This window comes from Streptomyces sp. NPDC042638, from assembly GCF_040647235.1.
In the GTDB taxonomy this organism is placed as follows: Bacteria; Actinomycetota; Actinomycetes; order Streptomycetales; family Streptomycetaceae; genus Streptomyces; species Streptomyces rameus.
In genome coordinates, this window is the sequence record NZ_JBEZBT010000001.1 from 58,570 (window position 1) to 114,228 (window position 55,659).

General features: G+C 71.2%; 48 protein-coding genes, 2 tRNA genes and 4 pseudogenes. 24 read left to right on the forward strand and 30 right to left on the reverse strand.

The window, feature by feature from the left end:
• Positions 1-213: 213 nt before the first annotated feature.
• On the forward strand, positions 214-1,071 hold the full coding sequence (locus AB0B40_RS00260; protein WP_362261672.1) for a helix-turn-helix transcriptional regulator: 858 nt from the start codon (positions 214-216) through the stop codon (positions 1,069-1,071).
• Positions 1,072-1,260: 189 nt separating this feature from the next.
• Positions 1,261-1,452: a DUF397 domain-containing protein gene (locus tag AB0B40_RS00265; protein WP_345048331.1), complete on the forward strand. Its 192-nt coding sequence runs from the start codon at positions 1,261-1,263 to the stop codon at positions 1,450-1,452.
• A gap of 108 nt (positions 1,453-1,560) precedes the next feature.
• Here AB0B40_RS00265 and AB0B40_RS00270 read toward each other — a convergent pair whose 3' ends face one another.
• Positions 1,561-2,067, reverse strand: coding sequence for a glutathione peroxidase (locus AB0B40_RS00270; protein WP_345048330.1), 507 nt, complete (start codon positions 2,065-2,067; stop codon positions 1,561-1,563).
• Between the two features lie 89 nt (positions 2,068-2,156).
• Positions 2,157-3,131 carry a DUF5937 family protein gene (locus AB0B40_RS00275; RefSeq protein WP_362261676.1) on the reverse strand — a complete coding sequence of 325 codons (975 nt, stop codon included), beginning with the start codon at positions 3,129-3,131 and terminating at the stop codon, positions 2,157-2,159.
• Between the two features lie 82 nt (positions 3,132-3,213).
• On the opposite strand from AB0B40_RS00275, the gene AB0B40_RS00280 reads away from it, so the two are divergent.
• A complete protein-coding gene (locus AB0B40_RS00280) occupies positions 3,214-4,527 on the forward strand; it encodes an MFS transporter (RefSeq protein ID WP_362261679.1) in 1,314 nt (437 codons plus the stop codon).
• A 16-nt stretch (positions 4,528-4,543) separates the two neighbouring features.
• Here AB0B40_RS00280 and AB0B40_RS00285 read toward each other — a convergent pair.
• Positions 4,544-5,296, reverse strand: a pseudogene (locus AB0B40_RS00285) (slipin family protein); the annotation flags it as partial.
• Between the two features lie 192 nt (positions 5,297-5,488).
• Here AB0B40_RS00285 and AB0B40_RS00290 point away from each other — a divergent pair.
• The 4 genes from AB0B40_RS00290 to AB0B40_RS00305 all read left to right on the forward strand — a co-directional run bounded on the left by AB0B40_RS00290 (position 5,489) and on the right by AB0B40_RS00305 (position 7,884).
• Positions 5,489-5,926 (forward strand): hypothetical protein, encoded by a 438-nt coding sequence (locus AB0B40_RS00290; RefSeq protein ID WP_345048325.1) that lies wholly within the window; start codon positions 5,489-5,491, stop codon positions 5,924-5,926.
• Positions 5,923-7,188 carry a hypothetical protein gene (locus tag AB0B40_RS00295; RefSeq protein ID WP_345048324.1) on the forward strand — a complete coding sequence of 422 codons (1,266 nt, stop codon included), beginning with the start codon at positions 5,923-5,925 and terminating at the stop codon, positions 7,186-7,188. Before AB0B40_RS00290 ends, AB0B40_RS00295 begins: the two co-directional genes overlap by 4 nt.
• Positions 7,188-7,421: a hypothetical protein gene (locus tag AB0B40_RS00300; protein WP_161333586.1), complete on the forward strand. Its 234-nt coding sequence runs from the start codon at positions 7,188-7,190 to the stop codon at positions 7,419-7,421. The genes AB0B40_RS00295 and AB0B40_RS00300 overlap by 1 nt, the downstream gene beginning before the upstream one ends.
• A 79-nt stretch (positions 7,422-7,500) precedes the next feature.
• A complete protein-coding gene (locus AB0B40_RS00305; RefSeq protein ID WP_345048322.1) occupies positions 7,501-7,884 on the forward strand; it encodes a hypothetical protein in 384 nt (127 codons plus the stop codon).
• A 284-nt stretch (positions 7,885-8,168) separates the two neighbouring features.
• Here the strand turns inward: AB0B40_RS00305 and AB0B40_RS00310 are convergent, their stop codons facing one another.
• The 4 genes from AB0B40_RS00310 to AB0B40_RS00325 form a co-directional block, all read right to left on the reverse strand.
• Positions 8,169-9,191, reverse strand: a complete 1,023-nt coding sequence (locus AB0B40_RS00310) for a LacI family DNA-binding transcriptional regulator (RefSeq protein ID WP_345048321.1) — start codon at positions 9,189-9,191, stop codon at positions 8,169-8,171.
• 75 nt (positions 9,192-9,266) lie between these two features.
• The gene (locus AB0B40_RS00315; RefSeq protein ID WP_345048318.1) at positions 9,267-10,103 is read right to left on the reverse strand and encodes an ATP-binding cassette domain-containing protein; all 837 of its coding nucleotides are present in this window, start codon (positions 10,101-10,103) and stop codon (positions 9,267-9,269) included.
• Positions 10,100-11,095, reverse strand: a complete 996-nt coding sequence (locus AB0B40_RS00320) for an ABC transporter permease (RefSeq protein ID WP_345048317.1) — start codon at positions 11,093-11,095, stop codon at positions 10,100-10,102. The genes AB0B40_RS00315 and AB0B40_RS00320 overlap by 4 nt, the downstream gene beginning before the upstream one ends.
• A 128-nt stretch (positions 11,096-11,223) precedes the next feature.
• Positions 11,224-12,240: a sugar ABC transporter substrate-binding protein gene (locus AB0B40_RS00325; protein WP_345048316.1), complete on the reverse strand. Its 1,017-nt coding sequence runs from the start codon at positions 12,238-12,240 to the stop codon at positions 11,224-11,226.
• Positions 12,241-12,487: 247 nt separating this feature from the next.
• On the opposite strand from AB0B40_RS00325, the gene AB0B40_RS00330 reads away from it, so the two are divergent.
• The gene (locus tag AB0B40_RS00330; protein ID WP_362261686.1) at positions 12,488-13,450 is read left to right on the forward strand and encodes a carbohydrate kinase; all 963 of its coding nucleotides are present in this window, start codon (positions 12,488-12,490) and stop codon (positions 13,448-13,450) included.
• Between the two features lie 381 nt (positions 13,451-13,831).
• Positions 13,832-14,134, forward strand: a complete 303-nt coding sequence (locus tag AB0B40_RS00335) for a putative quinol monooxygenase (RefSeq protein WP_362261688.1) — start codon at positions 13,832-13,834, stop codon at positions 14,132-14,134.
• Between the two features lie 198 nt (positions 14,135-14,332).
• Here the strand turns inward: AB0B40_RS00335 and AB0B40_RS00340 are convergent, their stop codons facing one another.
• The 4 genes and pseudogenes from AB0B40_RS00340 to AB0B40_RS00355 form a co-directional block, all read right to left on the reverse strand.
• Positions 14,333-15,478: a hypothetical protein gene (locus tag AB0B40_RS00340; protein ID WP_362261691.1), complete on the reverse strand. Its 1,146-nt coding sequence runs from the start codon at positions 15,476-15,478 to the stop codon at positions 14,333-14,335.
• 459 nt (positions 15,479-15,937) lie between these two features.
• A complete protein-coding gene (locus AB0B40_RS00345; RefSeq protein WP_362261694.1) occupies positions 15,938-16,177 on the reverse strand; it encodes a hypothetical protein in 240 nt (79 codons plus the stop codon).
• A 98-nt stretch (positions 16,178-16,275) separates the two neighbouring features.
• Positions 16,276-16,803 carry a hypothetical protein gene (locus tag AB0B40_RS00350; protein WP_345048308.1) on the reverse strand — a complete coding sequence of 176 codons (528 nt, stop codon included), beginning with the start codon at positions 16,801-16,803 and terminating at the stop codon, positions 16,276-16,278.
• 70 nt (positions 16,804-16,873) lie between these two features.
• Positions 16,874-17,614 (reverse strand): annotated as a pseudogene (locus tag AB0B40_RS00355) (glycosyltransferase); the annotation flags it as partial.
• Positions 17,615-17,785: 171 nt separating this feature from the next.
• Here AB0B40_RS00355 and AB0B40_RS00360 point away from each other — a divergent pair.
• Positions 17,786-18,286, forward strand: a complete 501-nt coding sequence (locus AB0B40_RS00360) for a hypothetical protein (RefSeq protein WP_362261698.1) — start codon at positions 17,786-17,788, stop codon at positions 18,284-18,286.
• Positions 18,287-18,801: 515 nt separating this feature from the next.
• Here the strand turns inward: AB0B40_RS00360 and AB0B40_RS00365 are convergent.
• A tRNA-OTHER gene (locus AB0B40_RS00365) sits at positions 18,802-18,876 on the reverse strand.
• Positions 18,877-19,654: 778 nt separating this feature from the next.
• On the reverse strand, positions 19,655-20,134 hold the full coding sequence (locus AB0B40_RS00370) for a hypothetical protein (RefSeq protein WP_362261701.1): 480 nt from the start codon (positions 20,132-20,134) through the stop codon (positions 19,655-19,657).
• A gap of 425 nt (positions 20,135-20,559) precedes the next feature.
• On the opposite strand from AB0B40_RS00370, the gene AB0B40_RS00375 reads away from it, so the two are divergent.
• Positions 20,560-21,129, forward strand: coding sequence for a hypothetical protein (locus AB0B40_RS00375; protein WP_345048304.1), 570 nt, complete (start codon positions 20,560-20,562; stop codon positions 21,127-21,129).
• A 28-nt stretch (positions 21,130-21,157) separates the two neighbouring features.
• A pseudogene (locus AB0B40_RS00380) lies at positions 21,158-21,334 on the forward strand (site-specific integrase); the annotation flags it as partial.
• A gap of 342 nt (positions 21,335-21,676) precedes the next feature.
• On the opposite strand, the gene AB0B40_RS00385 reads toward AB0B40_RS00380, so the two are convergent.
• The 8 genes from AB0B40_RS00385 to AB0B40_RS00420 form a co-directional block, all read right to left on the reverse strand.
• Positions 21,677-21,752 (reverse strand) — tRNA-Arg (locus tag AB0B40_RS00385).
• Positions 21,753-21,889: 137 nt separating this feature from the next.
• Positions 21,890-22,471 (reverse strand): hypothetical protein, encoded by a 582-nt coding sequence (locus AB0B40_RS00390; RefSeq protein ID WP_345048287.1) that lies wholly within the window; start codon positions 22,469-22,471, stop codon positions 21,890-21,892.
• A gap of 153 nt (positions 22,472-22,624) precedes the next feature.
• Positions 22,625-25,276 carry an FtsX-like permease family protein gene (locus AB0B40_RS00395; protein ID WP_362261704.1) on the reverse strand — a complete coding sequence of 884 codons (2,652 nt, stop codon included), beginning with the start codon at positions 25,274-25,276 and terminating at the stop codon, positions 22,625-22,627.
• The gene (locus AB0B40_RS00400; RefSeq protein WP_345048285.1) at positions 25,273-25,935 is read right to left on the reverse strand and encodes an ABC transporter ATP-binding protein; all 663 of its coding nucleotides are present in this window, start codon (positions 25,933-25,935) and stop codon (positions 25,273-25,275) included. Before AB0B40_RS00400 ends, AB0B40_RS00395 begins: the two co-directional genes overlap by 4 nt.
• Positions 25,922-26,635: an ABC transporter ATP-binding protein gene (locus AB0B40_RS00405; protein ID WP_345048283.1), complete on the reverse strand. Its 714-nt coding sequence runs from the start codon at positions 26,633-26,635 to the stop codon at positions 25,922-25,924. The genes AB0B40_RS00400 and AB0B40_RS00405 overlap by 14 nt, the downstream gene beginning before the upstream one ends.
• Positions 26,636-26,640: 5 nt before the next feature.
• On the reverse strand, positions 26,641-27,321 hold the full coding sequence (locus AB0B40_RS00410; RefSeq protein ID WP_362261708.1) for a hypothetical protein: 681 nt from the start codon (positions 27,319-27,321) through the stop codon (positions 26,641-26,643).
• A gap of 98 nt (positions 27,322-27,419) precedes the next feature.
• Complete coding sequence (locus AB0B40_RS00415; RefSeq protein WP_362261711.1) at positions 27,420-28,796, reverse strand: ATP-binding protein; 1,377 nt, start codon at positions 28,794-28,796, stop codon at positions 27,420-27,422.
• Between the two features lie 3 nt (positions 28,797-28,799).
• A complete protein-coding gene (locus AB0B40_RS00420; protein ID WP_345048279.1) occupies positions 28,800-29,477 on the reverse strand; it encodes a response regulator transcription factor in 678 nt (225 codons plus the stop codon).
• A gap of 157 nt (positions 29,478-29,634) precedes the next feature.
• Here AB0B40_RS00420 and AB0B40_RS00425 point away from each other — a divergent pair, with 157 nt between their 5' ends.
• A complete protein-coding gene (locus AB0B40_RS00425) occupies positions 29,635-29,835 on the forward strand; it encodes a hypothetical protein (RefSeq protein WP_066991418.1) in 201 nt (66 codons plus the stop codon).
• 48 nt (positions 29,836-29,883) lie between these two features.
• Here AB0B40_RS00425 and AB0B40_RS00430 read toward each other — a convergent pair whose 3' ends face one another.
• From AB0B40_RS00430 to AB0B40_RS00440, 3 genes are read right to left on the reverse strand one after another with little or no spacing between them, the layout of a single operon-like run.
• A complete protein-coding gene (locus AB0B40_RS00430) occupies positions 29,884-30,516 on the reverse strand; it encodes a 4'-phosphopantetheinyl transferase superfamily protein (RefSeq protein WP_362261715.1) in 633 nt (210 codons plus the stop codon).
• 4 nt (positions 30,517-30,520) lie between these two features.
• Positions 30,521-31,198, reverse strand: a complete 678-nt coding sequence (locus tag AB0B40_RS00435) for a BPL-N domain-containing protein (protein WP_362261717.1) — start codon at positions 31,196-31,198, stop codon at positions 30,521-30,523.
• Positions 31,195-35,232 (reverse strand): Pls/PosA family non-ribosomal peptide synthetase, encoded by a 4,038-nt coding sequence (locus AB0B40_RS00440; protein WP_362261720.1) that lies wholly within the window; start codon positions 35,230-35,232, stop codon positions 31,195-31,197. Before AB0B40_RS00440 ends, AB0B40_RS00435 begins: the two co-directional genes overlap by 4 nt.
• A 184-nt stretch (positions 35,233-35,416) precedes the next feature.
• On the opposite strand from AB0B40_RS00440, the gene AB0B40_RS00445 reads away from it, so the two are divergent.
• The 6 genes from AB0B40_RS00445 to AB0B40_RS00470 all read left to right on the forward strand — a co-directional run bounded on the left by AB0B40_RS00445 (position 35,417) and on the right by AB0B40_RS00470 (position 41,633).
• A complete protein-coding gene (locus tag AB0B40_RS00445; protein WP_345048272.1) occupies positions 35,417-36,013 on the forward strand; it encodes a hypothetical protein in 597 nt (198 codons plus the stop codon).
• Positions 36,014-36,043: 30 nt separating this feature from the next.
• A complete protein-coding gene (locus AB0B40_RS00450; RefSeq protein ID WP_362261724.1) occupies positions 36,044-36,481 on the forward strand; it encodes a histidine kinase dimerization/phospho-acceptor domain-containing protein in 438 nt (145 codons plus the stop codon).
• A 474-nt stretch (positions 36,482-36,955) separates the two neighbouring features.
• On the forward strand, positions 36,956-37,609 hold the full coding sequence (locus AB0B40_RS00455; protein WP_055705962.1) for a response regulator transcription factor: 654 nt from the start codon (positions 36,956-36,958) through the stop codon (positions 37,607-37,609).
• Positions 37,600-38,868 (forward strand): HAMP domain-containing sensor histidine kinase, encoded by a 1,269-nt coding sequence (locus AB0B40_RS00460; protein WP_362261727.1) that lies wholly within the window; start codon positions 37,600-37,602, stop codon positions 38,866-38,868. The genes AB0B40_RS00455 and AB0B40_RS00460 overlap by 10 nt, the downstream gene beginning before the upstream one ends.
• A 38-nt stretch (positions 38,869-38,906) precedes the next feature.
• A complete protein-coding gene (locus AB0B40_RS00465; protein WP_345048268.1) occupies positions 38,907-40,181 on the forward strand; it encodes a hypothetical protein in 1,275 nt (424 codons plus the stop codon).
• Positions 40,182-40,991: 810 nt separating this feature from the next.
• Positions 40,992-41,633 carry a carbonic anhydrase gene (locus AB0B40_RS00470; RefSeq protein WP_345048266.1) on the forward strand — a complete coding sequence of 214 codons (642 nt, stop codon included), beginning with the start codon at positions 40,992-40,994 and terminating at the stop codon, positions 41,631-41,633.
• A gap of 207 nt (positions 41,634-41,840) precedes the next feature.
• Here AB0B40_RS00470 and AB0B40_RS00475 read toward each other — a convergent pair whose 3' ends face one another.
• The 4 genes from AB0B40_RS00475 to AB0B40_RS00490 form a co-directional block, all read right to left on the reverse strand.
• Positions 41,841-42,818, reverse strand: coding sequence for an L-threonylcarbamoyladenylate synthase (locus AB0B40_RS00475; protein WP_362261731.1), 978 nt, complete (start codon positions 42,816-42,818; stop codon positions 41,841-41,843).
• A gap of 57 nt (positions 42,819-42,875) precedes the next feature.
• The gene (locus AB0B40_RS00480; protein ID WP_362261734.1) at positions 42,876-43,880 is read right to left on the reverse strand and encodes an FAD-dependent oxidoreductase; all 1,005 of its coding nucleotides are present in this window, start codon (positions 43,878-43,880) and stop codon (positions 42,876-42,878) included.
• A gap of 622 nt (positions 43,881-44,502) precedes the next feature.
• Positions 44,503-46,125, reverse strand: a complete 1,623-nt coding sequence (locus AB0B40_RS00485) for an IclR family transcriptional regulator C-terminal domain-containing protein (RefSeq protein WP_345048262.1) — start codon at positions 46,123-46,125, stop codon at positions 44,503-44,505.
• A gap of 192 nt (positions 46,126-46,317) precedes the next feature.
• Entirely contained in the window at positions 46,318-47,595 is a 1,278-nt protein-coding gene (locus AB0B40_RS00490) for a M6 family metalloprotease domain-containing protein (protein ID WP_362261738.1), read from the reverse strand.
• 278 nt (positions 47,596-47,873) lie between these two features.
• Between AB0B40_RS00490 and AB0B40_RS00495 the strand changes: the two genes are divergently transcribed.
• Both AB0B40_RS00495 and AB0B40_RS00500 read left to right on the forward strand, forming a co-directional pair.
• Positions 47,874-48,521, forward strand: a complete 648-nt coding sequence (locus AB0B40_RS00495; protein WP_345048259.1) for a helix-turn-helix domain-containing protein — start codon at positions 47,874-47,876, stop codon at positions 48,519-48,521.
• Positions 48,522-48,828: 307 nt separating this feature from the next.
• The gene (locus AB0B40_RS00500; protein ID WP_345048258.1) at positions 48,829-50,367 is read left to right on the forward strand and encodes an MFS transporter; all 1,539 of its coding nucleotides are present in this window, start codon (positions 48,829-48,831) and stop codon (positions 50,365-50,367) included.
• A gap of 75 nt (positions 50,368-50,442) precedes the next feature.
• On the opposite strand, the gene AB0B40_RS00505 is transcribed toward AB0B40_RS00500, so the two are convergent.
• The gene (locus tag AB0B40_RS00505) at positions 50,443-50,952 is read right to left on the reverse strand and encodes a MarR family transcriptional regulator (RefSeq protein WP_345048256.1); all 510 of its coding nucleotides are present in this window, start codon (positions 50,950-50,952) and stop codon (positions 50,443-50,445) included.
• Between the two features lie 106 nt (positions 50,953-51,058).
• On the opposite strand from AB0B40_RS00505, the gene AB0B40_RS00510 reads away from it, so the two are divergent.
• Positions 51,059-51,850 (forward strand): class III extradiol ring-cleavage dioxygenase, encoded by a 792-nt coding sequence (locus tag AB0B40_RS00510; RefSeq protein WP_362261742.1) that lies wholly within the window; start codon positions 51,059-51,061, stop codon positions 51,848-51,850.
• A 10-nt stretch (positions 51,851-51,860) separates the two neighbouring features.
• Here the strand turns inward: AB0B40_RS00510 and AB0B40_RS00515 are convergent, their stop codons facing one another.
• A complete protein-coding gene (locus AB0B40_RS00515; protein ID WP_345048253.1) occupies positions 51,861-52,400 on the reverse strand; it encodes an N-acetyltransferase family protein in 540 nt (179 codons plus the stop codon).
• Positions 52,401-52,593: 193 nt separating this feature from the next.
• On the opposite strand from AB0B40_RS00515, the gene AB0B40_RS00520 reads away from it, so the two are divergent.
• Both AB0B40_RS00520 and AB0B40_RS00525 read left to right on the forward strand, forming a co-directional pair.
• The gene (locus tag AB0B40_RS00520) at positions 52,594-53,592 is read left to right on the forward strand and encodes a sigma-70 family RNA polymerase sigma factor (protein ID WP_345048251.1); all 999 of its coding nucleotides are present in this window, start codon (positions 52,594-52,596) and stop codon (positions 53,590-53,592) included.
• Positions 53,593-54,468: 876 nt separating this feature from the next.
• Positions 54,469-54,855: pseudogene (locus tag AB0B40_RS00525) on the forward strand (TetR family transcriptional regulator); the annotation flags it as partial.
• Between the last annotated feature and the right edge of the window lie 804 nt (positions 54,856-55,659).

Genomic DNA, 55,659 nt, shown 5'->3' on the forward strand with positions numbered 1-55,659 from the left:
CATCACACGCGGTGCGGTAGGGGGGGGTCCGTGGGGGGCGTTTAGACGTTTGTGGCCACCCCGCCCCGCTCGGCTGCGTCCGAGGTCCGCGTGTTCGAGGGGGGCCGCATATCCGTCGTTTCCCAGCGGTAGAAAGCACCTTGGTGGCAGTCTGCTCAACAGCAGATACGGAAAGTGTTAAGTGACAGGCATGCAGCCGGAGGTGCACGTCCCGTGGCGTCCAATGTGAATCCGACCGTCAGGCGGCGCCGGCTGGGCCAGGAGTTGCGCAGGCTCCGCGAACTCAAGGGCATGACGGCCGAAGAGGTGGCGGAGCGGCTGCTCGTGTCGCAGTCGAAGATCAGCAGGCTGGAGAACGGCCGCAGAAGCATCAGCCAGCGCGACGTGCGCGACCTGTGCGGGGTGTACGAGGTCGAGGACCAGCGGATCGTCGACTCGCTGATGGAAATGGCCAGGGACTCGCGGCAGCAGGGGTGGTGGCACACCTTCGGGGACATCCCGTACAGCGTGTACATCGGCCTGGAGACCGACGCGGAGTCGCTGCGGGTGTACGAACCGCAGCTGGTGACCGGCCTGCTGCAGACCCGCGCCTACGCCGAGGCGCTGGTGCAGGGTGCGCTGCCGGAGACGTCGACGGCCGAGATCGAGAAGCGTGTGCAGGTGCGGATGCGGCGACAGGAACGTATCACCGCCGAGCACAACCCGCTCCGGCTGTGGGTCGTGCTGGACGAGGCCGCGCTGCGCCGGGTCGTGGGCAGCAGACCGGTGATGCGGGAACAGCTGGAGCACCTGATCGAGATGTCCCAGCTGCCGCACGTCACCGTGCAGGTGCTGCCCTTCGAGGTGGGCGCGCACCCGGGGCTCAACGGCCAGTACGCGATCCTGGAGTTCGCCGACGCGGCCGACTCCAGCGTGGTGTACCTGGAGGGCGTCACCAGCGACCTGTACCTGGAGAAGGCGCAGGACGTGCAGAAGTACGCCGTGATGTACGAGCACTTGCGGGCACAGTCCCTCAATGTGGAAGCATCCCGGCAATTCATCTCGGATATGGCGAAACAGTACGCAGATTGAGCCCGGGTCACAGAGAGCGCCGGATCGTACACCGTCGGCCCACTCCAGTGGAAGGCTCACCTGGAATATGCCATCCGGTCGAGTGAACGGCTCCTCCGCCAGGAGCAGTTGCCCGGTAGCGTCGATCACGCCAATCAGACGACATGGTTGGCGTGAACCGCACTACCGCAACTCGCAACAGGAGTGGACATGGCACTGATTCAGGGCGCTTCGGAGACGTGGATGAAGTCCTCCTATTCCGCGGGCAACGGCGCTTGCGTCGAGGTCAAGTCGCCCACCGACGCCGAGCTGGCCGTCCGCGACTCCAAGACCCTCGAGGGACCGGTCCTGGCCTTCCCCGCCGACGCGTGGAACGCCTTCGTGGCCTCGGTCAAGGCGTGAGGGGTTCCCTCTGACCCTGGCTGGAACAACTGCACAAGCACCACCAGAAGGGCCCTCTCGACCGGTCGCCGTCCTTGCCGAGAGGGCTCTCCGCCTTTCCGGGTCCGCTCAGCCGAGCTGGCCCTCGATCGCGGCGACGACCTCGGCCGACTCCGGCTCGGTCTGCGGCGAGAACCGCGCCACGACCCGGCCGTCCCGGCCGATCAGGAACTTCTCGAAGTTCCAGCGGATGTCCCCGGTGTGCCCCTCGGCGTCGGCGAAACCGACGAGCCGCTCGTACAGCGGGTGCCGGCCCTCGCCGTTCACCTCCACCTTCTCGGTCAGCGGGAAGGTCACGCCGTACGTCGCCGAGCAGAACTCGGCGATCTCCTCGGCGCTGCCGGGCTCCTGCCCGAGGAACTGGTTGCAGGGCACGCCCAGCACGGTGAAGCCCTGCTCGGCGTACCGCTCCTGGAGCTTCTCCAGCCCGGAGTACTGGGGGGTCAGGCCGCACTTGGAGGCCACGTTCACGATGAGCACGGCCTTGCCCGCGAACCGCGGGAGATCCGCGGAACCGCCCTGAAGGGCCCCGATCTCGATGTCCAGCGGGGAGCCGTTGTGGTCAGTAGTCGTCATGCCCGGATGCTAGCCCCGCCCGGTTCCGGCCCCGCTCCCCGGCCTCGACCAGGACGTCACCGATACCGCTGCCGGCCTCGCCCGGCACATCACCGCTCCCTCCGCCCGGCCTCGACCAGGACGTCACCGGCCGCCGTCCGCGCGTACAGCACCGAACGCCCGGCCCGTCGGCGCTCCACCAGCCCCGCGTCCCGCAGCACCTTCAGGTGGCGCCCTACCGAGCCGAGCCCCTGGCCGGTCACGGCGGTCAGGTGGCTGGTGCTCATGGGCGAGCCGAGCAGGACCAGCACCCCCGCCCGGGCGGCCCCGAGCAGCGCGCCGAGGCTCGCCGGAACGGCCCGGCCGGCGACGTCGGCGAGGACACCGGCGCACGGATAGACCACCGCGTACCGCTCGCCCTCGTCCCAGGACACCCAGCCGTGCCGCTGCGGGGTCACCGGTACGAAGAGCAGCTCCGCCCCGGAGATCTCGCGGGGCGGATACTCGTGCAGGTTGATCTGGAGCCGGTTCTCACCGAGCCACCGCGTGCGTCCCGGCCGCAGCGCGTCCAGCGCGCTCACCCAGCCGCCCCCGCTCACCTGCGCGGCCCGCCCCGCCACATCCGCCTCCAGCACCCGCCGACGCCGTCCCCAGTACGGCCGTACGGTCTCCTCCCACACCCGCTCCAGCAGTACGGCAGCCCGCTCGGGCAGGTCGTCCCGGTCCAGCTCGGCGGGGAGCGGACCGGCGAGGGAGGTGCGCACATGAGCGCGGGCCGCGTCGGGCGCCACCGAACGGATCCGGTCGACCTCCTCCGCGAACGCCTCCCCGTCGCGGGGGGCCGGGGTCAGGAAGTCGGCGATCCACTCCCGGCCGAGCCCGGCCCGCACGAGCTGTGCCGTCACCGGCTCGGCCGCCAGCCACGCGCGGTAGGCGGGCAGGTGGGTGCGCAGCCACCCCTGCTCACCGGGATGGGCGCCCTCGCCCGCGTGCAGCAGCTTCAGACAGGCGAAGGTCTCGGCGAGCGGGGAGACCACGAACCGGCTGCGGGCGAGAGTGTCCGCGTTGAGCTGCCACCACCCCACCGGAACCTCCCCCGGACGTCACGGCCTTTCGCGCCACCGCGAAACAATATCGAGCCCGCGCCGGGCCACCGAGACTCCCCGCATGGCCACCTACCGAACCCTCCTGCGCACCCCCGAGTTCGCCCCCCTCTTTTTCGGCTCGGCCGCGCAGACCGCCGCGCAGACCGTCGGCGGACTCGCCCTCGGCACGCTGGTGTTCCGCGCGACCGGCTCCCCGCTGCTGTCGGCGGTGAGCATGTTCGGCCCCTCGCTCGCCCAGGTGCTGGGCGCGACCTTCCTGCTCTCCGGCGCCGACCGGCTGCCCCCGCGTACCGCCCTGCCGGCGATCGCGCTGGCCTTCGCGGCCGGTACGGCGGTGCAGGCGCTGCCCGGACTGCCGGTCGGCGCGGTCTTCGCCGTCGTCCTCACCCTGGGCCTGGTCGCCTCCCTCGGCGGCGGGATCCGCTGGGGGCTGCTGAACGAGATCCTCGCCAAAGAGGGCTATCTGACGGGGCGCTCACTGTTCAACATGATGGGCGGTCTGATGCAGATCGCCGGGTTCGCCACCGGCGGTGCCCTGCTGACCGTCCTGTCCCCGCACGCCTGCCTGCTCCTCGCGGCGGCCCTGTACCTGACCGCCGCGCTGGTCCTGCGCCTGGGCCTGACCACGCGCCCGCCCCGGGCCACGGGCCGCACGTCCCCGTCGGTGACCTGGCGCACCAACGCCCTGCTGTGGTCGTCCAGGCCGCGCCGCCTCACCTACCTGGGCCTGTGGCTGCCCAACGGCATGGTCGTCGGCTGCGAGTCGCTCTTCGTGTCGTACGCCCCCCACGCGGCCGGCACCCTGTTCGCCTGCGGGGCGCTCGGCATGTTCGCCGGGGACGTGACGGTCGGCCGCCTGCTTCCCGCCGCCGTACGCGCGCGCCTGGCCATCCCGCTGCTGCTCCTTCTGGCGACGCCGTACCTGGTGTTCTGCGTCCATCCGTCGGTGCCCGTCGCTGCGGCCTGTGTGACGGTGGCCTCCGCCGGTTTCGGCGCGAGCCTCATTCAGCAGGAACGCCTGATGGAGCTGACCCCCGACGAACTCGCCGGTCACGCGCTGGGACTGCATTCGGCCGGCATGCTGACCCTGCAGGGCGGGAGCGCGTCGCTGGCCGGCGCGGTGGCCCAGCTCACCTCGCCCGCCGCGGCGATCACCGCGATGGCGGCGGGCTCGGTGGTCGTGACCCTGGCGCTGGCTACGGCTGCCCGCCGGTCTCTGCCGCGTCCTCGCGGGGATCGGCCTGGGCGGCCTGGACGGGCGGAGCGGGCCGGCTCTGCGGGACCTGCGGGCTCTCCGGGGCCTGCGGGCTCTGTGAGTCCTGCTGCGGGCCCTGCCGGCCCTGCGGGCTCTGCGCCGGAACGCTCGCTGTCCTGATCTCACCGTCGATCTTCTGCACCGCCCGGTCGAAGTACCGCAGCAGTTCGACGGGGAACGGCATCACGAGGGTGGAGTTCTTCTCCGCGGCCACCTCGACGACGGTCTGCAGCAGGCGCAGCTGCATGGCCTCCGGCGTGTCCGACATGATCCGCGAGGCGTTGGCGAGCTGCTGCGCGGCCTGGAACTCACCGTCGGCGGTGATGACCCGGGCCCGCCGCTCACGCTCGGCCTCGGCCTGCCGCGACATCGACCGCTTCAGGGACTCGGGCAGCTGCACGTCCTTGATCTCGACCCGGTCGATGTGAATGCCCCACCCCGCGGCGGGACTGTCGATCATCAGCGCCAGCCCTTCGTGCAGCCGCTCCCGGTCACTGAGCAGATCGTCCAGATCGCTCTTGCCGATGATGGAGCGCAGGGAGGACTGGGCGACCTGGCCGACGGCGAAGACGTAGTCCTGCACCTCGATGGCCGCGCGCACCGGATCGATGACCCGGAAGTAGACGACGGCGTCGACCTTCACCGACACGTTGTCCCGGGTGATGCCCTCCTGGGTGGGCACCGGCATGGTCACGACCTGGGTGTTCACCTTGCGCATCCGGTCGGCGAACGGGATCAGGAAGGTGATGCCCGGCTGCCGGTGGCTGGGCAGCGCCTTGCCCCACCGGAAGACGACCCCGCGCTCCACCTGGTTGACGACCCGCATCCCGCTCTTCAGCACGAGCAGCAGCAGGACGACGATCACCACTGCCACGACAGTGCCTTCCATGGCACTCCCCTCTCCGTCGCGAACCGACACCGGGGAGGACACCGGGCGCGGCCCCGGCGGATCCGGCCGGCGCATCAGGGAAACGTAAAGAAACCGGCGGCCGTCGCTCATGCGCGGGAACCCCGCGGACGGGTGCGCCGCTATGCCAACCCCACGCGCCTGTCCGGCCCTTGGCCAAAGCATTACCCCTGCTTGAGCGTCACCCGGATCCGCCCCACCTTGATCGATCTAGGATCGGTGGACCGGCGCGCCGACGGAGGGGACACGGACGAGGCCATGAGCGGCGACAGCAGCGGCGAGATACTCCAGATCAAGATCGCCGACCTCAAGGCGACCGCACCGCACTTCCACACCCACGGCACGGACCTGGCCAAGGCGCTCACGAAGCTCAAGACCGCGCTTCAGGCGGCCGGTTCGCCCTGGGGTGACGACGAGCAGGGCACCGAGTTCCACGGGCACTACGGCCCGCTGGTGACCAAGATGGAGAACGCCGCCGGCATCCTCTCCCAGGGCCTTGAGAGCATCCACGACGCCATGGCCGACATGGCCGACGGCCACATCGACAACGAGCACCTCGTGCGCTCGATGTTCTCCCGGATCGACGTCAAGGGCGGTGACGCCGCCAAGTGAGCGCCGCGGACAAGGCCAAGGAGATCATCCAGGACGTCACCGGCATGTGGTGGCCCGCCGCCGACGAGGACGGGCTGCGGGACGCGGCCAAGGCGTGGCGGGACTTCGCCGACGACGTCGAGGACGTGCTGGTCGCGGCCAACAAGTCGGCCCGCGGCATCATCGAGCACAACAAGGGCGAGGCGATCAGCGCCTTCGACGACCCGTTCTGGCGACGCTACTACCACGACGGCCATGGCTGGCTGAAGGACCTGGCCGACGGCGCCCGGGACATGGCCAGGGCGCTCGACAAGTACGCCGATGCCGTGCACTCCGCCACCAAGCGGCTGGAGCACGAACTGGAGATCGTCGGCGCGACCATCATCGCCGGCACCGCACTGGCCGTCTTCACCGCCGGTATCTCGGAAGCCGCCGCGGCGGCGGCCACCGCGGGTGTCGTCGAGCTCGCCGCCACACTCGGTGTCACGGTCTCCACGGAGATCGCCACCATCGCGGGCACCACGCTCGCCACGGCCTCCATCGCGGGTGTCGAGTCGGTCACCGTCGACCTGGCCGTCGCACAGCCGATGAAGATCGCCGCGGGGCTGCAGGGCGGGTTCAGCCTGGACGAGGCGAGCGACTCCGCGCTCACCGGCATGGCGTTCGGCGGTGTCCTGGGTGCCGGGGCCGGGGGTGTCGAGGCCGCGGTCGGCGCGGGCGGTGTCCGCAACCTGTTCCTGGGAGTGGGCACGGACCTGGACGGCCTGTCCACGGTGCCGGCCCCCCGCTTCAACGACGAATGGCTCACCGGCGCCCGCCGCCGCCCGCGCGACATCCTCGACGACCCGGCCCAGACGCGCTGGGCGGAAGCCGCCTACGACGACTTCCTGCAGAGCCCGCGTGACATCCAGGCGATCAGCCGCAACACGGAGGGCGTGCCGCGCGCGAACGGATCGACGGGGTTCTCCGAGGAGGAGATCGGTGCGATCAAGAAGCACGTCTTCGACACCGAGCACCCGATCGAGGACTACGAGACGGGCCAGGTCGTGGTCCGGAAGTTCGACGCGGACGCCGAGATCGCGGACGCCTGGATCCGCCTTCGCTCCGGCAACGCGCTGCCCGAGGACCACGTCCTGCTGGAGCACGAGCTGACCGAACTGAGCTATCTGCGCGAGCATCCCGGAGCCACCTACCAGGAGGCGCACCGGGTCGCGAACGAAAACTACAATTGGCAGAGCAAGGTTCCGCTGAACAAGCGCGAGGACTTCGAAGGTGAGTGGTGATGGCGTCCCTCGTCTACTTCAGGAAAGAGTCCGAGGACGGGATGGTCATCCGCTATTCCTTCGGTGAGGACCCCGCGGAGATGACGCGGCTTTTGATCATGAACACGTACACGCGGACGGCCCAACCGGACGACGGCGACGTCGACTACACCTTCCTCAAGGCGTCCCGGAAGATCAACGCCGTGTACGACGAGCGAGCGCAGTGGCCGGAACGAGGCATGAGCGCAAGCTGACCGGCGCCCCGTGGCGTCCGAGCCCCGGAACCGCCCCTTTCTGCTCGTTCCCCTGGGACTCACTCTTCTAGGACTGCCCATGTTCCTGTCGCTGTCCACCAGCGTCTGGATCCTCATCGCGGCGGGGGCGACGATCCTCAACCTCGCCGCGATGCAGTGGATCATCCAGATCCCGAAATACCGGAAGAGGCAGTTCTGGATGCCGGTCATCGGCATCGTCGCCCTGGGCGCGCGGGGCCTGGCTCAGCACAGCACGCTGCCCGAGACCCTCTATCTCTATGCGGCGGTCCTGATCATGTTCCCCCTCATACTGGCCCCCGTGCGCGGCACGATCACCCGGGACTACCACCGGTGGGTCGAGGACCCGCTGACGAAGGCCAGCAAGGGTGCGATGACATGGATCGCGGTCTCGGCGACGGTCCTGATGATCGCGATCGGCGCCGTGTACGCGGCGGGCGCGTAGGGGCCACCCGACCACTGACCCGGCTGGGCGCTCGTCCGCCCAGCCGGTGAGGCGGCGGTACGGGCCGCACGGGCCGGGGCCGGAAGGCGTGGATCACTGGCGGATCCCGTTGTCAGTGCCCAGGGCGACGGCCTCCCACGCGCGGCCGGCTTCGGGGGGCCTGCTCTCGGGAGTGGCAGGACAGGGCTGTCAGGCTCACTGACGCTCCTGCCGGGCCCGATTCAGCGCCTCGGCCACCGTCTTCTCGGCGAGCCGCCTGCTGGTCGTCCGGCAGGGCAGACCGCCTACGGCTTGGGCACGGGTTGCTCTCCCGAGCCTCGGACGATCAGCCGTGTGGGAACGGTGACGGTGCGGGCGCGGGAGCGGTCGCCGTCGAGTCGTGCCAGCGCCGTGGTCGCCGCCGTCCTGCCGAGTTCTTCCGCGTCCTGGGCGACGACGGTCAGGGCCGGTTCGAGCGCCTCGGCCAGCGATACGTCGTCGAAGGCGACGACGGCGACGTCCTTGCGCTTGCTGCGGGCCAGTTCGGCGACGATGCCCAGCGCCATGATGTTGTTGCCGGCGAACAGGGCAGTGGGGGGATCCGCCAGAGCGAGGAGTTGGGCGGTCGCGGCCTCGGCGCCCCGCTGGTCGTGGGCGTTGGTGACGAGTGAGCGGTCGTAGGGGATGTCGGCCTCCTGCAGCGCGGAGCGGTAGCCGGCCAGACGTTCACGGCGGGTGTACAGCTTCGGGGGCAGGTCGCCGACGAAGCTGATGCGCCGGTGGCCGTGGGCGATGAGGTGGGCGACGCCGTCGTGGGCTCCGGCGCGGTTGGAGCTGACGATGCTGTCCGTGGCGAGGCCGGCTCCGGGGCGGTCGAGGAAGACGACGGGCAGTCCCGCCGAGCGGTGGGACCTGAGGTGGGAGTGGTCGGCGCCGACGGACGGAACGACGATCAGGATGCTGACCCGCCGGGCGAGGAACTTGTCCGTCAGGGCGCGTTCGCGATCGGGGTCGTCCGCGGAGGAGCCCATGAGCAGGGTCAGTCCGCGGTCGCGGACGGTGTCCTCGATGGCGCGGGCCACGGCTCCGAAGAAGGGGTTGGCGAGGTCGGGAATGACCAGGCCGATGGTGGTGTCCGGGCCGCCGACGCGGATGTTGCGGGCCATCAGGTTCGGCTGGAACCCGAGCCTGGCCACTGCGGCCAGAACCTGTTCCCTGGTCTGCGCGGAGGCGGGTCCGTCCTCGTTGAGGACTCGGGAGACCGTCTTGGCGCTGACGCCGACTTCACGGGCGACGTCGGCCAGGGTGGGGCGGCGGTTCGCTGCCATGGAGAAACCGTCTCCTGAGGGCTCTCGGTTCCGGCCGCGGCCTCGGCCGGAAACTGCGAGAGCTGGGTTGTGCCGTCAGGTGGCCTGGACTCCGGCAGCCTTCGCGGCCTTGGAATCCGCTACGACAGTATCTCCGGCCTCGTCGATGCTGAGCGCGCCGGTCATGATGGCGACGACCTCGGCCATGGAGTAGTCGGACGGCTTGATCACGGCAGCGCGCCGGCCCAGCCGGTGGACGTGGATCCGGTCGGCGATCTCGAAGACGTGGGGCATGTTGTGGCTGATCAGGACGACCGGCATGCCCTTGTCGCGAACGCGGCGGATGAGGTCCAGGACCTGACCGGACTCCTTGACGCCGAGGGCTGCGGTGGGCTCGTCCATGACGACCACACTGCTCGCCCAGGCGACGGAACGGGCGACCGCGACGGCCTGCCGCTGTCCGCCGGAGAGCGTCTCCACCGACTGCGTCAGCGACCGCAGGCCGATCTTCAGGTCGGCCATGTGCTCGGCGGCCTCCTGCCGCATCCGCTTCTTGTCCAGCATGCGGAAGACACTGCCGAGCACTCCGGGGCGGCGGAGCTCACGCCCGAGGAACATGTTCGAGGCGATGTCCATGGAGGCCGCCACGGCGAGGTCCTGATAGACCGTCTCGATGCCGTGTGCGCGGGCACTTTGCGGGCCGGAGAAGGTGATGGGCTCCCCGTTGAGGCGTATCTCGCCGGCGTCGGGGACCACCGCGCCGGTGAGGGCCTTGATCAGGCTGGTTTTGCCGGCACCGTTGTCGCCGATGACGGCGAGGACCTCACCGGGGAGCAGGTCGAAGTCGGCGCCGTCGATGGCGGTGACGTGGCCGTAGCGCTTGACCAGACCACGGGCCTGCAGAACGGGCGTGGGGGAAGTGGTGGCGGTCATCGGGCCTTCTTCCGGGAGATCTGGTCGACGGTCACCGCGAGGATCACCAGGACACCGGTGATCAGGGTCTGGTAGATGGAGGCCACGCCCATCAGCTGGAGGCCGTTGCGGAAGACGCCGACGATGAGGACGCCGATGAAGGTGCCCAGGACCGATCCGCGTCCGCCGAAGAGGCTGGTGCCGCCGAGGACCACGGCGGTGATGCTGTCGAGGTTGTCGGTCTGTCCCGCCTGGGGGTCGCCGACTCCGGTGCGGGAGATGAGCAGCAGGGCGGCGATCCCGTACAGCAGACCCGCCAGGGTGTAGATGCCGATCGTCAGCCGGGAGGTGCGGATACCGTTCAGCCGCGCCGCTTCCTGGCTGTTGCCCAGGGCGTAGACGTGCCGGCCCCAGCCGGTGCTGCTCAGCGCGTAGGCGAGCAGGAGGAACAGGGCGATGGTGACCAGGGAGCCGTAGGTGATGTCGGTGTGGCCGAGCGGGAAGGTCTGCCCGAGCGCCGTCAGCGGGCCGGGCAGGTTGGTGACCGTCTGCTCCTCGGAGTAGATGTGGGTCAGCGCGAACGCCACGTTGAGCATGCCGAGGGTGACGATGAACGGCGGCAGCGGGACCTTCTGCACCAGCAGCCCGTTGAGCAGGCCGAAGCCCGCGCAGACCGCTATGCCCAGCGCGATGGCGACGAGCGGCGGCAGGGAGCCCTCGGCGGCCATCTTGGCGATCACGATGCTGCCGAACGCCATCACGGCTCCGCAGGACAGGTCGATGCCCGCGGTGAGGATGATCAGGGTTTGTCCGATGGCGAGGGTGCCGACGACCATCACCTGCTGCACGATCAGGGAGAAGTTGCCGCCGGTGAGGAACTGGTCGGTCGAGAGGGCGAAGAAGGCGCAGGCGAGAAGGAGGGCGACCAGCGGGCCGGTGGTCGGTGCCGTGAGCAGTCTGCGGGCCGTGGTCGGCGCTTTGAGCTCGGCGTACGGCGTGGTCGTGGCTGTCATGCGAAGTCCTTGTCGGAAGACAGAGGTCCCGGTGGGAGGACAAGGGGGCGGCCGTCCCCGGTCGGGGAGGTGGGGCCGGCCGCCCCGCTGAGGGGGTAGGAAACTGCGGCGAGGGCCGGTTGAGCGGCTCAGCCCCAGCAGTTGTCCAGGCCGTAGGCGGTGTCCTTCGACGTGACCCCGTCCTGCGCCTTGTCGGTGATCAGCGTGACGCCGGTGTCGGTGTAACCGGACGCCTTCTTGCCGTCCTTGGCGTACGTCACGACGGCCTTGACGCCCTCAGCGGCCATCTTCAGCGGGTACTGCTGCGAAGTCGCGGCGATCTTGCCGTCCTTGACGGCCTGGGTGCCGGTGCAGCCGCCGTCGACCGAGACGATCAGGACGTCCTTCTCCCGGCCCTTGGCCTTCAGCGCGGTGTACGCGCCCAGGGCCGCCGGTTCGTTGATGGTGTAGACGACGTTGATGCCGGGCGCCTTCTGCAGGCAGTTCTCCATCGCGGTCTGGCCCTTGGCCTGGTCGCCGCCCGTGTCCTGGGCGCACACGACGTCCTTGTCGGTGGCGCCGAAGCCCTTCAGGAATCCGTTGTGCCGCTGGACGCCGACGGAGACACCCGGCGCGAGGTCGAGGGCGGCTATCTTCGCCGTCTTGCCCTTCATGGCGGCCTTGGCGTACTCGCCGATCAGCTGGCCGGCCTTGAGGTTGTCGGTGGCGAAGAGGGCGTCGACCGCGCTCTGCGGCTCGGTCGGGGTGTCCAGGGCGATCACCAGGACACCCTTGGCGCGGGCCTTCTGGATCGCGGGCACGATCGCCTTGGAGTCGCTCGGGGTGATCAGGATGCCCTTCACGCCGGCGGCGACCATGTTCTCGATGGCCGTGACCTGACCTGCGTTGTCTCCGTCGAACTTGCCCGCCGCGGTGGACAGTTGGGCGCCGTTCTCCTTGGCGGCCTTCTCCGCGCCCTCCTTCATCTTCACGAAGAACGGGTTGGTGTCGGTCTTGGTGATCAGACCGACCTTGACGCTGCCCGATCCGGTACTCGCGGTGCCCGATCCCGATCCGGATCCACAGGCGGTCAGGGCGAGGGCTGCAACACCCGTGCAGGCAGCGGCTCTGAGCAGGGGGGAGGGCAGACGAGAGATGCGTGACATGAACGACTCCTGCGGGATTGCGGGCGAACGGCCGACATCGGGGCATGCCGTCCCTCGGTGTCATCGTTGACCTATGTCATCGTTGACACTGCTTGGCGAGGATGATGGACTCCGTTCCCCGGCAACGTCAATGCCTTACGCCTGTCACAAATCGGCAACGCCCGCGGCCGTCGCCCGCCCGAAGCCGCTCACCGGCTGCCCGGGACGTGCTTGTTTCCGTCCGCGCATTCCGAGAGAAGAGCAGCCCATGAGCCCGCGTCAGATCACCGTCCTGGGGGAGTGCGTCGCGGACGCCTTCGCCGAACCCGCAAGCGTCCCGGATGAGCTCGCCCTGCGGGTGCTGCCCGGTGGCGGACCCGCGAACACGGCGGTGGCCCTGGCCAGGCTGGGCACCCCGGCCCGCTTCCTGGCACGCCTGTCCGGCGATGTGTTCGGCCGTCTGTTCCGGGCCCGTCTCGAGGCGTCCGGCGTCGACCTGTCGTACGCCGTCGCCGCCGCCGAGCCCAGCACGCTGGCCGTCGCCGAACCGGACGCCGAGGGCCGGGCCGCGTTCTCCTTCCACGCCCAGGCCACCGCCGACTGGCAGTGGACGGGCGAGGAACTGGCCGGGGTGGACCTGGCCGACACCGCCTGTGTGCACACCGGCTCGCTGGCCCTGGTCAAGGAGCCCGGGGCGGCCGTGGTGGAGGACTTCCTGGCGGCCGCCGCGCCTCGGGCCACGATCAGCGTCGACCCCAACGTCCGCCCGCTCCTGGTGCACCCCGAGGTCTACCGCTCCCGGCTGGCGCACTGGTGTGCCTTCGCGGACGTACTGCGGCTGAGCGAGGACGACCTGGAACTCCTCCTGCCCGGAACCCCGCCCGAGCAGGCGTGCGACATCTGGCATGCCGCCGGTGCGCGGCTGGTCGTGATCACGCGCGGTGCCGACGGCGCCCTGGCCTCACTCGACGGGGAGCGGGTGCAGGTGCCCGCGGTGGCGACGCCGGTCGTCGACACGGTCGGTGCGGGTGACTCCTTCACCGCGGGACTGCTGCACCACCTCGGCACCCACGGACTCCTCGGCGGCAGGCTGACGGACCTGCGTCTCGGCGAAGTCGAGGCAGCCTGCCTGTTCGCCGCGCAGGTCGCGGCCCTGACCTGCTCGGCTGCCGGCCCCAACCCGCCGTGGCCGAACCAGTTGGCGCAGTTCGCGACCGTCGGCGACGCCTGATGGTCCGTCGGTCCGCACCGGAGCGATCGCGCCTGAACCTTGACGCGCCCGCCGGATCGCGCTTCATAATCGGACACTCGATGTCATCGATGACATCGAGTCGACGGTGGTCGGTGGCGTGCACGCCGGCCTCGGCCCGGGGCTTCGGTCCGTCCGCGCCGGGGCCGAAGTCACCGCTGCGCGGATGGCCCGGGGGACGCGGATGGCCCGGGGAACGCGGATGGCCGGGGGACGCGGATGGCCGGGGGACAAGGGGACAGACATCCTGAGCCCTGTACGCGGAACCCGGCATGCCCGCACGCGAGGGGATCGGCTCGGTGAATCCGGACAGGACCGTCGCCCTGGCACCTCGGCTCCGCTCACAGACAAGGACACGAAACCGTGAAGAAGACCCTGCTCGCCGAGTTCACCGCCCGAGAGGGAGCGGAGGACGAGGTCGCCCGCCTGGTCCGGGACTACGCCCTGAAGGTGCGGGAGGAGGAAGGCAACCTGGCCTTCGACGTCTACACCAAGGCGGCGAACCCGCGCGGATACTGGATCTTCGAGGTCTACCGGGACGAGGACGCCTTCAAGACCCACCTGGACGCCCCGTACGGTGCCCCGTTCAACGCCGCCCTCACCCCGTTGATCGAGGAGGACGCCTCCGTACTGACGTTCCTCGATCCGCTGGCCACACATCCGTGACGGGCCCTGAACACCGGCGCAGTTGTGGCGGAACGGCCCGCCACGCTCCGCTTTGCTGGTCAGCCGTGCTCTGCCGCGCCCGGCTGGCGCGGCCGGTGGCGGCCCGGCTGGGCCAGGGTCTCGTTCTTGCGCGGGGTGGACCGTGAGCGTTCAGTCAGCCGGTCAAAGCGCGAAGGGCATCTCTCAGGGGTAGGACTCTCACTGGTCACGCTGGGCGTGGACCACACGACGCCGTAGTGTCTTCAGGGATACTTCGTCGCCGCAGACCGGGTCTGTCGTACGCCAGAAGTCCCACCCGTCGGTGGACAAGGTGGACTCAGGGATATTGCGGCCTCTGACGTGGAGCTTGACCGCTCGCCCGGCAGCCGACAGCGAGGGGTAAACCTTCTCCTGGTAGCGGATCTGGCCAGTGGCCAACACGGTCGCGGTGTGTCGTTGCCCCATGTAGTCACCGTGCAAGGCCGCCCCGGGGGTCACCCTGCCGGCGGCCATCAATTCCTCAAAGCCCACTTGCCTCTCATCTTCGCTGACCGCTACCTTCCGCGATCTCGTCACAGGTGGTCGCCTCGACGCTGGGGACGTGGGGACGGAGGATTCGGCAGACGAGGGTTCGGCCGGCCGAGGTGCCGGGACCGGGGCCGCCAAAGGCGCGGTGACCACTGGAGCGACCCCGGCGCGGGGGAAGTCAAAGGTGGCGCGTACCCGTTGCAGGCTCGCCCGGAGGTCCGCGTGGGGCAACTTCGGCGCGCGCTTGGAGAGCAGAGCGATGAGTTCTCTGGGAGGCTCACCGGAGGCGAACAAGTCATTGAGAGCGAGGTTGACCTCGCGGTCGACGAAGAAGCTGCGCCACAGCTCCTGGATGCGGTTGTCGCGCATGTTGTCCTTGCTCAGCAAGGACAACAGCTCGAAGGCAGCGCCGACGTCGTCAGCGATCCGCACGGTGCGGAACAGCTTGTGCTCGACCGGAACCGGAGCATGAGCGTTGTACACGCGCCATTCCGCCCCGTTGGTCAGCGCAACCCATTCCACACCCGCGACTGCTGCGTAGCTGATCGTCTGGTTCGCCCAGCGCGGGTCGTCGAGGTTCTCCCCGATCGCCTTCGCTTCGATGAACAGCCGGGGCATGCGCCTGAGGATCAGTGCGTAGTCGACGGGGTTGTCGGTCGTCCGCCGTCGGTACTCGCGGTGCACCTCCTCGGGGTCCAGCACGTCCCAGCCCAGGGCGGCGATCACTGGTTCGATGAGACCGGCTTTCGTGTTCTGCTCACCCACCCGGCGTCCGAGGCCGCGATAACGGACCAGCCGATCAGCGCACTGCTTCAGTGTGTCCAACAGGTCGTCCATGCGCTGCTCCCCGTCCTCACGCCCATGCAACACCTTTGGCAGCCTAGTGCTGTGACCGGCAAGGTTCACTGGGTTGGCCTCGTCACCCGGCCCGGCTCGGCGTGACAGTGCGCGACCTGAACACGGCAGAAGCGCGCCTTTTCGCCGGTGGGCCCGGCGGGGTGAAGGTGCGGGGAAAGCGTCGACGAGCGCGTCGGACTCGGGCAGAGCCCGGCAGTAGTCGCCGCCCGGGAAGCGAACCGCGGCCCGTTCCATGTGCAGGTCGAGATCCTCGCCTCACCGGAGCCGAGCGCCAGGGCGGCCAGCCGCTGTGGTCACCATGCGGCGCGGCTTCGAACGAGTTGTGATCAGCATGCGTTCAGACGATGCCGTTTCCTGACATCGCGGTGGGCGTGGTGTAGCGGCGCAGCAGCAGGCCGATCGCGAACGGTACGAGTTGCGGCAGGGCCACGGTGCGGGTCAGTGCTCCGGCGCCGAGGCAGACGCCGGTGCCCACGTCGGCTGCGTTGAGGAGGCCGCCAGCGGTGGGGGCGTGTCGAAGATCCCCTGGTACATGAAGCGCGTGTCGTCGCCGAAGAGAACCCAGCGCAGATAGTGCAGTTTCAACGGCGCGAGCGGGTACGGATCCTGCTCCAGCGCCTTGGCCAGGGTGAGGCCGTACTCCCGCATGGTGTCGGCCCTGTCCGTTCCCTTCCGCATCCGGAAGCGGACCGGTGCACCTTCAGCGTTGCACTCGGCGGAGGAGTGTGCCTGCCGAGGCCGAGAGAGCTGATCAAGCGCATCGAGCGGCGCCGACGTCAGTGCGTGACGGCGACCTTGAGGAGGACGATGAGCAGCCCGAGCATCAGGTTGACGGCCCCGGTGGTCACCACTGCGCGGCGGGAAGCTCCCGCACGCACGGCGGCGACCGTGGACCAGCCGACATGACCGGCCAGCGCCACGCCCAGGGCCAGCCACAGAGCCCCTCTCGGGCCGATGCCCAGCAGGGGTGTGACGGCGACCGCCACGGCCGGCGGGAGGGCCGCCTTGACGATGGGCCACTCGGCAACGCACGCTCGCCGGATCTCCCTCGCGCTCACGGGCACGTACATGATCCGCTGCCCGAACAGCCGGGCGAACACGTGGGCCGCCCAGAACACCACTCCGGTGCCCAGCAGCAGGAGAACGAGCTCCAGCCGAGGGAGGGAACCGAGCGAGCCGGCCCCCGCCCCCACCACGACCGAGGCCGCGAGCAGCGAGCCGTACACGGCACCCGTGTAATCCCGCCGCTCCGCGGCATCCGCGTGCGGCGTGAGCGGCCTGTGTGCGGGAGGCCGGTCTTCCATGATCCCAGTGTGGTCACATGCGTGGTGCGCCGCACGGCCACAGGCCGTCGTCACGGTCAGCGCCGTCCGGCAGCTGTGGGCGGCGCGGCCGGCCGAGGTAGCGCGCTCGTACGACGGCTCGTTGCAGCAGCGGGGCCAGTGCGTGGAACTGGGCTCTGGGCGCCGCGAGGCTCAGCTCGACGCCGGGCACGGGAGCCAGGCTTTTGATCAGGGCCTCGACGCCCCTTTTCTGCGGTCAGGCGTCCTGCGAACAGAAGCCGAAGGCGGCTGGGGGAGGTGCGCGCAGGCCGGGCCGGCGGCTGCCGAGCAGGCGGTCGGGGATGCCCCAGGGGATGTGGGCGATCTTCCGGCGTTCGAGCTGCGGGGCGAGCTTGAGGAGGCGGTCGGCCATCGCGTGGGTGGGGACCACGATGGCGTCGGCAGCCCTCGCCGTCTTGCGCAGCACATGGAGCTGGTCTGGGTGCGTTTCGGCGAGAGCAGGTCTGTGCCGTTTACGAGGGCGATCCGGGGGTGTGTGGGCAGGGCGCGGATGAGAGCCGGGGTGGCGCCGAACGAGGTGCTGCAAGTGGAGGACGACGGTCTGTGCGGGATCGACCGCGGCAGCGAGGGCCCCGCGCAGTGCTTGGACGTAGCGAGCGAACGCGGAGCCTTCGAGGCACTTGCCGGCGACGGGCAGCAGACCGAGCCCGGTCGGGATCCGATGCCGCGTACCGGGTGGTGCGAGCATGAAGCCGCGGGCTGGGATGAGGGGGCAATTCTGTGACGGTCCCCAGACGCGGATAGAGATCACGAAGAAGACGAACGACCACATACCGTCCTGGTGGAACGGCACCAAGACAGCCCGGGATAAGTACGGGCATCTGCAGTACGGTTCGTGGGGCTACAAGGTGCCGTGGGAGAAGTACCGGTGCAGGGGGGACGGATGCAACGGCGGGACTCTGGTCGACAGCGGCACGGCGACGCTGCCTACGAAGGAGACCGGATGGAGGTACTGGGAAACGTCCTCATGATGTCCCGGCCCCGCTGGCTCCTCGGCTGCGCTCTCGTGCCCGCCCTCTTCCTTACGGCATGCACATCGGACCACGACTCCACACCCGATCAGAAGGCCTCACCCTCTGCTGCCCACTGGAGCAGCGAGGCGCAGACCGAGAAGAAGCTTGCGACCCAGGTTCAATCCGCCCTCGACGCCGTGACGAGCCGCGGCAGTTCGATGGTCGAGTCCGGTGTGGAACGCGTCTCCGACGGCGTACACACGCAACCTGATCTGGGCAACGGCGCCATCTACAAGGTGACTGTGGCGTGTGCCGGGAAAGGAAGCGCAGAAATCGCCTTCACCCCGCCCGGCGTGGGCTCGAAGAAGCCTGTTCCGTGCGACGGTTCCGTGGTCTTCGAGCGGTTCACTGCCAGAGACTCGCTTCGGCTTGACGTCCGGGGGAATCCCGGCTCGAAAGGCATGATCGCCTGGCGAATCAACAAGGTCTGACCACGTATAGGGTGTCCTCCTCACGTCACAGAAGGGCGACGAGGAGGACACCTTGTCGCCCTGCGCTTACCCGAACTCGCTGCCGATGCTGCGCCGTTGAACTGGCCGTGGGCAGGACTGAGCCCAGAGCGCGACCGCCAGACAGCGGCTCATCTCGGCTGCGCGGTCTCGCGGGTAAGGAGCGACGGGCTGAGGAGATGCGGCCGCCCCGCCTGAGTGGCGTATTCCGGAGGCTCGCCGGAAGAGGCACACGATCGCGATCCGCTCCCCGGTGAGAGCTTTCCCTCACCAACTGCGAGGTGGTCCAGGTGCCACCCCTCTCACTCGATCTCCTCGATCTGGTCGTTGACGCCAGTCAGTCGTGGCGGGCCTGCTGTTGTGTGCCTTGCTGTCCGTGTACGGGTGGGCCGCCCAAGCCGGTGAGGCGGACGTAGTGGCACGCGTGTGGCACGGCGCCGGGAACGACAAGGGGCCAGCCTGGAAGGGAAACCCTCCTGGACCGGCCCTTTCCTCTGTGCCCCCCGGCAGGATTCGAACCTGCGACACCTGCTTTTGGAGAGAGGCTGGTGGGTTGGGCCGGTGTCCCGGGCTTTCGATGCCCGGTGACAATCGCAGCAACTCAACCGCTAGGCTACGCAGTCCCGTTGACCGTGGCTCACCGCCATATCTGGCACGGCAGTGGCACGAGCCTCAGCTGATGACAGCCAGCCACGATGGCGGGCCGACAGGACTCGGGCGCTCGGAGATCGCTTTCGGCAGGGAGAGACGCCCGTCGCAAGTAGCGCTGGCGACCTCGTCCGTCAGGAACCGATGCCTCCCGAGGGTGCCTCGGCGGACGAGATCGGCCTACTCCCCGCGCCTGACCGAGATTTCGTCCTTACCGATCGGACTCTGTACTACAGCGACAAGCGCGGCAACATCTATTTGTTCCCACTTGCATCGATCACCTCTTGGAGACAGAGACGCTGCGACATGTACCCGCTCCTACCCCGGCGTCTTCAGCGCCGGATCTTGGAGATAGAGGTGAGGACGTCTGATGGAGGGCGGTACCTCATTGAGTCGGGCAAGATCTTTGCTCGGCAGATCCGCAAGACGGGTAAGGTTCGCCGTCGCCGTCGGTGATGTCCGCGCGGTTCATGTCCAGACGGACGGACGTGCTGCCTCTACGGGTGACCGTGGGGCTGTGGCGGCCTCAGACCCCGGGCCGGCCGCGCAGGCAACGCTGCGCAAGGCATCGAACCGTGCCTGATCGTGCGTCGCACGGACGATGAGGCGGAGCGCGTGCGGCAGACGGCCTGCACGGAGTGTTGCCCCACCACATGACGACGACGCCGCCCGGACACCCGAACGAGGCCGCGCGCGTCTGCGCTACTCCGCGTCGAGCTGCTCGGCGAGAGCGTTGAAGGCTGTCACGTACTGGTTTGCAGCCCGCAGCGTCGTCGCTTCGGGCGTCACCTTGTACGTTTGCGCGGCGCCGTTTCCGCACACCAAATTGATCACTGCGGCGCCCTTGTTCTTCCGGCCCGTCACCGCGGCCGACGCCCCCAGCGTTGCAGCACCTGCGATCAGCCGGGTGGCCGTCCATCCTTTGTGCGCGCCAGCATTGATGAACTCGGCCCGACCACCACGGACCGGTCCCATGCTGGTCTGTCCCATCTTCGACGAAAGCCATGATCGCAAGAGGCATGCCTGGTTGAGAGTGACCTCGGCAGGGTGGCACTCCCTCCAAAGCTTCAGGTCGAGGTGCTCCTGGGCGCGCTTGTCAGCTGCGGCCCTGCGCTGGCTGCGGCGTTCCTCGCGGGCTGCCGCGCGCTCGGCGGCCTTCTCGGGGTCTCGATCGAACAACATGGCGCCTCCCCGGCGTGGTTGATCGGGCAATCGTCCACCGATGTGGAGGTGGCGTGAATATGTCGTCGCGAATTGTGACGCAGGCTCACGTGTACCGATAGCCGTCACCTCAGTACGGTCTCACTGGGCTCATGGCGTTCCGGTACTCCGTCCAGTCCGACCCGCGCGACGAGTGCGATCGAGGGTCTGGAGCAACTCGTACAGCTCGATCTCGTCCCCACGGGGCTGCCCGCGCATATCGGCGGCGCCTGAAGGATGGCCCGTGCCGTCCCCCGGCCGTCGGCAGGGAAAGCCCCGAAGACCGGTGGACTCTCGACAGGCGTGGCAAGTGCCGGGCGACTGCGATCAGTAGCCGGTCAACTGACGGACCGCGGCGATGGAATCGCTTGCGATTGCCGCTTGGGCGGCTGGGTTATGAAGCACTCATGGGTCTGACTGGTCAACTGGCGACGTTGGTCGGCGTGGCGTTGGGCGCCGTCCTGTCGATGGCGACAACCATGATCGTAGAGAAGGCACGATGGCGCCGGGAGCAGTCCGTCCGGTGGGATGAGCGGCGTCTGAGCGCGTATGCCGAGTACGCCCACGCTGTGAAGGAACTCGCGCACCGCTACCGGCGGATCGCGGTCGCCAAGGGCATCGCTGCGAGCGGAGCCGCGCCGCTGGAGCCCACTGAAGAGGTTCTCGCCGCAGTGGCGGAGGCTGAGGTGCAACGCTCGGCACTCGCGGAGACGGTGTGGCTGCTGGGCGACGTCGAGACGAACACGGCCGCTGTCAGGCTGAACCACTGCCTGTGGCATCTGGAGTGGCTGGCCCGTGAGCTTCCGACAAGAGAACAGGGCGGCTGGGACCAGGCGTACGAGGATTTCCGACAGGCGCGGCAAGATTTCCTGAAACTGGCCCGCGCCGGCCTCGGCGTGCGAGGGACGCGCATAGCGGAGTCAGTTCCCTGGCCACCACCTTGGAGGGGCGACCTTTCGCAAGCCACCCGGCGTTGACTATCGGGCCTGCGGACAGGCAAGAAGCCCCCTGCTGGGCACGAAGCGGCTGGAGTCGTTGAGCGTCGCTGACGTGCGCCGCTTCACCACTCGAGTACAGAACGCCCACACGGCCGCGACCGCGAAGGAAGCGCACCGGGTGCTGCGTACAGCGCTCACGGCGGCCGTGCGGGAAGAACTGATAACACGGAATGTCGCGTCGCTGGCCGGGGGGTGGGGATGTTCATAGCCGTGGCTCTGATGCTGGCCGTCCTGGCCATGGTTTGGGCTGTGCTGGGGGTGCATGCGCTGCTACTCGGCCGGTGCCTGGCCGGTGGCTCCCTCTGCTGGTGCGGCAGCCCAGGCTGTGGGGTGCTGGCGCCCTGGTCATGCTGGTGAGCTGGAACGTCCGTTCCCTGTCGCTGCTCGCGGTTGGCGTCGGACTCATCGCGTTGGGACACGTCGTGAGGCCGGCGCGTTAATCGGTTCACTGCTCGCTGAGAGGCGATTGCCGTCAGGTGCTGCCGTCAAGACGGCCCGGACCATGATCGGTCCGGGCCGTTTTCCCTGGTGCCCCCGGCAGGATTCGAACCTGCGACACCCGCTTTAGGAGAGCGGTGCTCTATCCCCTGAGCTACGAAGGCAGGGCCTTGCGGAAAACGTTGGTGAATACTCTGGGTGAGCATTCTCCCACGCTGTGGCAAGGGTGGGACCGCCGGCGAGGGCGGTCCTTGACAGGGTAGCGGATCAGGCCGGGGTGGTGGGGCTGAGGCTTGAGGTCTCAGCCCGGTTCATGATCGGCGTGTCCTCTCGTTGCTGTGGCTGAGGTCTCTGGCCCCAGAGTCTGCGTCGGAGTAGGTGGGGTCTCCTCGTAGCGGGCTGCGCTGGTGGCGTTCTGGGCGAGGAGGAAGCCGCGGACGGCGAGGCTCTGGGCTTCTGCGCCGAAGGCGATCATGCGGCGGTTCCACAGGGAGCGGTCGAACTGGGAGAAGCCGGCTTCGGTGTCTTCGCGGCCGCCGTAGAGGTGTTGGTGGGCGGCGGTGTTGTCGGGGATCTGCAGGAGGTGCCCGGCGCGGTGGAAGCCGGTTTCTGTGTCGCTCTGGCCTTCGTCGCGTTCTCCGGGGGTGGTGGTGACGCCGACGGGTTCGCGGTGTTCGTGCGGGCCGCGGGGACAGAGGATGGTGAGCAGGTGGTACCAGCGGTGGGTGTGGGCGCTGGCACGGCGTTCCAGTTTGCGGACGGGCAGAGGGACGAGGGTGGTGGTGCCGTCGTCGAGGTAGGCGGAGAACGGCGTCGTAGGCGGTGCGTATGGCCTCGGCGAGCGCCGAGGTGCCGGTGCGGCTCCAGGTGGGGACGTAGTCATTGCCGCGCAGGCCGGTTTCCAGGTGGCGTCCGATGGTGTCGTCGTCCTCCACGACGAGGATGCGGAGGCGGCTGCGGTGCGGCGGGCGTACCCATGGTCGACAGCGTAGGCCGGGGCGGGGTGACCGGCACGGCCCTTCCGTGTCCGGACTGCTCACAGGTCCCGGAGCTCTTCCACGGCGGGGCGCCGGGCGCGGCGGATGCCGTTCAGGGCCGCGGTCAGTACGGCGAGCAGGGCGGCGCTCGCGGTGAGCGCGAGGTAGGCACCGGGCACGGCCAGGCTGCTCGGCGGTGGGTCGAAGACGCCCGTCAACACCTTGACCAGCATCTCGGACAGAGCCCAGCCGATCGCCGCGCCCCCGGCCAGGCCGGCCGCGGCCAGCAGCAGGGCCTCGGTGAGGACCATGCCGCGCAGCTGACCGCTCCTGGCGCCGAGGACGGTGGCGAGGGCGAAGGTGCGGCGGCGTTCGGCGAGGCCGAGGGCGAGGACGAGTCCGCCGGCGCCGGCGGCCAGCAGGACGGCGAAGGCGAGTTCGATGCGGGTGAGTCCGGCCAGGTCGACGGAGGTGAGGCTGGTGCCGACGGTGCCACGGGTCTGGGTGAGGTCGGTGACCGTGGCGCCCGTGCCCAGCTTGGCCCGCAGCTGTGCGGCGATCTGCTTCTGGTGGGTGCCGCCGGTGTCGAGGAGGAAGGCGCCGACCGCGTCGCTGCCGGTGGCCTTGGCGATGTAGGAGGCGTTGGCGACGAAGAAGCTGTCCTTGGGCGCGGTGGGGAACTCCTTGGCGATGCCGGCGTAGTGGAAGGGAACGGTGCGCAGGGCCTTGGTGCGGGCGTCCTGGATGCGCAGGTTGACGGTGTCGCCGGGGGCCAGCTGGAAGTCGTTGACGGTCTCGACGCTGACCAGCAGGTTGTCCGGGCGCTGGGCCAGCTTGCGCATGAGCTGCTGGGCCGTGCCGCCGGCGAAGTAGGCGTCCTGCAGTGAGGTGGCCTGGGCGATGGTGTCGGGGTGGACGCCGTAGAGGTCCTGCAGGTCGGGGCCGACGTAGGCGAAGCGGTGCTGGAGCGGTTCGACATGGCGTACGCCGGAAACCCTCAGTGAGCCTGCGGCACCGGGCGGGATACGGGCGCCGGGTGGTTCCGTGACGGTGACGTCGGCGCCGTTGGTCAGGCGGGCGTCGACCTCGGCCTGTTGCTGGTAGGTGGCGTTGAAGACGGCGGTGGAGAGGGCGAAGGACACGGCGAGGGCGAGCAGCACCACCGAGCGGGCGAGTGGGCGGCGGCGCCGGGAGAGGGTGGCGGCGGTGGTGCCGGCGAGTGTTGCGGTCAGGGGCCGGGCAAGCCTGGCCAGGGCGGGGCGGCCGTGCGTGAGGGCGAGGAGAGTCAGGCGCCACAGCAGCAGGGCGGCGCCGATCCACAGCAGGGCGGGGCCGAGGAAGGCCCAGTACGACACGGAGATGCTGGGCACGCCCTCGGGGGCGAGGACGAGGGCGTACTGGTTGCCGGAGGAGGCGCGGAAGACGAGCCAGGAGCAGATCAGCACGGCGAAGTCCAGGCCGTACCGCATCCACCAGGGGGAGCGGGTGCTGCGGGCGCCGGCTTCCTTGCGGGTCTCGGCGACGGTCACCGCGCGCAGGTCGCGCAGGGCCGGGAAGAGGACGGCTGCGGCGGCGACGGCGGCACCGAGGACGAAGGCGATGCCGTACCAGGCGGCCCAGGTGCTCGCGCCCGCTCCGAAGGACGCACTGCCGAAGGCGAGGTGGCCGGTGAGCGCGGCGATGCCCAGCCCGGTCATGCCGCCGGTGAGACCGATCAGGGCGGCCTCCAGGCCCGCGAGCGTGGTGATCTGGCGCGGGCGCAGGCCGCGCAGCCGTAGCAGGCCCTGCTCCTGGCGGCGCCGTTCGCTCCCGGCGGAGGCGACCGCGGCGGTGAGCGCGGCGGCCAGGACGGCGCCGGGGACGCCGAGGAAGAGGAAGAGGATCTGGGCGTAGAGGGCGTCCTGTCGGGCGGAGTCCAGGGCGGCGCCGAGGTTGTTGCCCACGAGGGCGGCACCCGAGGAGCGGGCCTCCAGGTTGCGGGCCGCGCCGGTGACGGCGGTGTAGGCGGCGGCCGGGTCGGAGGGCAGGCGCGTGGTGTCGCGGGCGGCGTGGATCTGGGTGGTGGCGCCGGTGGAGCCGTGCGTGAGCGCGGCGAACCGGGCGGCGGGCAGCAGGACGACGTTGTCCGGGGGCGCGGTCGGCTGGGACTGGCTGGGGGCGCCGACCGTCTGGAAGAGGGAGTCGGCCTGGGGCAGGTCCACCACGCCGTCCACCTTCACCTGACGGGTTCCGGCGCCCGGCAACCGGACGGTGATGGTGTCGCCGGGCGCGGCGTGCAGGTTGGAGGCGGTCTGCTGGGCCAGCAGGACGCCGGTGGAGGAGCCGGAGAGGGTGCGGATCGCGTCGGGGAACAGGGCGCGGTAGCCGTCGGGCAGGCCGAGGGCCATGCCGGGGCCGGTGGTCTGGGTGCTGCCCTGCACGCGGGCGGTGAAGCCGCTCGTGCGGGCGTAGCCGACCGGTACGGCGGCGCGGGTGCCGGGGGCGCTGCGGACCAGGGAGAGCACGCTGTTCGGGTCGGCGCCGGGCTGCACCTGGACCTGCCAGTCGACGGCGACCGAGCGCACGGCGCGCTGGGTCATGGTCGCCTTCGACGCGGTGAGGAAGGAGCCGAGCGCGGCGACGAGGCCGACCGCGAGCGCTATGCCGGCCAGGGCGGCCAGCAGACGTCCGGTGCGATGGCGGGCGAGACCCCGCGTCCAGGCAGTGATCATGACACCCCTTCTGGTGCGAGCAGCCTGCCGTCGCGCATGGTGCGCCGGACGGTGAGGCGCGCGGCGATCGCTGGGTCATGGGTGGTCACGACGAGGGCAGCGCCGGTGTGGTCGGCGGCGGTCAGCAGGGCGTCCAGCACCCGGGCGCCGGTGGTGTGGTCGAGGCGGCCGGTGGGCTCGTCGGCGAGGATCAGGCGCGGCGCCTGGGCCAGGACCCGGGCGGCGGCCACCCGCTGGGCCTGACCGCCGGAGATCTCCTCCGGCAGCCGGTCCGCCAGGTCGGCGGCATCGACCAGCGCGAGCGCCGCGAGGGCCGCCTGCCGGGCCTCGCCCTCCGGCCGGCCGGCGAGGACCAGGGGGAGAGCGGTGTTCTCTGCCACGCTCAGGGCGGGGATCAGGCTGTCGCCCTGGAAGACCAGTCCGATGTCGTACGGCCCCAAGGAGGCAGCCCGCCTCACTGTGCCGGTGGTGGGCTGCTCCAGCCCGGCCAGCAGGTGCAGCAGGGAGCTCTTGCCCGATCCGGAGGGGCCGACGACCGCGAGCCGGTCACCGGGTCCGATCTCCAGTTCGGCGCCGTGCACGGCCACGACCGCCTGCGGCCCGCGGCCGAAGGTGAGGGCCGCGTTCCGGCAGACGACGAGGGGCTCATCCGGTGGCATTCGGGGCCTCCTGCCGTTCTGGTGCCGTCACGGCACTGTCTGTCACTCCATCCGCCAGGCCGACGACCCGGTCGGCGACGCGGACAACCTCCGCGCTGTGCGTGACGATCACCACGGCGCAGCCCTGGGCGGCCCGCTCACGCAGCAGCGCGAGGACGACCTGCTCGGTCTCGCCGTCCAGTTCGCCGGTCGGTTCGTCGGCAAGCAGGACGTCGGGCGAGTTGGCCAGCGCCACGGCCAGTCCGGCGCGTGCCAGTTCGCCGCCGGACAGTTGCCTGGGCAGGGCGTGCGCCCGCCCGGCGAGGTCGAGTTGGCCGAGCAGCTCCTGTGCGTTGAGCGGGGGCCGGCCGGGGCGGGCCCGCTGGGCCAGGCGGATGTTGTCGCGGACACTCATATGGGGCAGCAGGTTGCGGGTCTGCAGCAGCACCCCGATGTGCCGGGCCCGCACCCGGGCCCGCTCGGCCTCCGGCCGGTGGCTGATGCGTACGCCGCTGACGCGCACCTCGCCGCCGGAGGGTTCGTCGAGTCCCGCCAGGCACGCCAGCAGCGTCGACTTCCCCGACCCCGACGGCCCGACCACCGCGAGCGTCTCGCCGCGCCGCACCTGTAGGGACACCCCGCGCAGTGCGAGCGTCTCCTCCTCGCCGGCCCGGTAGAACCGGTAGAGCTCGCGGGCGGTGAGGACCGTGTCGTCCGCCATGGTGCTCACCGCCAGGCGAAGGAGTCGCTGATGATGCGCCAGGGGTCGACGTTGTCGGCGTTGACCGGCCCGGACAGCGTCAGGTTCACCTCGTGACCGGAGCGGTAGAAGGTGTACCGCTCGAAGGCGTCCCGCACGACCTTGCCGGTGACCGGGTCCTTCGGCGAGTCACCCTGGTAGGTGAGCAGCACGACCCGGCCGGCGTGCCGGGTCACCTCGGACACCTTGGGCGCCGCGAACTTCGGTACCTGCACGCGCAGTTGCGGAACAACTGTGTTGGTGACGGAGCCGGTCGTGGGAGCGGTGGAGGCGGAGTGCGCGTTGATCCGTACAGTGTTGAGCTTGTCCGTGAACGCGGTGGCGCCGCCGTCCCGCTGGGTCTGGGCCCAGCCCTCGGGGACCTTCACGGTGAAGCCGGGCCCGCGGAAGGGCACGTACGCCTGGTTGTCGGGGATGTCGCCGGGCGGGTTGGACTCGGTGGGGGCCGCGTTGTTCTGCGCGCCGCCCGACGACGAGGACTGCGCCGCGGTCGCGCGCGGGGAGCTTTTGGACGCCGTCGAGCCGGACCCGGAGCCGGAGCAGCCGGCGGTCACCGCAGCGACAAGCGCCAGCCCCACAGCCGCGGACGTCCTTACGTGTGCTGCCATGCCACTGCCCTCCAGGGAGTCGCCGGACCGGACGGTCATGGCACTCACGCTAGGAAGAGGCCGGTTAACACCACGCTCGGCGACGGTTAGACGACGGCAAAAACGCGAGGGTGGCGTCCCCGGATCCGCGGCGGGGGTCAGGGCTCCTGGGCGGGGAGCAGGACGACCAGCCGGGCTCCGGGGTGGTTGTCCTCGATCAGGGTGCGGCCGTGGTGGGCCTTGACGACGTCGCGGACGATGGCCAGACCGAGGCCGCTGCCGCCGGTGTCACGGGAGCGGGCGTCGTCCAGGCGGGTGAAGCGTTCGAAGACGCGTTCGCGGTCGGCGGCCGGGATGCCGGGGCCGTCGTCGGCGACGACCAGCCGCGCGATGGCGTCCTGGGTGTGCAGGCTGACCGTCACCTGGGTGCGGGCGTGGCGCACGGCGTTGTCGAGGAGGTTGCGTACGACGCGGGCGAGGGCGTCCGCGTCGCCCACTACGCGTGCCGCGCCGACGGCGCGCTGGTCGACCGGGAGCTGTGTGCGGTGGCGGGCCTCGCGTACTGCGGTGAAGACGATCTCGTCCAGGTCGACGGGGCGGCTCCGGATCCGGGGCCGGTCGTCGAGCCGGGCCAGCTGGAGGAGGTCGTCGACGAGCCGGGTGAGGCGTTCGCCGTCCCGCAGCAGGGACACGGCGAGGGCCCGTGTCTCCGGCGAGCGGGCGTGCCGGGCGGCCACGTCGAGACGGGTGCGCAGGGCACTGAGGGGACTGCGCAGTTCATGGGCGGCATCGGCGATGAAGCGTCGCTGCCGCCGGGTCGCCGTGTCCAGGCGTTCCAGCAGGTCGTTCAGTGTGCGCGCGAGCCTGGCGAGGGCGTCCGCGGTGGGCGGCACATCCAGTCGGCGGCCGAGGTCGGAGGCGGTGATCTCCGCTGTCTGGGCGCGCAGGACCTCCACGGGGCGCAGCGCGCGGCCGGTGAGCCGCCACACCACCGCCGTGAGCAGGACGACGACGGCCGGTGTCCCGACGGCCAGGCCGGCCGTGAGCCGGGCCAGCCCCTGGTCGACACTCTCGGTGGGGACGGCGACATACACCGTCACGGGATTCCCGGCCGAGCCGGCGGGGACACCCACGGCCCGCCAGGATCCGTTCTCGCCCACCGGGATGCCGTGAACGGTGTGCGCCCGCGGCGTGCTCGACCGGCTCGCCGGGAAGAAGAACGCCCGCGGTCGGCCGCGCAGGTTTCCCGAGCTGGCGACCACGGTGCCGGTGCGGTCGACAATCTGTATGGCGACCTCTCCGTGGTCTGCGGCCGGGATCTCCGCACCGGCCGGAGTGGTGTCGGCGTCCGCCGCGACGACCTCGGCGCGCTGGAGGGCACTGGTGTCCAGGCCCTGGATCAGGCTGGCGCGCAGCCAGACGACGAGGAGGACGGCGGCCGAGGCCAGGCCGGCGGCGATGACCAGGGCCGCGGCGGCGGTCAGCCGCAGCCGCAGCGACCTGCGGGCCCACCAGGACCGGGCGCCGGCGGTCACCGCTCACCCCGCGGGGCTGCGCAGCCGGTATCCGGCGCCGCGGACGGTCTCGATGGTGCTGCGGCCGAACGGGGCGTCGATCTTGCGTCTGAGATAGCCGACGTACACCTCGACGATGTTGGTGTCGCCGTCGAAGTGCTCGTCCCATACGTGGGTGAGGATGTCCGTCTTGCTGAGCACTTCGTCGGTGTGTCGGGCCAGGTATTCCAGCAGGGCGAACTCCCGGGCGGTGAGCTCGATGTCCCGCTCCCCGCGTCGGCAGCGGTGGCGGGCGGGGTCCACGCTGAGGTCGCCGGCCCGGAGCACCGCGGGCCGGGCGGGTGCGCCGCGGCGCAGCAGTGCCCTGAGGTGGGCTACGAGGACGACGTACGAGAAGGGCTTGCTCAGGTAGTCGTCGGAGCCGAGGTCGAGGGCGTCCGCCTCGTCGTACTCGCCGTCCTTCGCGGTGAGCACCAGCACGGGCGTCCAGACCCTGGCGTGACGCAGCCGCTTGAGGACCTCGTAGCCGGACAGGCCGGGCAGCATGATGTCGAGCACGATCACGTCGTACGGTTCGTGCAGCGCCCGCCACAGCCCCTCCGGCCCGTCGTGGGCGATGTCCGTGACGAAGCCCTCCGCGGCGAGTCCCTCGGCGATCGCCGCGGCGAGTGAGCGCTCGTCCTCGATGATCAGCGTCCGCATGGCAGTCTCTGCTCTCCCGTCCACCATAGCCGTGAACGGTGACGGCCGTTCGGCTGAGAGGGAGCTGAGAAGCGGGGCTCCTCTCAGCCTGCTCTCAGTACCCGGATCGCAGGCTGGAGTCCTCAATGAAGTCACGGAGCGGGCAAGGAGGACGACGATGAACGACCTCAGGGAGCAGCGCCGGGACCGGGGCGAGGACGCCTCGCGGCGCTCGCGGCAGCGGGAGCGCCACGGCCGGCGTGAGACCGGGGAGCGGCGCGACGACCGGCGGCGTGACGAGGGACGCCGGGAGACGGAGGACGAGCGGCGGGAGCGTCTGGTGCGCTCCGCGTTCGTGGCCGAACGGCCCTTCGGATAGGAGACAGCGGCGGCCCCGCACGGCTGACGGCACCGGTGGACGGTGCCGTCAGCCGTCGCGTACGGCGATCGCCGCGGCTCGCGTCGGGTCGACGGTGACGTCGGTGATGGTCCAGCCCGCGGGCTGCGCGGCCGTGCCGGCGCCCGTGCCGACGTAGTCGGTGGACAGTCCCCGGGTCAGGCCGGTGCCGATCCCCTTGAGCCAGGCTTCCTTGCGCACCCAGGCCCGGGTGAAGGCCAGGGCCCGCTCGTGGCCGGGCAGGCGGTCGAGTTCGGACTGTTCCCGGGGGTGGAGGGTGGTGAGGGAGGCTACGGCCTCCGGGGGCGGGACGCGTTCGAGGTCGACGCCGACGGGAGTTCGGGCGAGCGCGATCAGGCAGAGGTCCTGGCTGTAGGCGAGGGAGAAGGGCGGCGGGCCGTCCACGAGCCCGGGCCGGCCGTGCGGGCCGCCGCACACCGGGCACGGCTGCCGGATGAGGGCCACGTGCCGAGGGGCCACACCGGTTCCGGCGCAGAGCAGCAGGCGGAGGGCGGTGCGCGCGGCGACGTACCGGAGGCGGTCCTGCGGCCGGTCGAAGGCGCGGGCACGCCGCCGCTCCGCGGCGTCCAGGAGCATCGGGTCGGGCTGCCAGGTGCCGGGTGCGGTGTGTACGAGCCACAGACGGAGGCCGGGGTCTGCCATGGGCTCACTCCCGCCACGTCGATTCCACCAGGTCGCGGGCCAGGTCCAGGGTGTGGTGCACGGGCAGGCCGTGATCGGTGTACCAGTCGTCCGTGGCCTCGGGGTGTGGCCCTGCGACGGCCACCCGGCCCGCGCCGAAGCGGGCCACCACAGCGGCGGGCGCGCCGTTGTCGTAGCGGGCGAGGATCCGGGCGCCGGCGTCCTCGTGGAGGACGAAGACGGGGCCGTCCTGGAAGTACACGCTGCGCGGGGACCCCCGCCAGGTCACACGTACCACGGTGGAGCCCTCGTCGTGGACCGTCGCCCCCGCGGTGGCGATGTACTGATCGGTGTCGCCGGGCAGGAGGCCGAAGCCCGGTGTGGCTCCGGCGAGATAGCCGCCCAGGCAGAAGCCCAGGTAGCGGCCGCCGCCGCGGACGAAGTCCCGGACCGCCCGGCGCTGCGGCCGCAGGATGCGGTAGGCGGAGTCGAGTGTGCCGCCACCGGGCTGGGCGTACAGCACGGCCCGGGACAGCGATGCGGCCGAGAGCGGGAGCGTCTCGTGGGGCCCGGTGTAGCGGACGTCCAGGTTCCACGGTCCAAAGGCCAGGAGGTCCGCGACCGCCTCCGGGCAGCCGGGCAGGGCGGCCGGCCCGCGGTAGACGAGGGCCAGCGGGCGGCGTGCCCCGGACGGATTCGTCATGGCCGGTATCTCCCGGCCGGTTCCCCCGCCGACGGCAGCGCCGGCCCGGTGCAGCCCTCGGCCGGCAGGCCCTGCCAGTTTGTGCCGTCGGGCAGGTGTTCCCCCTTCATGACCAGGGACAGGGCGCCGAGCCGTACCCGGGCGCCGACCACGGCGTCGTACAGCACCACCGTGCGCGGGCCGACGCTGGCACCGGGGCCCACGCGCACGGTTGACATCTTCATGACCCGGTCCTCGAAGAGGTGCGTCTGCAGGGAGACGTGCATGCCGATCGCGGCATCGTCGCCCACGTCCACCAGGTCGAACTCGGTCAGGTACGTGGTGCCGATCCAGGTGCGCCGGCCGATGCGGGCGCCGAACAGGCGCAGTACGGGCGGCAGGAAGGGGGTTCCCAACAGGGCGCCGACGCCCGCGGGTACCGCGGCGGCCTCGAACAGGCCGGTGACGAACTCGGTCCGGCGGACGAACAGGCTCCACAGGGGTTCGACACACGGCCGGTACCGTCCGGCCACCGCCCACTTGGCCAGCGCGCAGCACCCGACGACGGCAGCCGTGGCACCCATGGCGAGCAGCGGGGACACCAGCAGCGTGGCCACCGGCCCGGTGCGGCGGCCCAGGTGGGACAGCGCCAGCAGGTACCCGGAGCCGCCGGCGGCGAGCAGCGTGGCGGGCAGGGTGGCGCGGAAGAACTCGACGGCCAGGCGGCCGAGTACGGCCCCGCGGGCCGGCCGGAACGTCAGACGCTCCGGGTAGCGTCCGCTGTCCTGGCGCACCGGCAGCCGTAGCGCGGGCGAGCCCAGCCAGGTACTACCGGCCGGCACCCGGCCGGCGGGCGGCACGCTGCCGACACCGACCAGGCAGCCCGGGCCGAGCCGGGTACCTGCGGACACGAGTGCCGCGTTCCCGACGAAGGCGCGCTCGCCCACCTCGGCGGGTGCGACCGCCATGTGGCCGGCGGCGAACGCGGCGACGCCGACACCGGCCATGTCCGCGACGAAACTGCCGTCGTGGAGGGTGAGCAGGTCCGGGTCGATGTGGGCCACGGTGGACACCTCGGCACCGCGACCGACCCGTGCCCCAAGGAGCCGCAGCCAGGGGGCGGTGTAGAGGGTGGCGTACAGCGAATTGGTCAGGGCCAGGCTCTCCTCCAGGAGCTTGTCCGCAACCCACTTGCGCACTCCGAGCCCCGACCGTACGCGGTGTGCACCCACCGGCGTCCTGCGCAGCACCGCCCGCCTGCCCAGGCCGACGATCAGGCACACCGTGGCCACGAAGACGGGCCCGAACAGCGCGGCCGCGGCGGGCTCACCGCGCCGCCACGCCCACCAGCACAGGGCGGCGCCCGGCGCCGCCGCGACCACGGGCACCGCTTCCAGCAGGGCCAGGCCCAGCAGGGTGGCGGCCACGACCCCTGGCCGCCGGCGGTCCGCCGAACGCGGGGCGTTCAGCAGTGACTCGGCGAGCGGCGAGAGAGCCTCGACGGGCCGGGCGGGCGATCCGGCCCGGCGGTTTCCGGCGGGGATCGTCTCGCCCGGTCCCACCAGGGACTGCTCGCCGAGCGCGGCACCGCAGCGAAGCTCGGCACCCGGTGCGCAGACGGCGCCCGCGCCGACGTACGCCCGCGTCCCGATGGTGATCGGAGCGACCGTGACCCATCCGTCGGTGACCTGCCAGGGGCGCAGGACCGCTCCGTAGCCGATCGCCGCCTCACTGCCGATGCGCAACAGCGCCGGCAGGCCGATCACACTCGTGGCGATGGTGGTGCGCGGGCCGACCCGCGCCCCCAGCAGTCGCAAGTACGGGCCCATCAGCGCGGACCCGCTGAGCACCCGTAGCGGGCTCACACCGAGCAGCAGCACGTCGAGCGTCCACAGCCGCAGGTAGGTGGCCCCCCACAGCGGGTACCGGCCGGGCCTGATCCCGGCTGCCAGTGGCCGGGCGAGCAGGACGGGGGCGAGCCAGCGTACGGTCGTGTAGCCGGCCAGTACGGCGAGCGCCGGTGCGGCCGCGCCCGAGGCCGACAGCCCACCGTGATGGCCCGCGTACGAGAGGACCAGCGGGGTGGTGAGCAGCAGCAGGAGGGAGTACAGCGCCGCCGCCTGGGTCAGCCCCGCCCGTGCGATCCGCGCCCGGCCGTGCCTCAGCGGCGGCTCGTGACGGTGCTGTACCGCCTTGCCGTCGCGCCGCTGTGCGCACAGGCGGGCCGTGAAGGTCCGGACGGTGGGGTTCTCGTACAGGTCGCGCAGCGTCGGGCTGCTGCCGTGGCCCTCTTCCCGCAGCAGCGACACGGCGCGGGCCGCGAGCAGGGAGTGCCCGCCGAGGTCGGTGAAGAAGTCGGCCTCGGCCGACACCTCCTCGGGAGGGACACCGAGCGCGCGGGCCCAGGCGTCCCGCACGCGCGCCTCCCTCTCGTCGCGGACCGGAGCCACGCGGCCGGACGGCGCGAGGCGGCGGCCGGACGGCCGGGGCAGCCGCGACCGGTCGGTCTTGCCGCTCGGCGAGAGCGGCAGCCGGTCGAGGAAGTCCAGCGTCGCCGGGACCATGTAGGCGGGCAGCGCACGCCGCAGGCGTTCACGCAGCCGGGCGGCCAGCGCCGCCTCGTCGGCTCCGCCGCCGTCGGCCCGCACGACGTACCCGGCCAGGGCCTGCTCGTCCCCGCCGTCGCGCGGGACGAGCGCCGCGGCCGCCTGCGCGACGTCCGGGTCCTCCATCAGAACGCTCTCGATCTCCTCCAGCGACACCCGGTAACCGCGGATCTTCACCTCCGCGTCGGCGCGGCCGAGATACTCGATCTCGCCCTGCGCGGTCATCCTGCCGAGATCCCCGGTGCGGTACAGGCGCCCGCTCCCGGGTGCGAGGGCGTGACGGATGAAGCGTTCGGCGGTCAGGTCCGGGCGGCCGACGTAGCCCCGGGCGATCCCCGGCCCGCCCAGGCAGATCTCCCCGACGGCCCCCCGCGGCACAGGCTCACGCCGCTCGTCGAGGAGGACCACCGTGTACGTCGGCAGGGGGCGGCCGATGGTCACCGGACGCCCCGGACGCAGCTCCTGCACGGTGGCGGTGACGGTCGTCTCGGTGGGCCCGTAGGTGTTGAGGATGCGCCGCCCCGGCCTGCTCCAGCGTTCGACCAGCGCGGCGGGGCACGCCTCGCCGCCGACGAAGATGCTGCGCAGACGTGGCAGGTCCCGCGGGATGGTCGCCAGCAGCGTGGGCACGCAGTACAGGACGGTCACCTGGTGCCGGTCCAGGAAGTCGGCGAGTTCCGCGCCCAGCCGTGCGGGGCCCGACGGGCCGGCGATCAGCGTGGCACCGGCCGCCCAGGTGGGCCAGATCTCCTCGATCGAGAAGTCGAAGGAGATGGCCATGCCCTGGTAGACGCGGTCCGAGGGCCGGATGCCGTACACCGGGGATACGACCCGCACGAAGTTGTCGATGCTCGACCGGGCGATCTCGACACCTTTCGGTCTGCCGCTGGACCCCGAGGTGTACATCACGTAGGCCGCCGGATCCGTCCCGGCGCCCGCCTCCTCCGCCAGCCGGGTCGTGGGCAGCGCCGCCAGCTCCCCGGCGCACGAGTCCATTTCCACGACCGCGCACACCCCGCGCGGCAGAGCTTGCCTGGCGTCGGCCGCACGGGCGGAGCCGGTCAGTACCGCGTCGACACCGGCGTCCCGGACCACGTGGGCCACCCGGTCGGCGGGCGCTTCCGGATCGACCGGCACGAACGCCGCACCCGCCTTGCACACGCCGAGCAGGCTCGCGTACATCTCCACGGACCTCGGCAGGAGCAGAGCCACGCGGCTGTCCGGGCCGACGCCGAGACGGCGCAGCAAGTGGGCGATCTGGTTGGCCCGGGCATCCAGTTCGGCATAGGTCAGACGCCGGGCGCCGCATTCGAGAGCCACGGCGCCGGGCGTTCGGTCACAGGCGTTCTCGAAGAACCGGTTCAGCCCGGCGACGCCCTCACCGGCCGGTCCCGCGCGGCCCGTGGGCGGGGCCGGGGCGAGCGGCGGAGCGGCGGTGTCGGAAGTCATGGCGTTTTCCCCTGGATCGTGGTCCGGGAGTGGTGTGGTGGAGGCTCGGGCGCGCACATCTCCCTGGCACTTCTCCAGCCTGGAGGGCACACGCTGAGAGAACGCTGAGAGGCGGTGCCGGTCGGCCGTTGGCTGTGCGACGCGGATGCCGCTTCGCCGGCCGGGGGAGGAGCATCATGAGGGCATGAGACAGCGCGTGGTGCGAGTCGCCGTCGTCGCCGCCCTGGTCGCCGTCGTCCTCCTCGCCGTCCCCCTGGCCCTGGCCGTCCGCTCCGCCCTGTACGCCGGCCGGCACGACAGCCTGGAACGAGCCGCCCTGGCCGGTGCCGTCCGGGTGAGCCCGGACTGCGCGACCGGCGACCCGGTGGAGCTCTCCGCACCCCGGGCAGGCGGGCACCTCGGCCTGTACGACCCGCAGGCGCGGCTGCGGGCGGGTAACGACCCCGCGACCGCCGACGCCCCCGTCCACCGGGCCCTCGGCGGACAGGCCGTCCGCGGCCGGGCCGCCGGTGACCTGGTCGCGGCCGTGCCCGTCTCGCACGCCGAGCACGTGATCGGAGTCGTACGGGCGTCGTCCCCTGCCGCTGCCGTGCGGGACCGCGTCCTGGTGGCATGGGCGGCACTGCTGGGCGTGGCCGTGGTCGCGCTGACCGTCGCCGTCCTCGTCGCCCGCCGCCAGGCACGCGTACTGGCCGCCCCGCTGGAGGATCTCTCCCGTCACTGCCGCGCGGTCACCGAAGGCGACCTGAACGCCCGGGCGGCCCCCAGCAGCATCGCTTAGATCGACCAGGTCGCCCGCACCCACAACGAGATGCTGCACAGCCTGTCCGAACTCCTGCGCCGAGAAAGCGGCTTCACTGCCAACGCCTCCCACCAGCTGCGCACCCCCCTCGCCGGCCCGCAACTGGCCCTGGAGGCCGGCCTCGCGCAGGAGGACGACGCCCAGCTGAGACCCCTACTGGCCGAGGCGCTGGCCGCCCCCCACCGTCTTCTCCACACGGTGGAGGAAGTACTGCGCCTGTCCCGCCCCCCGGACCGGCCGCGCCGCCACGCTGCCGGGGACACTCCGGTGGCACAGCTCCGGGGCCTGGCAGGAACACCGCGGCGGCGTAGGACAGGACGACCGCGCGGCCGAACGCCCAGCGTGGCCGCGGCTGCGACCGCCGTCACGCGTCGCCATCCTGTTCCGGGATGCATCACGGTGGCCTCGATCCCAGGAATCGCTTCTCCTGTCCCAACTGGAAGGTGATGGTCACGATCCGGGAATGGGCGGAACACGAGACGCGGTGGTGCTGCGTGCCCTTGCCGCTCGGGAGGGTGCTATGAGCGTGAGCGCTGCCCTTTTTGGCGTGGATGCCGATGTTCAGCGTGGTCCACGTGCGCTTCGTCTCCCGCTACAGCACCGAAGCACCGGTCGCTGCCCCCGCCGTCCTTCGAGGTCCGTCTCCCGCCGCTCCTCGGGCTGCCCTCCAGCGTAGGGGTCGCCGGTTGTCCGACGGTCACAGCCGTCGTCGTGCCGCGTCCATTCCCGGGAGTCCGCCTCCCTGTCCCGGCGCTCGTCTCGGACGTTCCTCGTCGCTCCTCTCCTTACCTGTCCCTGACTGCTTGACGCTTCCAGCCTGCGACCGGAGCACTGAGAGGAGGCTGAGAGCCGGCCTGCTCCTCAGCAGGCCGCTGATCAGGGCAGATGGAGAAGCGGGACGGGAGTATCTAGGGTCAGCACGTGGCTTTCATCATGGTGTGCGAAGACGACGCGGCGGTCCGCGGCGTCCTCAAGCGCGCCCTGGAGCACGACGGCCACACCGTCTCCGTCGCCGCCACGGCCGACAGCCTGCTGCGGCAGCTCGCACCGGCGCCCCATCTGGTCGTCCTGGATCTCGGGCTCCCGGACGCCGACGGCCGTGACGTCTGCCTGGCCCTGCGGGCTCGCGGCGTCGACGCGCCGGTGCTGATGCTCACCGCCCTGGACGGCCTGCATCACAAGGTGGGCGGCTTCGAGGCCGGCGCCGACGACTACATGACCAAACCCTTCGACATCCCGGAACTGCTGGTCCGCGTCCGGGCGCTGCTGCGCCGGGCCACCGTGGCGCCCGCACCGCGCGAGGTCGTCCTCGATCCGGCGAAGCACGTGGTGACCTACGATTCGGTGAGCATGAGCCTGACCCCGACCGAGTTCCGGCTGCTGGGCCGCCTGATCGCCTCGCAGGGCGACGCGGTACGCCGCCACGCCCTCATCGCTGCCGGCTGGCCGCACGGGGCGCAGGTCAGCGACAACACCCTCGACTCCTATGTGCGCCGGCTGCGGGCCAAGCTCGGTCCGCTGGGTGTGGCCGAGCGTCTGGCGACCGTCCGCGGCGTGGGCTACCGATGGCAGTGACGGGATTCCGCAAGCGGGTCGTCGCACTCACTGTGCTGATCGCCACCGCCGTGGTCGCGGTCCTGGTCGTGGTCTCGCACGTGCTGCTGAGCCGGGTGACGGACGCCGACGCGCGCGATCTGGCACGTACGCGCGCCGAGGCGGTCGCGGCGAACGTCACTGCCAAAGGCGGCCGTGTCGTACTGACGGAGAACGGCAGCGAGGCGCTGGACGAGGTCGCCTGGGTGTATGCCGACGGCCGCCTGCTCGACGGGAACGTGCCGCCGAGCGTGGTCGATCGCGTCGAGGAGCTGGCGGACTCGGGGCGATCGCAGACCGCGTCGGTCGGCGATTACCTCCTGTACGCGCGGAAGGTCCCGATCGACGGCCACCACGTCATGGTGATCGTCCGGGTGGACCTCACGCCCTACGAGACATCCGAGCAGCGCAGCCTGACCTTGTCCCTGATACTGGGCGGCCTCACGATCCTCCTCGCCGGCGGTGTCGCACACATCGTGGTGCGCCGCGCGCTGCGGGTGGTGCACGAGATGGCCGCCCTCGCCGACGAATGGGGCCATCACGAAACCGGGCGCCGCTTCAACCTCGGGGTCCCCCGCGACGAGTTCGGGGAACTGGGGCGGACCCTGGACCATCTCCTGGAGCGCGTCGACAACGCGCTGGCGGACGAGCGCCGGCTCACCGATGAGATCGCCCACGAGCTGCGGACACCGCTCACGGTCCTGCGGGCCGAGGCGCAGCTGGCGCAGCTGTCCGGCGGGCCGGTGGCGCCGGAGGCGGTGCTGAGCGAGGTCGACCGCCTCGATGCGGCGATCACGACGCTGCTGCGCGCCGCGCGCGCACGGACGGACAAGGGGACCCGATGCGATCTGCGCTCCGCCGCGCGGCAGGCGATCGCCGGCCGCGCGGTCGAGGTCGCCATTCCCTGGAAGGTCGAGGTCGCCGTGGCGGCCGACGTCGCCGTGTCGCTGCTGTCACCCCTCCTGGAGAACGGCCTGCGGCATGCGCGGTCGCGAGTGTGGATCACCGCGCGCACCCAGGGCGAGGCCATCGTGGTCGATGTCCTGGACGACGGACCCGGATTCGATCCCGCGGACGTCGACCGGGTCTTCGAAGCGGGTGTGAGCGGCGGCGACGGGTACGGGCTGGGGCTGCCGGTGGTCCGGCGCATCGCCGCCTCGGCCGGTGCGGAGGTCCGCGCGATCGCGGACGGCCGCGGTCACGTCGAGGTGACACTCCCGGCCGCCCGTGCAACCACGTAGTCAGGTTACGTGCAGGTTCCCCGCGTAAACCTCCCTGCATGACAACGACAACGGAAGCACGCACGCGCAGCGGGCGGCTCATGCTCAACAAGGTCCCCGAGGTCACCATCTGGTTCTGGGTGATCAAAGTCCTGTGCACGACCGTCGGTGAGAGCTTCGCCGACTGGATCAACATGAAGCTGGGCGTCGGCCTGGTGAACACGGCCTGGATCTTCACCGCGGTGTTCGTGGTGGTCCTGGCCGTCCAGCTGCGGCTGAAGCGGTACGTCCCGTTCCCCTACTGGCTGACCGTCGTCGTTGTCAGCGTCACGGGCACCCTGTACACCGACATCCTGACCGACCAGCTGAACGTGCCGCTGTGGATCAGTTCCGCGGTCTTCTCGGTGCTGCTCGCGGCGGTCTTCGGCGTGTGGTGGGCACGTGAGCGCACCCTCTCGATCCACTCGGTCACGACGCTGCCGCGTGAGTCGTTCTACTGGCTCGCCGTTCTCGTCACCTTCGCGCTCGGCACCGCGACCGGCGACTGGACCCTGGAGCTGACCGGCTGGAGCCCGGGCGTCTCCGTGTTGCTGCCGCTCGGCCTCATCGCGGCGATCACGCTGTTGTGGAAGTTCGGCGCGAACCCGGTACTGTCCTTCTGGCTCGCCTACATCCTGACCCGCCCTCTGGGCGCGAACATCGGCGACTGGCTCGCCTCCCCCAAGGTCGCCCAGAACCCGGGCGACCCGACCGGTCTCGCGTTGGGCACGTTCACCACCAGCCTGATCTTCCTCGGCCTGATCCTGGCGACGGTGGTCTACCTGACGGTGACGCGCTCGGACGTGACCGAGACCCACGAGGCGACCCACGCCGCACCGGCCACCAGCAACCCGCGCAAGGAGCGCACCGCGCTTGCCGGCTTCGGACTGCTGGCCGTCGCCACCGCGGGCCTGCTGGTGTGGGCCCACGGCCAGCCGCACGTCGGACCGGCGCCGGAAACCGACAACACCTCCGCCGTGCAGATGGCTCCCGGCCAGGCGGTGAAGAAGTTCCCGCCCGCCAAGGTCGCCGCGCTGAAGACCCTCGCCTCCACCTCGCTCAAGGACGCACGCTCGGGGAACGCGACCGGCGCGCACGCGGCCGCCCAGTCACTGCGTGACCTGTGGGACGCCGACCAGGCCTCGCTGCAGCCGCTGGACCAGACCGGCTGGACCTCCATCGACGCCCAGATGGACAAGGTGCTCAAGACCTTCGGTATCGATCACTCGAACCCGCCGATGTCGCCTGCGCAGCAGGAGAGCGAACTGAACGCCCTCTTGACGGACATGGGCTGACACACCGGACAGCGCCCGGCCGGCCCGGGCATGTCCGCAGACGCCGAAGTGGCCGCTGGCGTGCATGTGCCGGCGGCCGCGTCCGGCGGGTCGCTGACAGAGACGGCGCGTGCACCGGGGTGCTCGGGGCGTCGAAGTAGTCCACCCAGGCCGGGGACATGGTCGCCGAGACCGTCGCCGAGGAGTTCGTCTGCCGTATGGCGGTCGGCCTAGTGCTCGTCGCCGAGGCCGGCGTGGACCCGGCCGGTCTGTGAGCAGTGAGGCAGCTGTCGGATCAAACACTGCGGCCTGGCCGATCGGCCACGCCGCCGTCGGCGAGCTGGCGGTAGCCGTGACCTCCACTGGTATCCCGCGGGCCTGCGCGCTCAAAGACCGCGGCGTATCCGTCCCGGAGATCGCGAAGAAGCTGACCGTCAGGACCGGAAAAACGCGGGCAAGCACCCCTCGGTCGCTCGCTGTACCGGCCCTCGCCGAAGCGGAGGAGGTCGACCCGCCGGCCGGCCGGAGATCATCGCTCGGCGCCGGCCGACGCGCGCGGGCCTTACCGGGCCCGGCAGCAACACCGACCCGAACTCATGGGCCACCTCCGGCGGCACGCGCTCGGCGAGGCGGACGATGACAGACGACGACAAGGCCGCCGTGATCATCCTAGGGATCATCTGCAGCGCCGCGCGCTGGGTTCCGCAGCGGGGTCCTTTTGCTCCGGCGCCTGGGGGCGATGACAAGGCCGACAACGTGGCCAGACCCGGACCCGGCAAGCTCCGGCGGCCAGGCGGTGCGACGGCTGGTGCGGGCTCGTAGGCTGCGGCCATGACCGAGATCAACACTTCGACGCCCCGCGAGGCCTTCAAGCTGCTGCTGGCCGGTAACCAGCGCTTCGTCGCCGGCGCCCCCGAACATCCGAACCAGGACGCCACCCGCCGCACCGAGATCGCACCGTCCCAGCAGCCCTTCGCCGTGCTGTTCGGGTGCTCCGACTCCCGGCTGGCCGCCGAGATCATCTTCGACCGCGGCTTGGGCGACCTGTTCGTGGTCCGCACCGCGGGCCATGTGGCGGGTGCGGAGGTGCTGGGCAGCATCGAGTACGGGGTGGACGTGCTGGGCTGCCCGCTGGTGGTGGTCCTCGGTCACGACTCGTGCGGCGCGGTCGGTGCGGCGTGCGCCGCGCTGGAGGAGGGAATGGCGCCGGCCGGGTACGTGCGGGACGTCGTGGAGCGGGTGACCCCCAGCGTGCTGGCGGCGCGTGCCGCCGGACGGGTTGAGCCCGAGGAGATCCTTGCCGAGCACATAAGGCACACCGTCGACCTGCTGCTGGACCGCTCCCGTGTGCTCGCCGAGAAGGTAGCCGCCGGGAAGGCCGCCGTGGTGGGCGTGTGCTACCGCCTGGCCGACGGCAGTGCACAGCTCGTCGCTTCCCGTGGCCTCGACGCGGCAGTCCCCGCCGCGTCCTGACCGCCCTGGCCGTGACTGATCAGCGTGATTGCCGTGCTCGGAGGACCCTCGTATGAGGTGTGCCGGGGATGGGGAACAGTCGTCACCGACGGCTGGCGGCACGAGCTGTGCCCGGTCTGCCAGACTGCTGGGCGCAGCTCAGCCGAATCCGTCAGGCATCCGCCCGGCCCTCGTCTGCGTGAGCAGTGAACACGGCGTCGGTGCTGATCACACGGTGGGCCGGGGCCCCGCGGCGCGGCGGAGCCGGTTGGCGATCGCCAGTCCCAGTCCCTCCTCCACCGGCAAGGACGCAATGATGAGGTCGCACCCCAGCCGGTCGAGCTCGCGCAGGAAGCCGTACAGCCCACGCGCATAGGCAGCCACCGAACCGGGGACCGCCACCACGGCGTGTGCCTTGACCGGAGCGTCGGCGAGGGCAGGGGGGAGAAATACGCCCACCTGGTGCCCCAGCTCCTGCGCCAGCTCCGCTTCGGTGACCACCTTCTCCGGCTCGACCAGGGCGACCCGAGCACGCGGTGCGTAATGCGACGGATGCTGGCCCGGCACCCGGACACGACTGGTCGAGGGGACCGCGAGCGGGAAACCCAGCACCGCTTCGAGGTCCTCGCGCGTCACCCCGCCGGGCCGCAGGATGCTCGGGATCCCGCTCGTGACGTCGACGATGGTCGACTCGACGCCGACCTCGCAGGAACCGCCGTCCAGCACGAAGTCGACAGCATCACCGAGCTCGGCACGGACGTGGTCCGCCGTTGTGGGGCTGACCTGGCCGAAGCGGTTGGCGGACGGGGCCGTGACACCGCCGCCGAAGGCCGCCAGCAGCGCGAGTGCGACGGGGTGGTCGGGCACGCGCACGGCCACCGTCTCCAGTCCACCGGTCGCTTCGAGGGGCACGCGGGGACCGCGTCGCAGGACCAGCGTGAGTGGTCCCGGCCAGAAGTGTTCGGCCAGCAAGCGCGCCGGCCGGGGCACGTCCTGGACCCAGTCGTCCAGCTGCTCTGCGCTGCCGATGTGGACGATCAGCGGGTGGGACGGCGGACGTCCCTTGGCCTGGAAGATGCGCGAGACGGCGGCGGAGTCCTCGGCGTTGGCGCCCAGGCCGTAGACGGTCTCGGTCGGGAGGGCCACCAGGCCGCCGGCGCTCAGCACACCGGCCGCCTTCTCGATGTCAGTGGTTCTTGCCGTCATGCCGACAATACTCCCACTTTTCCCACCCCTTATTTCCGTGAATGAGGTGGTCCAGGCTCATGGAGCGACGACCCATCGGGGGGCATCGCGGGCGACGCGAGTGGCGGCGTACTCCGTTCCTGCGACGAACCGCATCATGGGGCCGAACATCGGGGCGGCCAGCGAACCAGTGACGTACAACCCAGGCATGGATGTTTGGAACGTGCTGGTCAGTTGAGGGGCGTTGGAGCCGGGCACGCAGACGATGCCGCGCCGTAGCGCCGGGGCGAGAAAGGCAAGCGCGTCGATGTCGAGGCGGTAGCCGGTGGCGGCCAGCACGTGGTCGACGGCCAGAGGCTCCGAACCGCCCGGACCGGTGATCTCCAGCCGGGCCGTGGAGCCGGATGCCTCGGCGCGGGTGACGCTGCACGAGGTGCGCACTGGCACGACATCCTCGACCCTCTCGCGCAGCCACCAGCCGCCCGAGGGGCCCAGCGCCCGGCGGAACAGCAGCAGCCGGGCCGCGGCGGGGAGCCGCCGCACCCCGCCTGGTGCCCGGCAGACCGCGGCGAGTGTCCAGCCCGTTCCCAGGGGCGAAGCGGGCTTGGCGAGCCGCTGCAGCCACGGCCGGCCAAGCTGTGGAACTGAGCCCCACAGAACGCGCCGCTCCCGCACCAGCACCTGGACGTGGGCTCCGGCCTCATGAAGCAGCGCGGCGCTCTCCAGCGCGGACTGGCCTCCCCCGACGACCGCGATCCGCTGTCCGGCATACCGCGGCAGGTCGCTGTGGTGGCTGGTGTGTGACACCAGGGCCCCGGCTCCCGGCCCTCCCGGCGCGAGGCGCAGCAACTCCTCGGGCATGTACGCCAGTCCGTTCAATCCCGTCGCCACCACGACGGCCGCCGCCGTCAGCTGCCGGCCGTCGTCGAGTCCTACGACGAACGCGGAAGTGCCGCGGTCGACGCCGGCGACGCTGGCCGGCTCTACGTCACCGACGTACCGCTTCTGGAACCACTGCCCGTAGCGCACGAACACGTCGCACGGGATCGGCGTCAGTTCCGTCAGCTCCGACTCACCGTGCACCCTGCGGAAGTCCGCCAGCCGTCCACCCGGCTCGGGAGCGGACAGGTCCGTGGCGTCCGGGGTCGACTTCAGGAGGACGGGCCCTCACTCCGACGCCAGGCCAAACACCCGGATCAGGTGGGAACCCGTACACCACTTCCCAGGACGCAACCGAACACGACATGGCATGCCGGGACCATCCCCGCCGGCACTCGAAGCGACCCCGACCGTGTACGCAGCCGCGCCCACCGAATAGCAGGCCTTCTACGGGGCGGGATCAAACCCTCACCCCTCACCGACTTCTGGCCGAGCCGCGTTCTGACCGCTCAGAGTCGGCAGGTGAACGCCGCGCTCCCACACGGCAGCGCGCGGACGCCAGTCCCTGAGACCCGGCAGCCTTCTTCACAAACGCCGACGGCCACCAGCGCGGACACGTCTCGCATCCTGACTGACCTTCGAAAGCGCCCCTCGCGTTCCCAAAAGTGATGAGCGGCGTTCCAGGGCCCCGTCGCGACAAGCCCCTGACCTGCGGCTCAGCAATTGTCCGCAAGGCCCACGAAGGCATGGGTGGGCGTCCTGGTGGGCGCTCGGTCCGCGGGGTACCGGATCAGGGCGTGAGTGGGGTGGGGGCCGGGGCGGAAGATCAGACCGGGGGGACGTGGGTGAAGCGGGACGTGGTGTGGAGGTCCTGCTGGATGCGGTCGGCCGTCGTGCGCAGAGCGGGGAGCAGGTCCCGCACGCAGTCCTCCAGGGTGCGGCGGGCCGCGTGCGTGGACAGGTTCAGCGCGGCGACCGTACGGCCCGCCCGGTCGCGTACCGGTACGGCGATGGACCGCAGGCCCGACTCCAGCTCCTCGTCGGCCAAGGCGTAGCCCAGGGACCGTACCTCCGCGGCAGCGGGGGGCGGCAGGGCGGCGGTGTCCGCCAGGAGGACGCGGCCCAGCGAGGTCGCGGTGGCCGGCAGTCGTGCGCCCACCGTGATGTGCACCGTCAGGACACGGCTCGCACCCGCCCCGGCCGTGTACTGGATCTCCGTACCGTCGCCCGTCAGCACCGCCAGCGCCGTCGGCTCGTGCACCCGGTCCGCGAGGGCCCGCAGGTGCGGTTCGGCCAGGCGGGGCAGCGACGTCCGGGACAGGGGAGGGAAGCCCAGGTCCAGGACGCGCGGGGTGAGGGTGAAGGTGCGGTCGTCGTGCGCGGCCACCAGGCCCAGGTGTTCGTGGGTGAGCAGTGCCCGGCGGGCGGTGGCCCGGGACAGGCCGGTCGCCCGGGCCACGTCGGTCAGGGACTGCGCCGGGCGGCCCTCGCCGAAGGCCGTCAGCAGCGTCAGACCCCGGGCCAGCGACTCCACGAAGTCCCGGCCCAGCTCGTGCTTGGACGCCGTCGTCCAGGTCGCGAGGCCGGCGGGCGCCGGTCCGGGCTCGGGCGGGGATGCGGTGCGCAGGTCGGCCTCCATCGCCTCCACCGCCGTACGCAGCCGGGGCAGCAGGCTGGTGCGCAGGTCCGCCGCCGAGTGCCGGCTGGTGTGGCTGACCACGCTCGCCACGCAGGCAGGCCGGCCGGTGCCGGGATCCCGTACGGGGGCGGACACCGCGACCAGGCCCGGCTCGATCAGCTGGTCGTCCAGAGCCCAGCCGTCCCGCCCGGCCCGCTGCGCCCGCTCGGGAAAGTCGGTGCCGTCGGTGGACTCGGAGCGCGGGGGTACGGCGGGGAAGGTGGCGTCCTGCGGGTCCGCTGCTCGGCGCGCCTGCCAGCGGGACCAGTCGGCTTCCGTCCACTCGGCGGCGAACAGCGCGCCGGGCGCGGTCCGTTCGGCCGGCAGCAGGTCGCCGATGCGGAAGCTGACGGACAGCGCGCGGCGGCGGGTGGCCTGGTGGATGAAGCGGATGCCGTCGTGGTCGGCGACCGCCAGCGACACCGACTCGTCCAGTTCGTCGGCGAGGGCGTCGGCACGGGCGCCCAGCAGCGCGGGCAGACGGAGGGCGGCCAGGTAGGCGTTGCCCAGCTCCATCACGCCCGGGGTGAGGACGACGTCCCGGCCGTCGAGGCGGACGTAGCCCATGCGGGACAGCGTCGCGGTGATGCGGTCCACGGTGGAGCGGGCGAGTCCGGTGGCCCGCTCCAGCGCGCTCGGGCTCAGCGCGCCGCCCGCCTCGGTCAGCCGCCGCAGTACGCCGACTCCGCGCACCAGCGGCCCGACCGCCTCCGCCGGCGTCCCGGCCCCACCGGCACGCGCGTCGGCATCCACTGCGGTCATCGCGGGCATCGTCTCTCGGGTACGGCATCGGGGGCACGGGGCACGGGGCACGCCTACGGTAAACCCCTTTCGGGGGCCGGCGCGGGGTCAGCCGCGGGGGCTGTCCGCCGGAGCCGGGTGCCGGAGCCGGGTGCCGGAGCCGGGTGCGGGAGACACCGGTACCCAGGCCCCCCTCCCATCCCGCGCCCCCGGCCCCACCCCTCACCCCCGAGTGATCCGGACCCGGTAGTTCCCGTCCTCGTCCTTGCTCATCACCTGGACCGCGATGCCGTGCCGGGGGTCCTTGAAGCTCTCGCCCGGGGTGAACGGGGCGTCGGAGAGTTCCGCGTGGACGTTGGGGCTGCGGGTGCAGCCGCCGCTGGCGCGGTGGCTGTCGAATACGGTGACCGGGCCGCGGCCGGTGTCGACCGAGGAGTCGATCCGGTAGATGAGGACACCCGGGCGGCACACCACCTCGTCGTTGCCGCCCTGTGCGCGGACCTCCAGCGCGTAGGTGGTGCGCGCGTTGACCGGCACCAGGACCAGCTTTCCGCCGCCCGGCTTGTACAGGGGGGACAGGGTGAACTCCACGCTGCCCCGTGCCGCCGCGCAGCCGACCTGGCCGCCGTCCAGCCAGCCCAGTTTCCACTTGTGCCAGCCGAGCAGGTCGTTGTCGGCGCCCCAGTCCTCGCTCATGATGTCCCAGTGACCGACCGCGCCCCCGCCCTCCTGCGTGTACAGGTCCGGCAGGCCGAAGGTGTGGCCGTTCTCGTGGGGCAGTACCCGGTAGCCGGTGCGGTCGTAGGTGCCGGAGCCGTCGTCCTGGCGGGAGTAGACGAAGGACGCGTTGGATATGCGGACGCCGTCGGCGACCGGGGCGTCGTCGTTCCCGGCGAAGGTCACGGACAGCACGGTGTCCAGGGCGGAGGGGCCGGCGTTCGGGGTGACGAGCACGTTGAGCAGGTCGTAGCTGCGGAAGTCCACTCTCGGGTCGGCGGCGGCCACGATGTCCTGCACCAGGCCCCGGTACCCGGGGTCGAAGGGGGCGCCGCGCTCTATGCCGTAGTCCCGGAAGCTCTTCGGCATGCGCAGCCAGTCGGCGACGGGGGTCTCGGGGCGGTAGTCGAGACGGCCGTACGACGCGGTGCGGAACCACTCCTGGGTCTGCGGGAAGAACTCGTGGAAGCGGTCCATCGCGCTGCCCTGGCCGGGCGCGTCGGGGAAGTCGACCATCAGGGTCAGGGCGCGGACCGTGCCCGTGGAGCGGGAGTAGCCGGGCGGGGTGGGCAGACCCTCGGTCATCTGCACGTCCAGGCCGCTGTGGATCATGCAGGGGACGAGCGCGGAGGAGCGGGCGAGGCCGGTGGGCCCGGCGGTGGTGGGCGCCGTCAGATGGCCGGTCCCGGCCGAGGTGCTGACCGCGAGGGTCAGTGCGGTCACCACGGCGAGGGCGGCCACCCGGCGCCTGCGTATGCGGCGGGGCGGCGGCTGCGGCTGCATGCAGGGACCTTTCGCGCCACGGCAGCCGCCGGACTCCGGCTGCACCCTTGCGCTCACCCTGTGTCGGCGGGGCGACCGGCGCGCGCTGGAGGAGACCGAAGGTGGGAAAGCGGGTTCGCGGAAGGGTGAATGCCGGCGGGTGGTGATTGTGTCTCAGGTCACAGGCTTTCTTTCGGCGGCCCGGAAATAACCGGGGACGTCTTCCCCGTTTAGCCCTGTGTCCGAGCGAAACGGGGACCTGCCCCCCGGATCGCCCCCCACCACCTCAAGGAGTGCCCGTGACCGCCGTGACGGTCCCCGCCGTGCGCAAGGTGTCCAGGCCTCGCGCCGACGCCCTGCGCAACCGGGAGCGGATCGTCACCGCCGCCCGGGAGATGTTCGTCGAGGACGGCCCGGACGTGCCGCTCGACGAGATCGCCCGCCGGGCCGGCGTCGGCAACGCCACGGTGTACCGCAACTTCCCCGACCGTGACGCCCTCGTCCGCGAGGTCGTCTGCTCCGTCATGGACCGCACGGCCGAGGCGGCCGAACTGGCCCTCGCGGAGACCGGGGACGCCTTCGCCGCCCTGGAGCACTTCGTGCACGCCGCCGCCGACGAGCGGATCAGCGCGCTGTGCCCCATGGTGTCCAGCACCTTCGACCAGAACCACCCCGACCTGGTGGCCTCCCGCGAGCGCATCGAGCAGCTCGTGGAGGAGATCATGGGCCGGGCCGTGGAGGCCGGGCAGCTCCGCCCGGACGTCGGCGTCGGCGATCTGCTGATCGTCGTGAGCCAGTTGAGCCGGCCCCCGGCCGGCACGGACTGTCTTCGCGGCGACCGCTTCGTCCACCGCCACCTGCAGCTGTTCCTCGACGGTCTGCGGGCGCCCGCCCGCTCCGCCCTGCCGGGTCGGGCCGTCAGCATCAAGGAGCTGCGCAACTCCTGACCGATGAGTCCAGCTCCCGCAAACAGTCCACCCATGCCAGGGCTGCCCGGCAGCCCGGCAGTCCAGTCGTCCAGTCGTCCAGTACTCCGGCAGTTCAGTAGCCCAGCAGCCCAGTAGCCCAGTAACTCAGCAGTCCCGACAGCCCGGCGGCCCCTGGGGCCGTTCCCTGCCTCTTCACCTTTCCGCCTTACTCCGTTTTCTCGCCATTTTTCGGCACCGCTTTGCGCCACGTCCTCCGTCACTGTCTTCCAGCACGTCTTCCGTCACAGAAGTCCCGAAGTCCCGAAGTCCCGAAGTGGGTACCTCCATGTCCGAAACAGCCCTCAAGGCTCCTCGCGCCGCCGCCCCGAGCGGTGACGCCAACCGCTGGAAAGCGCTCGTCTTCATCGCGCTCGCCCAGCTGATGGTCGTCCTGGACGCCACCATCGTGAACATCGCCCTGCCCTCCGCCCAGACCGACCTCGGCATATCCGACGGCAACCGGCAGTGGGTCGTCACCGCCTACGCCCTCGCCTTCGGCGGCCTGCTGCTCTTCGGCGGCCGGATCGCCGACCTGTGGGGCCGCAAGCGCGCCTTCGTGCTGGGTCTGGCCGGGTTCGCCGCCGCCTCGGCGCTCGGCGGTGCCGCCACCACCGGCACGATGATGTTCGGCGCCCGTGCCCTCCAGGGTGCCTTCGGCGCCCTGCTCGCCCCGGCCGCGCTGTCCCTGCTGGCCGTGATGTTCACCGACGCCAAGGAGCGCGCCAAGGCGTTCGGCATCTACGGCGCCATCGCGGGCGGCGGCGGTGCCGTCGGCCTGATCCTCGGCGGCTTCCTCACCGAGTACCTGGACTGGCGCTGGACCTTCTTCGTGAACGTCCCGTTCGCCGTGGTCGCCGCGGCCGGTGCCTACTTCGTCATCCGTGAGCCGGAGGGCGGACGCAACCGCTCCCCGCTCGACATCCCCGGCGTGATCCTGTCCACCCTCGGCCTGGTCTCCCTCGTGTACGGCTTCACCCGCGCCGAGTCCGACGGCTGGGGCGACACCGTGACCGTGTCGATGTTCGTGGGGTCAGCGGTGCTGCTCCTCGCCTTCGTGCTGGTGGAGTCCAAGGTCAAGGCTCCGCTGCTGCCGCTGCGCGTGGTGACCGACCGCAACCGCGGCGGTATCTACCTCTCCCTCGGTCTCGCGATCATCGGCATGTTCGGCCTGTTCCTCTTCCTGACCTACTACCTCCAGGTCGTGAAGGGCTACTCGCCGGTCAAGACCGGTTTCGCCTTCCTGCCGATGGTGGCCGGCATGATCACCGGCTCCACCCAGATCGGCGCCCGCCTGATGACCCGCGTGCCGGCCCGGCTGCTGATGGGCCCCGGCTTCCTGCTCGCCTCGATCGGCATGCTGCTGCTGACCCAGCTGGAGATCGACTCCTCCTACGGCACGCTGCTGCTGCCCGCGATGCTGCTGCTCGGTCTCGGCATGGGTACGGCGTTCATGCCCGCGATGTCCCTGGCCACCCAGGGTGTCCAGCCCCGGGACGCCGGTGTCGCCTCCGCGATGGTCAACACCTCGCAGCAGGTGGGCGGCGCGATCGGCACCGCCCTGCTGAACACCATCGCCGCCTCGGCGACCACGTCGTACATCAAGGACCACATCGCCGCTGCCGCCGCCAAGCCGCAGCAGCAGATGGTCAAGCTGGAGGGCATGGTGCACGGCTACACGGCCGCGATCTGGGTCGCCGTCGGCATCCTGGCGCTCGCCTCGCTGATCGCGTTCACCTTCGTCAACGCCGGCCGGCCCGACACCACCGTCGTGATCTCCGGCGAGGGCGCCGAGGACGAGGTGCCGGTGCCGGTGGTGGCCCACTGAGCGACCGTACGGTGAGCCGCCTGGTGGGTCATCCTCGAGCCACCCGGTGATGCGCCCGATGATCCAGCTGGTGGTCTAGCGGAGCCAGGGCAGGTCCGCACCCGCTTCTTCGGGCTGGAGGCCCTCGGCGACGATCTCCATGATCTCGCCGAGGGCCTTCTGCTGTTCCGGGCTCAGCCGCTCGAACAGCGCCTGCCGTACGGCGGTCACATGGCCGGGCGCGGTACGCCGCAGCACCTCGAAGCCCTCGTCGGTCAGTACGGCGAACTGGCCGCGCTTGTCGGAGGGGCAGTCCTCGCGCCGTACCCAGCCGTTCTTCTCCAGCCGGGCGATGGCGTGCGAGAGCCGGGATCGGGTGATCTTCGCCTGCATCGCCAGCTCGGTCATCCGCAGTCGGCGGCGCGGAGCCTCGGCGAGGCCGACGAGGAGGCCGTAGTAGATGTGCGGCATGCCCGCGTCCCGTTGCAGCTGCCGGTCGAGGTGGTCCTCCAGCAGCGTGGTGGCATGCCGGTAGGAGCGCCAGATGCGCTGTTCCTCGTCGGTGAGCCAGCGGTGCCGTGCGGCGGGTTCCGGTGCCGTGTTCATGTGTCCCACTGTACGAGCCATCTCCTTGAAACTTGAACAAGTGAGGAGTAGGGTTGCCGATTGAACTTGAGAGTTAAAGCATTTGGAGCCGTCGGGAGCCGCCACGATGTCCGTCACCGCCCAGGAGCGCATGCCCGCCCTGTACCTCAGTCATGGCGCCCCGCCCCTCGCCGACGATCCGGTGTGGCCCGGCCAGCTCGCCGCCTGGTCCGCGAACCTGCCCCGCCCCAAGGCCATCCTCATGGTCTCCGCGCACTGGGAGGAGGCCCCCCTCGCCCTCGGCGCGGTCGACACCGTCCCGCTCGTCTACGACTTCTGGGGCTTCCCCGAGCACTACTACCAGGTCCGGTACGCCGCCCCCGGCGCCCCCGCCCTCGCCGGCTCCGTCCGCAAGCTGCTGCGCGCCCCCGGCATCCCCGTCCAGGACATCCCCGACCGGGGTCTCGACCACGGTGCCTACGTCCCCCTCGTCGAGATGTACCCGGACGCCGACATCCCCGTCCTCCAGATCTCCCTGCCCACCCTCGATACGGTCCGCCTCATGGACATCGGGCGCAAACTCGCCCCGCTGCGGGACGAGGGCGTGCTGATCGTCGGCTCCGGCTTCTTCACCCACAACCTGGCAGCGCTCCGGCACACCGGCGGCGGCGTGCCCACCTGGTCGTCCGAGTTCGACGACTGGGGCCGGCGCGCCCTGGAGTCCCGCGACTGGGACGCGCTGCTCGACTTTCTGCACAAGGCCCCGGCCGGCCGCTACGCCCACCCGCGCACCGAACACTTCGCCCCGCTCTTCGTGACCATGGGCGCGGCCGAGGCGGGCGGTGAACTGGACGGGCAGAAGTCGGTGATCGACGGGTTCTGGATGGGAATGGCGAAGCGGTCGGTGCAGTTCGGATGAGTGACGGGCCTCAGCCGAGGTCCTTCTCGTACCAGGCCACGTCCCAGTAGCGGCCGAACTTGTGGCCGACCTCGCGGTAGGTGCCGACGTACCGGAAGCCGAAGCGCAGGTGGAGCCGGGTGGAGGCGTCGTTGGGCTGGGCGATCCCGGCGTAGGCGCGATGCACCTGCTGTCCGGCCAGGGCCTTGAACAGGGCGTCGTAGAGCGCCGTGCCGACCCCGCGCCGACGGGGGGTGCCCCCTTCGGAGGCGTGCCGGGCGACGTACACAGAGGTCTCCACGGACGTCGCGTACGCCGGCCTCGCCCGGAAAGGGCTGGATGTGGCGTACCCCAGAATCTCCTGTGAGCCCGCGTCCGTGGCAACCATCAGCCGGTGCGGGCCGTCTTCCGGGTGGGAGAGCAGCCAAGGGCGTCGCTCCTCCGGGGTGAAGATCTCGGTATCGAATGTGATGGCCGTCTCACGGATGTAGTGGTTGTAGATCGCCGTGAGGGCGGCGAGGTCACCCTCGACTCCCGGCCTGACCTGCACCTCAGCACGTTCCGACGGCATCTTGCCTCCCAAGGTGGCCGACAGGGTACTGCATGATCAGAAAATTCGGGGGGCGGGTTGGGAATTCTGTCCGGATTCCAGTCGTTGTTTCCCACGGATGCCGGGCACTCGGAGAGAGTCCCCAAGACGATCCCCATCGGTGCCGGGCGTTCGCCAGGACCACCCGCCAGCCCACCATCGCAAGGGAGCACGCATGGCAACCCGTGCCGTCGCCCGTCGTAAGTCCGCCACTGGCGAGACGGCCGACTCGGCAAGCAGTGTTCGCGCTCATGGCGGCGAGATCGCAGACCGCGACCTGGTCGGCATGTACCTCGACGAGATCGCGCGTACGCCGCTGCTCGACGCCGCAAAGGAGGTCGAGCTGTCCCAGACCATCGAGGCGGGTGTCTTCGCGAGGCAGGTCCTCGACGGCGAGGAGGAGTCCAGGACGGACGCCTCCCGTGAGGAGCTGGAGGCCTTGGCCGCCGCCGGTGAGCGGGCCAAGGACGTCTTCATCCGTTCCAACCTCCGCCTGGTCGTCGCGGTCGCCCGCCGTTACCCGCGCAGTGGTCTGCCCCTGCTCGACCTGGTCCAGGAAGGCAACGCCGGCCTGGTGCGCGCTGTCGAGAAGTTCGACTACCGCAAGGGCTTCAAGTTCTCGACGTACGCCACCTGGTGGATCCGGCAGGCCATCACCCGCTCCATCGCCGACCAGTCCCGCACGATCCGGCTCCCCGTCCACCTGGTGGAGGAGCTGGGCCGCATCCGCCGCGTCCAGCGCGAGTTCAACCGCGAGCACGGCCGCGACCCGGAGCCCGCGGAGATCGCCGGCGAGCTGGGCTCCACGTCCGAGCGCGTCATCGACGTCCTCGACTGGGCCCGCGACCCGGTCTCGCTGAACATGGCGGTGGACGACGAGGGCGAGACCCAGTTCGGCGACCTGCTGGAGGACACGTCGGCGGTGTCGCCGGAGCAGTCGGTGCTGACGCTGCTGCGCAGCGAGGAGCTGGACGACCTGATCGGCCGCCTGGACCAGCGCACGGCTTCCATCATCAAGATGCGGTACGGCATCGAGGACGGCCGCGAGCGCACCCTGACCGAGGTCGGCAAGGAGCACGGTCTGACCCGCGAGCGTATCCGCCAGATCGAGAAGCACGCGCTTCTCGAACTGAAGAAGCTGGCCCGCGACACCGGCTTCGACGCGGCGGCGTAGCGGCGCCCGGCTTCGGGCGCTGCTACGCCGCGGGCGGTGAGAGCCGTACGGGTCGGCCGAGGGCGGCCGCCCGGACCGCGCCGCCGTGCCGTGGCTGCTCCCGCCGCAGGGCGCGCGGAGCCGGCTGTGAGGGGCGACGCGAGGGCTGCCGTGGTGCCCGTGCCCGCCGCCTGCGGTCCGTAGGCGCCGGGCAGGACGCGTGGCGCCGCGCCGGGTACGACACGCGGGGTCGCCGGGTACGACACGCCGGGTACGACACACTGCGCGGCGCGCACGCCCGTGGCGAAAGACGGCGCAAACATGGCGCGGTCCTGTCGCTTCAACCGCTGGGCCCGAGGGAACAACCCTTCCGGGCCCGGAATCGGGCTCCGTAAAGCGAACCGCACTCCCCCTGCGCCCGCACGCACGCCCCCACACACGCACCGCACCCCACACGCACCGCACCCCGGCAGCCGGTCAGTCACCGGTCGCCGGGCACCGGCCGGCGGTCACCGGCCGGTTCCATCTGAGCCACGTCCCGACGCAATCCCCCCCCGGCGCCGGGACTTCCCGAGCCGGGCTTCGGCGCCCACCCCCCCCGGGCGCCGGAGCCCGGCTTTTTCTCGCGACGAGAGGCAGCTTCGGCTTGGCCTTCGGCCCGCTCGCCAGGAGGAACGGTCAGGGCCGGCGCGGTCACACGGCTTCGATGAGCGGGGGGCGGACCTGCTGGAACGGCGGCCCACCCCGTACCTGAACCCCGGGGTGGACCGCCGGATGGCAGATTCTGCCACACGGGCATAGCCTGCCGGGATGAGCACCACCCCCAGCGCCGCCCACCAGCCGTTTTCCGCCTCCGGGCCGCTCTCCCTGACCGAACGCCGGAAGGCCGAGACCCGGATGGAGATCGCCCGGGCGGCGGCGGCCCTCTTCGTCCAGCAGGGCCTGCGGGCGACCCGCGCCGAGGACATCGCCCAGGCCGCGGGCATCGCACCGCGCACGTTCTACCGTTACTTCGCCACCAAGGAAGAGGCGGTGGCCCCCCTCTACGCGGCCGGCGCCCAGCGCTGGATCGAGGCGGTCCGCACGGCCCCGCCCGAGCTGGCTGTCCCGCAGGCCCTGGAACACGCCGTCCGCCACACACTCACCCCCGGCCTGGGTGTCTCGGCGGCGTCCTGGGAATGGCTGCGCACCCTGATCCGCCTGGCCGACACCAGCCCGGCCCTGCGCAAGGTCTGGGCGGAGGTGTGCCAGGCGTCGGAGGGCGCGCTGGCGGAGATCCTGGCGGAGAGGGAGGGGGACGCGGCCGGGCCGGAGGGCGGCCCGGCGTCTCGGGTGTCCGGCGCGGAGGAGGACGGCCCGGCCGTACCGCCCACTGCTTCCGGCCCGGCGGGGCAGACCCCTGGTTCCTCTGGTTCCTCTGGTTCCCCTGGCTCTCCCGGGTCCCCTGGTTCCACCCGGGAGACGGGGGACGCGGAAGCAGTGCGGCCGGCTTCAGTGCGGCCGGCTTCGGAACCGGCACGGTCCACCATGGACGCGGGGAGACCCGCCCCGGATCCCGCGGGGCTCACCCAGGACCCGGCACGCATCACCCCGCATCTCCGCTTCGCCGCGGCCGTGGCCAGTGCCGCGGTGCGCGTGGCCGTGGAGTCCTGGGCCGCCACGACGACCCTGCCCACCAGCCCGGACGGCCCGGCGGCCCTGGCCGTACGCAACCTGCGCGCCCTGCGGGCCTTCGACTGGGGCACGCCGGCAGACGTGCCCGGGCCGGAGACCGGGAAGTAGCTGGACGGAAGCCCGGGGAGAAACGGCGGGCCCTACGCCCCTGACGCGCCCGGATCCTCCGTACGGAACCACACCCGGCCCCGCCTGCCTGGCGGCTACCGAGCCCCCGCCTGCCTGGTGGCCGTCCGGCCGGTGTCCGGCGCCGCCTGCCTGGCGTCCCCCGGCCGGTGGCCGTCCCGCCGGGCATCCGCCCAGCCGCCGCCCCCTCACCCGGCGTCCGCCCACCAGATGTCCCCAGCCCAGCCTCCGGCTACCTGGTGTCCGGCCGGCCGGTGTCCGCCCAGCCCGCCGGTGTCCGCCTCTACC

What these genes read in the sequence shown, in the direction of transcription:
- AB0B40_RS00265 (WP_345048331.1), top strand. Translation starts at nt 1,261, where the DNA reads ATGGCACTGATTCAGGGCGCTTCGGAGACGTGGATGAAGTCCTCCTAT.
- AB0B40_RS00270 (WP_345048330.1), bottom strand. Translation starts at nt 2,067, where the DNA reads ATGACGACTACTGACCACAACGGCTCCCCGCTGGACATCGAGATCGGG.
- AB0B40_RS00280 (WP_362261679.1), top strand. Translation starts at nt 3,214, where the DNA reads ATGGCCACCTACCGAACCCTCCTGCGCACCCCCGAGTTCGCCCCCCTC.
- AB0B40_RS00300 (WP_161333586.1), top strand. Translation starts at nt 7,188, where the DNA reads ATGGCGTCCCTCGTCTACTTCAGGAAAGAGTCCGAGGACGGGATGGTC.
- AB0B40_RS00305 (WP_345048322.1), top strand. Translation starts at nt 7,501, where the DNA reads ATGTTCCTGTCGCTGTCCACCAGCGTCTGGATCCTCATCGCGGCGGGG.
- AB0B40_RS00310 (WP_345048321.1), bottom strand. Translation starts at nt 9,191, where the DNA reads ATGGCAGCGAACCGCCGCCCCACCCTGGCCGACGTCGCCCGTGAAGTC.
- AB0B40_RS00315 (WP_345048318.1), bottom strand. Translation starts at nt 10,103, where the DNA reads ATGACCGCCACCACTTCCCCCACGCCCGTTCTGCAGGCCCGTGGTCTG.
- AB0B40_RS00320 (WP_345048317.1), bottom strand. Translation starts at nt 11,095, where the DNA reads ATGACAGCCACGACCACGCCGTACGCCGAGCTCAAAGCGCCGACCACG.
- AB0B40_RS00325 (WP_345048316.1), bottom strand. Translation starts at nt 12,240, where the DNA reads ATGTCACGCATCTCTCGTCTGCCCTCCCCCCTGCTCAGAGCCGCTGCC.
- AB0B40_RS00330 (WP_362261686.1), top strand. Translation starts at nt 12,488, where the DNA reads ATGAGCCCGCGTCAGATCACCGTCCTGGGGGAGTGCGTCGCGGACGCC.
- AB0B40_RS00340 (WP_362261691.1), bottom strand. Translation starts at nt 15,478, where the DNA reads ATGGACGACCTGTTGGACACACTGAAGCAGTGCGCTGATCGGCTGGTC.
- AB0B40_RS00345 (WP_362261694.1), bottom strand. Translation starts at nt 16,177, where the DNA reads ATGCGGAAGGGAACGGACAGGGCCGACACCATGCGGGAGTACGGCCTC.
- AB0B40_RS00350 (WP_345048308.1), bottom strand. Translation starts at nt 16,803, where the DNA reads ATGGAAGACCGGCCTCCCGCACACAGGCCGCTCACGCCGCACGCGGAT.
- AB0B40_RS00360 (WP_362261698.1), top strand. Translation starts at nt 17,786, where the DNA reads ATGGAGGTACTGGGAAACGTCCTCATGATGTCCCGGCCCCGCTGGCTC.
- AB0B40_RS00370 (WP_362261701.1), bottom strand. Translation starts at nt 20,134, where the DNA reads ATGTTGTTCGATCGAGACCCCGAGAAGGCCGCCGAGCGCGCGGCAGCC.
- AB0B40_RS00375 (WP_345048304.1), top strand. Translation starts at nt 20,560, where the DNA reads ATGGGTCTGACTGGTCAACTGGCGACGTTGGTCGGCGTGGCGTTGGGC.
- AB0B40_RS00390 (WP_345048287.1), bottom strand. Translation starts at nt 22,471, where the DNA reads ATGACTACGTCCCCACCTGGAGCCGCACCGGCACCTCGGCGCTCGCCG.
- AB0B40_RS00395 (WP_362261704.1), bottom strand. Translation starts at nt 25,276, where the DNA reads ATGATCACTGCCTGGACGCGGGGTCTCGCCCGCCATCGCACCGGACGT.
- AB0B40_RS00400 (WP_345048285.1), bottom strand. Translation starts at nt 25,935, where the DNA reads ATGCCACCGGATGAGCCCCTCGTCGTCTGCCGGAACGCGGCCCTCACC.
- AB0B40_RS00405 (WP_345048283.1), bottom strand. Translation starts at nt 26,635, where the DNA reads ATGGCGGACGACACGGTCCTCACCGCCCGCGAGCTCTACCGGTTCTAC.
- AB0B40_RS00410 (WP_362261708.1), bottom strand. Translation starts at nt 27,321, where the DNA reads ATGACCGTCCGGTCCGGCGACTCCCTGGAGGGCAGTGGCATGGCAGCA.
- AB0B40_RS00420 (WP_345048279.1), bottom strand. Translation starts at nt 29,477, where the DNA reads ATGCGGACGCTGATCATCGAGGACGAGCGCTCACTCGCCGCGGCGATC.
- AB0B40_RS00425 (WP_066991418.1), top strand. Translation starts at nt 29,635, where the DNA reads ATGAACGACCTCAGGGAGCAGCGCCGGGACCGGGGCGAGGACGCCTCG.
- AB0B40_RS00430 (WP_362261715.1), bottom strand. Translation starts at nt 30,516, where the DNA reads ATGGCAGACCCCGGCCTCCGTCTGTGGCTCGTACACACCGCACCCGGC.
- AB0B40_RS00435 (WP_362261717.1), bottom strand. Translation starts at nt 31,198, where the DNA reads ATGACGAATCCGTCCGGGGCACGCCGCCCGCTGGCCCTCGTCTACCGC.
- AB0B40_RS00440 (WP_362261720.1), bottom strand. Translation starts at nt 35,232, where the DNA reads ATGACTTCCGACACCGCCGCTCCGCCGCTCGCCCCGGCCCCGCCCACG.
- AB0B40_RS00445 (WP_345048272.1), top strand. Translation starts at nt 35,417, where the DNA reads ATGAGACAGCGCGTGGTGCGAGTCGCCGTCGTCGCCGCCCTGGTCGCC.
- AB0B40_RS00450 (WP_362261724.1), top strand. Translation starts at nt 36,044, where the DNA reads ATGCTGCACAGCCTGTCCGAACTCCTGCGCCGAGAAAGCGGCTTCACT.
- AB0B40_RS00460 (WP_362261727.1), top strand. Translation starts at nt 37,600, where the DNA reads ATGGCAGTGACGGGATTCCGCAAGCGGGTCGTCGCACTCACTGTGCTG.
- AB0B40_RS00465 (WP_345048268.1), top strand. Translation starts at nt 38,907, where the DNA reads ATGACAACGACAACGGAAGCACGCACGCGCAGCGGGCGGCTCATGCTC.
- AB0B40_RS00470 (WP_345048266.1), top strand. Translation starts at nt 40,992, where the DNA reads ATGACCGAGATCAACACTTCGACGCCCCGCGAGGCCTTCAAGCTGCTG.
- AB0B40_RS00475 (WP_362261731.1), bottom strand. Translation starts at nt 42,818, where the DNA reads ATGACGGCAAGAACCACTGACATCGAGAAGGCGGCCGGTGTGCTGAGC.
- AB0B40_RS00485 (WP_345048262.1), bottom strand. Translation starts at nt 46,125, where the DNA reads ATGCCCGCGATGACCGCAGTGGATGCCGACGCGCGTGCCGGTGGGGCC.
- AB0B40_RS00490 (WP_362261738.1), bottom strand. Translation starts at nt 47,595, where the DNA reads ATGCAGCCGCAGCCGCCGCCCCGCCGCATACGCAGGCGCCGGGTGGCC.
- AB0B40_RS00500 (WP_345048258.1), top strand. Translation starts at nt 48,829, where the DNA reads ATGTCCGAAACAGCCCTCAAGGCTCCTCGCGCCGCCGCCCCGAGCGGT.
- AB0B40_RS00505 (WP_345048256.1), bottom strand. Translation starts at nt 50,952, where the DNA reads ATGAACACGGCACCGGAACCCGCCGCACGGCACCGCTGGCTCACCGAC.
- AB0B40_RS00510 (WP_362261742.1), top strand. Translation starts at nt 51,059, where the DNA reads ATGTCCGTCACCGCCCAGGAGCGCATGCCCGCCCTGTACCTCAGTCAT.
- AB0B40_RS00515 (WP_345048253.1), bottom strand. Translation starts at nt 52,400, where the DNA reads ATGCCGTCGGAACGTGCTGAGGTGCAGGTCAGGCCGGGAGTCGAGGGT.
- AB0B40_RS00520 (WP_345048251.1), top strand. Translation starts at nt 52,594, where the DNA reads ATGGCAACCCGTGCCGTCGCCCGTCGTAAGTCCGCCACTGGCGAGACG.